At 68.0% G+C, this 57671-nt stretch carries 38 protein-coding genes (2 of these 38 running past the window's edge); 28 read left to right on the forward strand and 10 right to left on the reverse strand.

The features are described from left to right. The 3 genes in view from EV643_RS05515 to EV643_RS05525 are tightly spaced (at most 60 nt apart) and all read left to right on the forward strand, a layout consistent with a single transcriptional unit that may run on beyond the window. Window positions 1-456 carry the final stretch of an FAD-dependent oxidoreductase gene (locus EV643_RS05515; protein WP_133798857.1) on the forward strand. It extends 1128 nt beyond the left edge of the window, so only the last 456 of its 1584 coding nucleotides appear in the window; its start codon lies beyond the left edge, outside the window; it ends in the stop codon at window positions 454-456. Between the two features lie 60 nt (window positions 457-516). Further along, window positions 517-1980, forward strand: coding sequence for a cellulase family glycosylhydrolase (locus tag EV643_RS05520; RefSeq protein ID WP_133798858.1), 1464 nt, complete (start codon window positions 517-519; stop codon window positions 1978-1980). Window positions 1981-1996: 16 nt separating this feature from the next. Further along, the gene (locus EV643_RS05525) at window positions 1997-4150 is read left to right on the forward strand and encodes a DUF6351 family protein (RefSeq protein WP_133798859.1); all 2154 of its coding nucleotides are present in this window, start codon (window positions 1997-1999) and stop codon (window positions 4148-4150) included. On the opposite strand, the gene EV643_RS05530 is transcribed toward EV643_RS05525, so the two are convergent. Further along, window positions 4137-7010, reverse strand: a complete 2874-nt coding sequence (locus EV643_RS05530) for a glycoside hydrolase family 2 TIM barrel-domain containing protein (RefSeq protein ID WP_133798860.1) — start codon at window positions 7008-7010, stop codon at window positions 4137-4139. The genes EV643_RS05525 and EV643_RS05530 overlap by 14 nt on opposite strands. 122 nt (window positions 7011-7132) lie before the next feature. On the opposite strand from EV643_RS05530, the gene EV643_RS05535 reads away from it, so the two are divergent. Next, on the forward strand, window positions 7133-8140 hold the full coding sequence (locus EV643_RS05535; protein WP_133798861.1) for a sugar-binding transcriptional regulator: 1008 nt from the start codon (window positions 7133-7135) through the stop codon (window positions 8138-8140). Window positions 8141-8144: 4 nt separating this feature from the next. Here EV643_RS05535 and EV643_RS05540 read toward each other — a convergent pair whose 3' ends face one another. Beyond that, window positions 8145-9989 carry a glycoside hydrolase family 127 protein gene (locus tag EV643_RS05540; RefSeq protein WP_133798862.1) on the reverse strand — a complete coding sequence of 615 codons (1845 nt, stop codon included), beginning with the start codon at window positions 9987-9989 and terminating at the stop codon, window positions 8145-8147. Between the two features lie 337 nt (window positions 9990-10326). Between EV643_RS05540 and EV643_RS05545 the strand changes: the two genes are divergently transcribed. The 13 genes from EV643_RS05545 (at window position 10327) to EV643_RS05605 (ending at window position 29529) form a co-directional block, all read left to right on the forward strand. Further along, window positions 10327-12660 (forward strand): Ig-like domain-containing protein, encoded by a 2334-nt coding sequence (locus tag EV643_RS05545; RefSeq protein WP_133798863.1) that lies wholly within the window; start codon window positions 10327-10329, stop codon window positions 12658-12660. 11 nt (window positions 12661-12671) lie between these two features. Then, window positions 12672-14657 (forward strand): ABC transporter substrate-binding protein, encoded by a 1986-nt coding sequence (locus EV643_RS05550; protein WP_133798864.1) that lies wholly within the window; start codon window positions 12672-12674, stop codon window positions 14655-14657. Beyond that, window positions 14658-15656 carry an ABC transporter permease gene (locus EV643_RS05555; protein ID WP_133798865.1) on the forward strand — a complete coding sequence of 333 codons (999 nt, stop codon included), beginning with the start codon at window positions 14658-14660 and terminating at the stop codon, window positions 15654-15656. 6 nt (window positions 15657-15662) lie between these two features. Continuing rightward, window positions 15663-16802 carry an ABC transporter permease gene (locus tag EV643_RS05560; protein ID WP_133798866.1) on the forward strand — a complete coding sequence of 380 codons (1140 nt, stop codon included), beginning with the start codon at window positions 15663-15665 and terminating at the stop codon, window positions 16800-16802. Window positions 16803-16812: 10 nt separating this feature from the next. Further along, window positions 16813-17814, forward strand: a complete 1002-nt coding sequence (locus tag EV643_RS05565) for an ABC transporter ATP-binding protein (RefSeq protein WP_133798867.1) — start codon at window positions 16813-16815, stop codon at window positions 17812-17814. Next, entirely contained in the window at window positions 17811-18818 is a 1008-nt protein-coding gene (locus EV643_RS05570) for an ABC transporter ATP-binding protein (RefSeq protein ID WP_133798868.1), read from the forward strand. Before EV643_RS05565 ends, EV643_RS05570 begins: the two co-directional genes overlap by 4 nt. A gap of 28 nt (window positions 18819-18846) precedes the next feature. Continuing rightward, window positions 18847-20358: an ABC transporter substrate-binding protein gene (locus EV643_RS05575; RefSeq protein WP_166665327.1), complete on the forward strand. Its 1512-nt coding sequence runs from the start codon at window positions 18847-18849 to the stop codon at window positions 20356-20358. Further along, the gene (locus EV643_RS05580) at window positions 20355-21461 is read left to right on the forward strand and encodes a sialidase family protein (protein WP_238165380.1); all 1107 of its coding nucleotides are present in this window, start codon (window positions 20355-20357) and stop codon (window positions 21459-21461) included. Before EV643_RS05575 ends, EV643_RS05580 begins: the two co-directional genes overlap by 4 nt. Next, entirely contained in the window at window positions 21458-22891 is a 1434-nt protein-coding gene (locus tag EV643_RS05585) for a DUF5060 domain-containing protein (RefSeq protein ID WP_133798871.1), read from the forward strand. Before EV643_RS05580 ends, EV643_RS05585 begins: the two co-directional genes overlap by 4 nt. Then, window positions 22888-24078, forward strand: a complete 1191-nt coding sequence (locus tag EV643_RS05590; protein WP_133798872.1) for a DUF5605 domain-containing protein — start codon at window positions 22888-22890, stop codon at window positions 24076-24078. Before EV643_RS05585 ends, EV643_RS05590 begins: the two co-directional genes overlap by 4 nt. After that, a complete protein-coding gene (locus EV643_RS05595; RefSeq protein ID WP_133798873.1) occupies window positions 24078-26132 on the forward strand; it encodes a hypothetical protein in 2055 nt (684 codons plus the stop codon). Before EV643_RS05590 ends, EV643_RS05595 begins: the two co-directional genes overlap by 1 nt. After that, the gene (locus EV643_RS05600) at window positions 26129-27316 is read left to right on the forward strand and encodes a glycoside hydrolase family 28 protein (RefSeq protein ID WP_133798874.1); all 1188 of its coding nucleotides are present in this window, start codon (window positions 26129-26131) and stop codon (window positions 27314-27316) included. Before EV643_RS05595 ends, EV643_RS05600 begins: the two co-directional genes overlap by 4 nt. 224 nt (window positions 27317-27540) lie before the next feature. Next, entirely contained in the window at window positions 27541-29529 is a 1989-nt protein-coding gene (locus EV643_RS05605; RefSeq protein WP_133798875.1) for an HNH endonuclease signature motif containing protein, read from the forward strand. 154 nt (window positions 29530-29683) lie between these two features. Here the strand turns inward: EV643_RS05605 and EV643_RS05610 are convergent, their stop codons facing one another. Genes EV643_RS05610 through EV643_RS05620 form a run of 3 tightly spaced genes read right to left on the reverse strand, consistent with a single transcriptional unit; the run spans window position 29684 to window position 33476 of the window. Next, window positions 29684-31150 (reverse strand): four-carbon acid sugar kinase family protein, encoded by a 1467-nt coding sequence (locus EV643_RS05610; protein ID WP_166665328.1) that lies wholly within the window; start codon window positions 31148-31150, stop codon window positions 29684-29686. Window positions 31151-31206: 56 nt separating this feature from the next. Then, window positions 31207-32469 (reverse strand): RuBisCO large subunit C-terminal-like domain-containing protein, encoded by a 1263-nt coding sequence (locus EV643_RS05615; RefSeq protein ID WP_133798877.1) that lies wholly within the window; start codon window positions 32467-32469, stop codon window positions 31207-31209. Next, window positions 32466-33476 (reverse strand): zinc-dependent alcohol dehydrogenase, encoded by a 1011-nt coding sequence (locus EV643_RS05620; protein WP_133798878.1) that lies wholly within the window; start codon window positions 33474-33476, stop codon window positions 32466-32468. The genes EV643_RS05615 and EV643_RS05620 overlap by 4 nt, the downstream gene beginning before the upstream one ends. 122 nt (window positions 33477-33598) lie before the next feature. On the opposite strand from EV643_RS05620, the gene EV643_RS05625 reads away from it, so the two are divergent. Together EV643_RS05625 and EV643_RS05630 are read left to right on the forward strand one after the other, a co-directional pair. Continuing rightward, window positions 33599-35311, forward strand: a complete 1713-nt coding sequence (locus tag EV643_RS05625) for a glycoside hydrolase family 127 protein (protein ID WP_133798879.1) — start codon at window positions 33599-33601, stop codon at window positions 35309-35311. Continuing rightward, complete coding sequence (locus tag EV643_RS05630; protein WP_238165381.1) at window positions 35308-38019, forward strand: glycoside hydrolase family 78 protein; 2712 nt, start codon at window positions 35308-35310, stop codon at window positions 38017-38019. Before EV643_RS05625 ends, EV643_RS05630 begins: the two co-directional genes overlap by 4 nt. Here the strand turns inward: EV643_RS05630 and EV643_RS05635 are convergent. After that, on the reverse strand, window positions 38010-39050 hold the full coding sequence (locus EV643_RS05635) for a LacI family DNA-binding transcriptional regulator (RefSeq protein ID WP_133798881.1): 1041 nt from the start codon (window positions 39048-39050) through the stop codon (window positions 38010-38012). The two genes, EV643_RS05630 and EV643_RS05635, sit on opposite strands and share 10 nt — an antisense overlap. 192 nt (window positions 39051-39242) lie before the next feature. Here EV643_RS05635 and EV643_RS05640 point away from each other — a divergent pair, with 192 nt between their 5' ends. Next, window positions 39243-41711: a pectinesterase family protein gene (locus tag EV643_RS05640; RefSeq protein ID WP_133798882.1), complete on the forward strand. Its 2469-nt coding sequence runs from the start codon at window positions 39243-39245 to the stop codon at window positions 41709-41711. A gap of 7 nt (window positions 41712-41718) precedes the next feature. Then, entirely contained in the window at window positions 41719-42951 is a 1233-nt protein-coding gene (locus EV643_RS05645; RefSeq protein ID WP_133798883.1) for a hypothetical protein, read from the forward strand. A gap of 114 nt (window positions 42952-43065) precedes the next feature. Here EV643_RS05645 and EV643_RS05650 read toward each other — a convergent pair whose 3' ends face one another. After that, complete coding sequence (locus EV643_RS05650) at window positions 43066-44349, reverse strand: glycoside hydrolase family 28 protein (RefSeq protein WP_202869404.1); 1284 nt, start codon at window positions 44347-44349, stop codon at window positions 43066-43068. 14 nt (window positions 44350-44363) lie between these two features. Continuing rightward, the gene (locus EV643_RS05655) at window positions 44364-45788 is read right to left on the reverse strand and encodes a glycoside hydrolase family 28 protein (protein WP_133798885.1); all 1425 of its coding nucleotides are present in this window, start codon (window positions 45786-45788) and stop codon (window positions 44364-44366) included. A gap of 158 nt (window positions 45789-45946) precedes the next feature. Between EV643_RS05655 and EV643_RS05660 the strand changes: the two genes are divergently transcribed. The 6 genes from EV643_RS05660 to EV643_RS05685 all read left to right on the forward strand — a co-directional run bounded on the left by EV643_RS05660 (window position 45947) and on the right by EV643_RS05685 (window position 54392). Then, window positions 45947-47395, forward strand: a complete 1449-nt coding sequence (locus EV643_RS05660) for a glycoside hydrolase family 28 protein (RefSeq protein WP_133798886.1) — start codon at window positions 45947-45949, stop codon at window positions 47393-47395. A gap of 29 nt (window positions 47396-47424) precedes the next feature. Continuing rightward, window positions 47425-48441, forward strand: a complete 1017-nt coding sequence (locus EV643_RS05665; protein WP_166665329.1) for a LacI family DNA-binding transcriptional regulator — start codon at window positions 47425-47427, stop codon at window positions 48439-48441. 85 nt (window positions 48442-48526) lie between these two features. Then, window positions 48527-50560 carry a beta-galactosidase gene (locus EV643_RS05670; RefSeq protein WP_133798888.1) on the forward strand — a complete coding sequence of 678 codons (2034 nt, stop codon included), beginning with the start codon at window positions 48527-48529 and terminating at the stop codon, window positions 50558-50560. After that, a complete protein-coding gene (locus tag EV643_RS05675; RefSeq protein ID WP_133798889.1) occupies window positions 50557-53430 on the forward strand; it encodes a glycoside hydrolase family 2 TIM barrel-domain containing protein in 2874 nt (957 codons plus the stop codon). The genes EV643_RS05670 and EV643_RS05675 overlap by 4 nt, the downstream gene beginning before the upstream one ends. Before the next feature lie 33 nt (window positions 53431-53463). After that, entirely contained in the window at window positions 53464-53802 is a 339-nt protein-coding gene (locus EV643_RS05680) for a hypothetical protein (RefSeq protein ID WP_133798890.1), read from the forward strand. Window positions 53803-53804: 2 nt separating this feature from the next. Continuing rightward, window positions 53805-54392: a carboxymuconolactone decarboxylase family protein gene (locus EV643_RS05685; RefSeq protein ID WP_133798891.1), complete on the forward strand. Its 588-nt coding sequence runs from the start codon at window positions 53805-53807 to the stop codon at window positions 54390-54392. On the opposite strand, the gene EV643_RS05690 is transcribed toward EV643_RS05685, so the two are convergent. Then, the gene (locus EV643_RS05690) at window positions 54362-54850 is read right to left on the reverse strand and encodes an HIT family protein (RefSeq protein ID WP_133798892.1); all 489 of its coding nucleotides are present in this window, start codon (window positions 54848-54850) and stop codon (window positions 54362-54364) included. The two genes, EV643_RS05685 and EV643_RS05690, sit on opposite strands and share 31 nt — an antisense overlap. A gap of 194 nt (window positions 54851-55044) precedes the next feature. Between EV643_RS05690 and EV643_RS05695 the strand changes: the two genes are divergently transcribed. Further along, window positions 55045-56742, forward strand: a complete 1698-nt coding sequence (locus EV643_RS05695; RefSeq protein WP_133798893.1) for a hypothetical protein — start codon at window positions 55045-55047, stop codon at window positions 56740-56742. Window positions 56743-56767: 25 nt separating this feature from the next. On the opposite strand, the gene EV643_RS05700 is transcribed toward EV643_RS05695, so the two are convergent. Beyond that, window positions 56768-57671 carry the final stretch of a glycosyl hydrolase family 95 catalytic domain-containing protein gene (locus tag EV643_RS05700; RefSeq protein ID WP_133798894.1) on the reverse strand. The gene runs 1853 nt beyond the window's last position, so 904 of the gene's 2757 nt are visible here — the last part of the coding sequence; its start codon lies beyond the right edge, outside the window; the stop codon is at window positions 56768-56770.

Genomic DNA, 57671 nt, shown 5'->3' on the forward strand with positions numbered 1-57671 from the left:
ATCGCGGCGGAGTTCACGGTGCTCGAGCAGCACGTCGGGGTCGAGGCGCGGCCGGATGGCGCCGGCAGCGAGGTGTTCGCGGACAGCGTCGGCCTCGGGCGGTACCGGATCGACCTGCATCCGAGCACGGCCGGCCGGACGTATGTCGACATCGAGGCCTATCCATTCCAGATCCCGCTCGGCGCGCTGATCCCGGTGCGGGTGGACAACCTGCTGCCGGCCAACAAGAACATCGGCTCCACGCACATCACCAACGGGTGCTACCGGTTGCACCCGGTCGAGTGGAGCATCGGCGAGGCGGTCGGCGCGCTGGTCAGCTTCTGCCTGGCCAACGGGCTGTCGCCGCGCAAGGTCCGCAACGATCCCGCCCACCTGGCCGACTACCAGCGGTTGCTGGCTGACGGCCTCGGCGTCCGGCTGGCCTGGCCGGACCACATCCGCACGCATCGCGACTGAAGGGAGGCTGTCACCCGGGGCCGGAAACTCCAGGTGGTCAACGCACGAAGGAGAAACCCTGTGTTCAGGAAGTCCTTGCTCGCCCTCACCTCCGCCCTCCTCCTCACCTCGGCGCTCCTGGTGGACGCCTCGGCCGTTGTCCCCGGTCCGGAACCGGCTGCCCCTACCGCTGCCGCTGCCGCGCTGCCGGCCCTCCACACCGAGGGGAACCGGATCAAGAACAGCGCCGGCACGAACATCACGTTGCGCGGCCTGTCCGTGATCGCGCCCGAGCAGAACGACGTCTGCACCGACTGCAACTCCAAACCGATCAACGAGCTGATCGACATGACCGTGTCGAACGGCTGGAACTCGAAGGTCCTGCGGCTGCTGGTCACCGAGGTGCTCGGCAAGGACCTGGCCGCCTACGACGCGCAGTACATCAAGCCCTATGTCGACCACGCGGTCGCGAAGGGGCTGTACGTGATCATCGACCTGCACCTGGTCCGGAACTACGGTGACACCACGGGCGCAGTACCGCAGTCGCAAGTGAAGGCGTTCTGGGACTACATCGCGCCGCGGTACGCGAGCAACCCGAACGTCCTGTTCGAGGTGTTCAACGAGCCGATCAACCCGGACAGCTGGGCCACCTGGAAGGCCTACATCCAGCCGGTCGTGACGTCGATCCGGTCGGTCGCCGACAACGTGATCCTGATGGGCAGCCCGGCCTGGAGCACCCGGCTCAACGGCGCGCTGACGGATCCGATCGCCGGTGGCAACATCGCCTACGTCTACCACCTCTACCCGAACCAGGGGCCGGCCACCGCGGCGAACCTGGATGCGAAGTTCGGCAACGCGTCGGCCTCGATCCCGGTCGTGATGACCGAGTTCGGCTGGGACCCGGCGGCGGCCGCCGGCTCGGTGACGGCCGGTACTACGTCCGGGTGGGGGCTGCCGTTCCGCCAGTACATCGACGCGCGGCCGCAGATCGGCTGGATGGGGTGGATCTTCGACAACTTCTGGGCGCCGGTGATGTTCGACAAGAACTGGAACCTGCTCAGCGGTGAGTATCAGGGCGCCTTCGTTCGCGACTGGCTGGCCGGTGCCGCTGCCACGTCACCATGCTCGAACCACCTGGCTCGGGGTGCGACGGTGACTGCTTCCTCGACGTACGACGCTTCGTCGGGTGCCGCGAAGGCTGTGGACGGGTCGTGTGTCGACAGCGGCCGGTGGATGTCCGCGGTCGGTGACACCGCGCCGACGTTGACGGTGAATCTGGGGACGTACAAGGATGTCAACCAGATCGACGTCTACAGCGGGTTCGGGTTCCCGAACGTTGCCACCGGCACCGTGCTGTCGGACTTCCGCATCGAGGCGCACACCTCGGCCGGATGGGTCCAGGTCGGGAGCTTCGTCAACAACACGAAGTCGCTGGTAACGGCTACCGGTCCGGCCGCCACGGTCGACCAGCTCCGCCTGGTGATCACCGATCCGTCCGATCACGCGACCGACATCGCCCGCGTGTACGAGGTCGCCGCCCACTGATGTTGTAGGAGGAACCATGAACCGCCGCCCCCGGTCGACCGGTCGCCTGCTCCGCGCGATCGCTGGTCTGCTCGTCATCGTCACTCCGTTGTCCTTCGTCACACCTGCTGTTGGTGCGCCGCCCTTGCGGCTGGAGATCCTGTCCGGCCGTCCGGATACGGTGTCCGGCGGTGACGCGCTGGTCCAGGTCGGCGTACCGGCCGGGGTACGGGCGGACGAAGTACGGGTCACGCTGAACGGTACCGACGTCACCTCGGCGTTTGCCCTGGGCAACGACGCGTTGATCGGGTTGGTCGGGGGCATGCGGTCTGGTTCCAACACGCTGCGTGCTGATGCTGTTGGACGGCCGGGGTCGCGGCTCGACGTACGGAATCACCCGCGGCAGGGGCCGGTGTTCTCCGGGCCGCATCAGCAGCCGTTCGTGTGTGAGACGGCGCGCTTCACTGTGCCGGTGATCGGCGGCACGCTGGGTGAGCCGCTGGACGCCGACTGCACGGTCGCGCCCCGGGTGGACTACTTCTACCGGACGACCGCGGATGCCTGGAAGGCATGGCCGGCGGGCGCGACGTCGTACCCGAGTGATCTGGCCCGGACGGCCACGGACGTGCCCTTTGTGGTGCGGATGGAGACCGGCAGCGCGAACCGGGCCGTGGTGCAGACCAGCATGCTGCATGATCCACTCAGTGATGCGCCGCCTTCGCCTGTCACGCGGTCCGCGGGGTGGAACGGGCGCGCGATCTTCACCCTCGGCGGCGGGTGCGCGGGTGGTTGGTACCGGTCGGGAAGCACCACCGGTGGGGTGACCGACCCGGTCCTGCTGGGTCAGGGCTACGCGCTGATGTCGTCGTCGCTGAACGTCTTCGGGCAGAACTGCAACGACCTGACCGCGGCCGAGTCGGCGATGATGACCAAGGAGATGTTCGTCGAGCACTACGGGAAGCCCTTGTACACCGTGGGTTTCGGCTGCTCGGGCGGTTCGTACCAGGCGCACCAGATCACCGACAACTATCCCGGGATCTTCGACGGCATCATCGTCGGCTGCTCGTTCCCGGATGTTGCCTTTGGCACCGTCACGTTCATCAGCGACGCGTGGCTGCTGAACGAGTACTTCTCATCGGACGCCTCTGTCCCGTGGACCCAGGAGCAGAAGCGGTTGGTGTCCGGCTTCGCGACGTACGCGACTCTGCCCAGTATGGCCGTCAGCGCCGGCCGAATTGACCCACGCCGCAACTGCGACATCGTCCCGCTGCCGCAACGCTACGACCCGGTGACGAGCCCTCGCGGCGTGCGGTGCGACGTTTACGACCACGCTCTGAACGTCTACGGCACTGACCCCGCGACCGGCTTCGCCCGCCGTCCCCTCGACAACGTCGGCGTTCAGTACGGCTTGCGGGCTCTGGAGTCCGGCGCCATTGACGTCGACCAGTTCCTCGACCTCAACGAGCGGATCGGTGGCTTCGACCAGGACGCCAACATCGTTGCCCACCGCACCGTTGCCGACCCCGCGGCTGTGAGTACGGCGTACCGGACCGGCCGCCTCACCAACGGCGGCGGAGGCCTCGCGAACGTCCCAATCATCGACTACCGCGCCTACTACGACACCCAATCCTGGGGCGACATCCACGTCCGGTACCACACGTCCTCGATGCGAGCCCGCCTACTGAAGGCCAACGGCACAACCGCCAACCACGTAAGCCTCCTCGAAGACGCCCGCTACGGCCTCTTCAACACCGCCAGCCCGCTCCTGCAACACGCCATCACCTCAATGGACAAGTGGCTGACGGCGCTCACGGCCGACACGTCCTCCCGCCCACCGATCGACAAGATCGCAGCCACCCGCCCGTCGACCCTGCAGGAAGGCTGCCAAACCCCCGACGGCTTCCTCGCCCAACCCCTCGACCGCAACCCCACCTCCCGCTGCGAACAGCTCTACCCCTCCGCATCCTTCCCCCGCGAGGTAGCCGGCGCCGACGTAGCCGCCGACATCATCAAATGCCACCTCCGCACCCCAGCCCGAACCGACTACGCCAACGTCACCTGGACCGATCCCCAATGGACCCGCCTCCGCACCATCTTCCCGGCCGGAGTCTGCGACCACACAAAGCCCGGCATGGCCCAACAACCCCTCGCAGGCACGTGGCTCCGGTTTGGGGCGGTCAGCCCAAAGTGAAGGTGAAGCGGTGGTGGCGGGGCTGGAGGTCGTAGGGTGGGAGGATCGGAGCGCCGCTGGTCGGGCTGCCGAGGCCGTGCTGGGCGGCGTCGAGTGTCAGCCACACGTTCGGCCCGGGTGCCAGGTCGGCCGGGCGGTCCGCGGCGGCCAGGTCGGCCGTGGTCCAGCTGCGGACGGTCAAGGCCAGGACGGGATCGGCCGACAACCTGACCAACCCGGCGGGTCCGGACAGCTTGGCCCAGCGGACGTCCGCGCGAGCGCCGTTCTCCTGCGGATAGAGGTAGGGGACCTGGAGCTCGTCGATCGACCTGGTGAAGCGGCCTACGCGGGCCGCGGCTCGTGCGTCCGGGTACGCCTGGGCCGGGCCGAGGCCGAACCAGGTGAGATCCCGGAAACCTGCCGGCAGGCCGAGCGTCACGCCGATCCTTGCCCACGGCACCGTCCAGTTGCCGACCGGCTCGACTTCGACGTCGGCCGTCAGCCGGTCGCCTTCCGAGGTCCACCGGTATGTCGCGAGCGCCGCCGCGTCGATCGCGGCCGGCCCCACCAAGGTGGCGACGATCAGCCCACCGTCGCCGGTCTCGACGGAGACGGTGCGGTACCGCAGGCGGTGGAGTCCGGCGGCGGCCCAGCGGGTCTTGCGATCCAGCGTGGTGGCGTCCCAGGTCCGCGCATCATGCTGGGTCGGTGCGCGCCACAGTTCCAGTGGCACGTGCTCGATGTCCCACTCCCGAAGCCGCGTGAGCCTCCCTGTGCGCGGATCGAACCGTCCTGGCCCCACGACGAGTGCCCCGGACTCCGTGCGTACCCCGCTGCGGCTCGGCGTGACCTGCGCAGGCAACGCCTGAGCAAACGCCACCTGTGCCTGAGCAAACGCAACTTCGTGACCCGCCGGCGCCCACTGGTGGTCGGCAGTGAGGACGGCGCGAACGGTCAACCACCGCTCACCGAACCGTCCAGGCAGATCGAGCGCCTGCTTCGGCAGTTCGACCGTCGCCTCCGCGCCGGCCGGCAGAACTGGCATAGCCAACCTCCCCCGCGCGACCGCCACACCGTCGTCGCCGAGCGCCCATTGCAAGACAAGGTGCGAGGTGTCGAGGAAGTCGTACCTGTTCATCACCTGGAGCACACCGGCCGCCGGGTCCACCTTCAGGTGCACTGGCTCGAACACCTTGCGGACCTCGGCGAGCACCGGTTGCGGGGTGAGGTCGGGGAAGACCAGTCCGTCCAGCACGTAGGTCCCGTTGTGCAGCTCCTCGCCGAAGTCACCGCCGTACGCGTAACCGCCGTCCGGCCGGCTGATGCCGTGTTCCATCCACTCCCAGACGAACCCGCCCTGGCACCGTGGATAGCGGTGGAAGAGCTCCTCGTACTCCGGCAGCCCGCCCGGACCGTTGCCGCCGGCATGCGAGTATTCGCAGAGTACGAACGGCATCGCCCGGCGGCGCGCGTCCAGTACCGGATCTGGCAGCGGTTCCTCAGCCCGTCGGCCGATCGCGTCCACCTCGGCGTGCGAGGCGTACATCCGGCTGTACACGTCGACGGCTGCGCACGTCGGGTCACCCTCGTAGTGCACCGGCCGGGACGGGTCCCGGTGCCTGGTCCACGCGGCCATCGCGTCCAGGTTCCGGCCGGTGCCGGCCTCGTTGCCTAGTGACCACATCACCACGCACGGATGGTTCTTGTCGCGTTCGACCAGACGCCGCATCCGGTCCAGCGAGGCCTCCTCGAACCGGGGGTCGTCACTGGGGTTGCCGCGCCACCCGAGCGGCTGGAAGCCGTGCGTCTCGTAGTCGCACTCGTCCATCACCCAGAACCCGAGCTCGTCGCACAGCGCCAGCATCCGGGAGTCCGGCGGGTAGTGGCTGGTGCGGATCGCGTTGATGTTGTGCTGCTTCATGATCAACAGCTCCTGCCGCAGCCGGTACTCCGGAACCACTCGGCCGAGCACCGGGTCGTGCTCGTGCCGGTTGACGCCGTGGAAGAGGATGCGCCGCCCGTTGACGGTCAGCACACCGTCCTCGATCGCGACCGTTCGGAACCCGATCCGCAGCTCGACGGTCTCGGCCGCGGTCGCCACCACCGCGTCGTACAGGCGGGGGAGCTCCGCCGACCAAGGTTCCACACCGGGGATCGTCACCGGTTGGCCGGCCTCGGTTTCCACCCCAAGCTCGGGGATCCTCACCCTGGCACCAGGCACGGAGTCCACCAGCAGCGTCCCGGCGCCAGTGTGGTGGTCGTAACCGGCGTGCGCGAACACGTCTTCGACGCCGCCCACCGGCCGCGCGATCAACGTGACATCGCGGAAGATGCCCGGCAGCCACCACATGTCCTGGTCCTCCAGGTAGCTGCCCGACGACCACTGGTGCACCCGTACGGCGAGCAGGTTCCGCCCCGGCCGCAACCACGCACTCACGTCGAACTCACTCGGCAACCGGCTGCCCCGGACGACCCCGAGCTCCGTACCGTTCAGCCACACCCGCGCGCAGGAGTCCACGCCGTCGAACCGCAGTACGGCGGGCAGGTCCCGCCACGCCTCGGGCAGGTCGAACTCGACCCGGTGGTCACCCGTCGGGTTCTCGTCCGGCACGAACGGCGGGTCGACCGGGAACGGGTAGGGGATGTTGGTGTACGCCGGCCGGCCGAACCCGTGCATCGGCCAGCTGGACGGCACCGTGAGCCGGTCCCAGCCCGAGTCGTCGTAGTCCGCCCGCTCGAAGCCGTCCGGAGCCTCGGCCACCGAGTCGGCCAGGTGGAATCGCCAGGTCCCGTTGAGGCTCAACCGGGGTGCGTCGGACCGGACCGCGGCTCGCGGTGGCAGCGCGCCGTAGCCCGGGCCGGGATCCTCGTAGTAGGTCATCTTTCTCCTTCGGGGTGCCGGGTCGTCGGACGCGATCTGGTCCACTGCCCGGTGCCGCTTGACTGCCGGTGGCGCCGGACGTGGCATGCTCTAGCGAGGACTCGAACCGAGGGACGGAGAGCATGACGACGGCGGGTGTGGGGCGGGCTGGTGGGCGCGGAGTGCAGGGTCACCCGTCGGCCGACCATCTGCGGCTGCTCACCAAGGTCGCGAAGCTCTACCACGAGCAGGGCGTCCGGCAACCGCAGATCGCCGCTCAGCTGCACATCTCCCAGCCGCGCGTCTCGCGGCTGCTCAAGCAGGCCGTGGTGGCGGGCATCGTCCGCACGGTGGTGATCCCGCCCAGCGGCGTGCACACCGAGCTCGAGGACGCGATCGAGCAGCGGTACGGGTTGCGCGAGGTGATCGTGGTCGATGCCAGTGGCGAGGACGACGCGCACATCATCCCTGCCCTCGGCGCGGCCGCCGCGGTGTACCTGGAGACCACGCTCACCGGCGGCGACCGGATCGGGATCTCGTCCTGGAGCTCCACGCTGCTGGCGACGGTCGAGTCGATGACGCCGAGGCAGACCCGGGTCGCCGAAGAGGTCGTCCAGATCCTCGGTGGCGTCGGCAACCCCGAGGCCCAGGCCCGTGCCGCCCGGTTGGTCGGCCGGCTGGCGGACCTCACCGGTGCCGCTCCGGTCCAGCTTCCGGTTCCCGGTCTGGTGGGCAGTCCGAGCGCGAAACGGACCCTGATGAAGGACGGCGTGGTCAGCGAGGTGATGGAGGCCTGGTCCCGGCTCACCCTGCTGCTGGTCGGGATCGGCAGCCTCGAGCCGTCCCCGTTGCTGAAGCAGAGCGGCAACGCGATGTCCGCCGAGGATCAGAAGCTGCTGCGCGACCAGGGCGCGGTCGGAGACATCTGCCTGCGGTTCTTCGACGAGAACGGCAAGCCGGTTCGCTCCGAGCTCGACCAGCGGGTGCTGGGCCTGTCCGCGGCCCGGCTGCGCGACGACGACCTGCGCTCCGTGGGGGTAGCGGGCGGCATGCGCAAGTACGCCGCGATCCGGGCCGGTCTGCTCGGCGGTTGGGTGGATGTCCTGATCACCGACCGCACGGTGGCCGAGCGGCTCGCGGCCGACTCCTGAGGCGTTAGCGGGCATCGATCCAAACCGTCATCGGCCCCACTGACCGGTTCGCCCAGGCGTAGTAGGGGATCGCGGTCAATGTCGTCTCCGCACCGTCCCGCAGCCGGGCCGGCACCGAAACAGTCGTCACCCCACCGAGGACGTCGGGCCGGTCGGTCTCGACCAGGTCGCCGGGCACGACGGCCGTCTCGTCCAGGACAACACCGGTGGGTTGGTCAAGCTGCTCGAAGCAGTACACGAGTGGTCCGCGCTCGATCGCCACGCAGCCGCGTACCGAGTCCACGCGGTCGTCCGGCACCGTACGGCGGGCCCGCACCGGCAGGTCGAGGACAACCTGGTCGCCGCGCTGCCAGCTTCTGTGCAGTGGCACGGCACGGCCGACCGGACCCGTTGGCTCGTCGGCGCCGTTGACGGTGATCGAGCAGCCGGCTGCCCAGGCCGGAAGCCGGAGCCGGAGGGTCCACGGTTCCCGCGGCGACTCTGTGATCGTGACCGTCACGTTGCCCTGCCACGGATAGCGGGTCGTCACCTCCAGGCCGACCGGCTCGCCCTGCAGTTCCGCACGGACCGTGGCTGGAGCGTAGAGATGCAGTTGCAGGCCGCTCTCGTCCGAGGTCGCGAGCAGCTGATCGAGCGACGCCAGCGTCCGCATCACGTTGGGCGGGCAGCACGCCGTGCCGTACCAGGGTTGCCGACCGGCGACGGCGGAGCGCTGGTCATCGGCGTACGCGTCGTTGCGCACTCGGAGCGTGTTCACATAGAAGAACTCGCCGCCGGTCAGCGAGACACCGGAGATCACCGCGTTGTAGAGGGTGCGCTCGATTTGGTCGGCGTACTGGCTCTCGCCGGTCGCGAGCAACAGCCGCCAGCTCCACTGCACGCTCGCGATGGCGGCGCAGGTCTCGCAGTACGCCGCATCCGGTGGGAGTTCGAAGGGATCGCCGAACGCCTCGCCGTACCAGCGGGAGCCGACGCCACCGGTCAGGTAGGTCTGGCTCTCGGTCATCGTTCGCCAGGTCGCCCGCAGCGCGTCGAGCAACTCGGTGTCGCCGGTCTCGATCGCGACGTCCGTTGCTCCGGAGGCGAGGTACAGCGCACGCACGGCATGACCGGCGAGGGTACGAACCGCACGTACCGGCAGATGGTCCTGGAAGTAGGCCGGACCGTGGTGACCGGGTGGAACCAGCAGGCCGTACCCCCGGGCCTCGACGAAGTACCGGGCCAGCTCGAGATAAGACCTGGTGCCGGTGACGCGGTACAGCTCGACGAGTGCCATCTCGATGAGTGGATGACCGTCGATACCTTCGGTGCGCCCGGGGCCGAAGTGATCCGTGAGCAGGTCGGCGAACCGGATCGCGACCGTCAGCAGGGTGCGGTCACCGGTCGCTCGGAACTGGGCGACGGCGGCCTGAAGCAGATGCCCGGCACAGTACAGCTCGTGCCCCTTCTCCAGGTCATTGAACCTCCCGCCCGGAACCGCCAGCCGGACGTGGGTGTTGAGGTATCCGTCCGGCTCCTGGGCGGCCGTCACCAGTGAGCTCGTGGTGGCCTGCCAGCAACCGAAGGTCTCGTCGGGTTCGCGGGCCTGTTCCCACGCCACGGCCTCGAGCCACTTGTAGACGTCGGAGTCGGCGAAGGGCCGCCCGGTGAAGCCCTCGGCGACGGGTTCGCGGCCTGCCGCACGACGCAGGTTGCGCAGTGTTCCGGCCGCTTCGAGGCGGTCGCCGGCGGCGGGGATGGTGGCGGTCCGGTTGACCTCCTGACGCTCTCGCCAGAAGCCGCCGGTGATCTTCGCGGCGCCGATGGCGAGCGGCCGCAGCGCGGTGGCGGCGACGGGTGCGACGGGCATGGGGAGGGGCACCTTCCGTTGGCGGGGCGGCTGGCGGGGATCGTAGCCGCCGTTCCGACGCCCCGGCAAGACTTCGGCACGTTGATCGTGCAAACGATTGCGGCCAGCGATCCCGGCGTTCGGGAACGATTGCGAGTCAGCTTGCGACATGCTCTTGACACCCCTTCGTAACCTCCGCAACCATGTGGGCGTCATTCCATTCGGCAATGACTAGATATTCATCTCACCATCCAGGCATTCGTCACTGGCTCGCCCGGCAGGCCCGCACCCGGCAGTTTTCCGCCCCGTCCGTCGCCCGCTGGGTTTCGCCGCCAAGGCGGGAAGTGAGGCGTAGAAGATGACCGAGACTTCACCCGACGCGACCACCGGCTGGACCCGGCGCGGCTTCGTCGGCACCACCGCTGTGGTCGGCACCGCCGCCGCCGTCGGTATCAGCGGGACCCCAGCCGCGCACGCCGTCCCGACAGGCACGCGGGCCAGGCTCCCGGCGTTCCCCGGAGCCGAGGGCGCCGGTAAGTGGGCCAAGGGCGGCCGGGGTGGATCCGTCTACGAGGTGACCAACCTGAACGACTCCGGTCCGGGGTCGTTGCGCGAGGCCGTCTCCGGCTCCGACCGCACTGTGGTCTTCCGGGTGTCCGGCACCATCGAGCTCGAGACGGGCCTGGAGATCGCCGGCAGCAACCTGACCATCGCCGGCCAGACCGCCCCCGGCGGCGGCATCTGCGTCTCCGGCTACGGGACCAACGTCAAGGGCAGCGCCCACGACATCGTGATCCGCTACCTGCGCTTCCGGCTCGGCGACCTCAAGGCGGTCGCCGGCGACGCGTTCGAAACCAACGTGCCCGGCTCGGTCAGCCCGCAGATCCGCAACCTGATCATCGACCACTGCTCGTTCAGCTGGGCGGTGGACGAGTGCCTGTCGCCGTACGGGAACTTCGACGTCACCATCCAGTGGTGCATCATCGCCGAGGGCCTCGCGCTGTCCGCGCACCCGAAGAGCCGGCACGGATACGGCGGGATCTGGGGCGGCGAGCGCAACTCGTACCACCACAATCTGATCGCCCACCAGGGCGGCCGGCAGCCGCGATTCGGGTACACCGAGAACATCAATCTCGAGGTCGACCACCGCAACAACGTCGTCTATGACCACGGCTACACCTCGGTGTACGGCGGTGAGTGGGCCAACGGCATCAACATCGTCGGCAATTACTACAAGCCCGGTCCGACCACGCTGTCCGACGTCGCCCCGGTCATCCTGAGCGCGAACCGCGGCGGCCAGTGGTACGTCGCCGGCAACCAGGTCGAAGGCCATCCGGACGTGACCGCCCACAACCGCCGCGGCATCCGCTACCCGATCGGCGGCATCAACGAGCTGGCCCGGCCGCAGCCGTTCGCGGACGAGATCGACACGCAGTCCGCGGCCAAGGCGTACGACGCCGTCCTCGCGAACGCCGGCGCCACCCTGCCGCGGCGGGACGCGGCCGACGCGCGCATCGTCAACGACGCCCGCAACGGCACCGGCCGGCTGATCAACTCGCAGAAGGAGGTCGGCGGCTTCCCGGTGCTGACCCAGACCGAGGCGGCGCCCGACTCCGACCACGACGGGATCCCGGACTGGTGGGAGAAGGCGAACGGCCTCGATCCGAACGACCCGTCCGACGCCCAGAAGATCGCGCCGAACGGCTACACCTACCTGGACAACTACCTCAACTCGATCGTCCCCGACCCGGTCGGCAACCCCACGGTCCAGATCACCGGCCCGAAGCACAACGAGGTGATCGCCGGCCGGACTGCGCCGACCTTGACGATCGAGGCGTCTGCCGCCGCGGACAAGGGCGGTCAACTGGCCGAGGTCGAGTTCTTCGTCGGCGACCAATCGATCGGCACGGCGACCAAAGCGCCGTACCAAGCACAGTGGAAAGACGTTGCGGACGGCACCTACTACCTGACCGCGCGGGCGACCGACAGCAACGGTACGGCGACGCAGTCGACATCGGTGCCGGTGCATGTCAACGTGCAGGCCGGGACTCCGGGCTGGACCTCGGCGGCCGTGGGCAAGCCTCCGCTCGCCGGATCGGGCAGCATCTCCGACAACGTTCTCACCATCAAGGGATCCGGCCGGATCCGTGACCGGTCCAGCAACTTCCACTACGTCTATCGCAAGCTGCAGGTGGGCGGACAGGGATCGGTTTCGCAGATCACCGCGCGGCTGGACAAGCTGCACAAGGTGGCGAACGGGTTGGTCGCGGGGCTGATGATCCGCGACAGCCTGGACCCGGCCGCGCCCTTCATGTTCGGCGGGATCGGGTACGGCGTGGCCGGCCCGGGGAGTGTGGCCGACGACGGCGGGATGAAGGCACAGGCGATCCGGATCCAGACGCATGGAGCGGAGCCCAGTGTCGGCCCGTGGCCGTGGAGCGACGACTACATGGATCCCACCAAGCAGTACTGGTTGCGGCTGCTCCGGCGTGAGCGTCCGCAGGCGCGGGAGGTCGAGTTCGAGGCCTTCATCTCCACCGACAAGACCAAGTGGGACCGGTTCGGCTACGAGCGGATCGCGATGCCGAGCCCGACCTTCTACATCGGCTTCGCGGTCGACGGGGGCAAGGAGGACAACGGCCTCGTGGACTACGGAACCGCGCAGTTCAGCAACATCACGGTCGAGCAGTGAGGAAAGTGACGATGTCTGGAGACGTACGCAAGGTCGACCGGCGACGGGTGCTGCAAGGCGGTCTGGGGCTGCTGGTGGCAGCCACGGTGCCCGGTTGCAGCTTCTTCGACACCAAGCCCGCGGGCGCCGGTGCTCAGGCGGCCGCGGCCGGTGAGAAGGAGTCGCCGATGCTGAAGGCACTGGTGGACAAGGGCAGCTTGCCCCCGCTGGCCGAGCGCCTGCCCAAGAACCCGCCGGTCATCAAACCGCTGGCCGGCAAGGCGATGTACGGCGGGACGTGGCGCTCGGCGATGCTGACGCAGGAAGACACCCAGTGGCTGTGGAACGCCCTGCACTACGAGCCCTTGGCCCGCTGGAAGCCGGACAAGACCGGTAAGCCCGGGTACGAGGAGATCGAGGCGAACGTCGCCGAGTACACGGTCAATGCCGACAGTACGGAGATCAGCTTCACGCTGCGGGAGGGCTTGAAGTGGTCCGACGGCAAGCCGTGCACCGCGGACGACATGCTGTTCACGCTGCTCGAGGTGCAGTGCGACGCCGGACTACATCCGGACGGGATCTACGACGCGTTCGCCTCGCCGGACACCGGCAAGATCGCGAAGATGGAGAAGGTCGACGAGCGGACCGTCAAGCTCACGTACACCGCGCCGCAGCCGTCGCTGATGAACCAGATCGCCGACGGCATCTTCCTGCGCGAGGGTGCGTACGGAATGCTGCTGCCGAAGCACTACTTCCAGCAGTTCCACCTCAAGTACAACCCGAACGCGAACGCGTTGGCGAAGAAAGCCGGCGTCGGCAGCTGGGTCGACCTGTTCGCGCAGAAGCAGAACCCGTGGACGAACCCGGACCAGCCGACGCTGGCGCCGTGGAAGGTGACGACCCCGCTGGGCAAGGGCTCCGCGGTCACCCTGACCCGGAACCCGTACTACTGGAAGGTCGACGACGCCGGCCGGCAACTGCCGTACATCGACGCCTGCCGGGTCGAAGTCGTGCAGGACGCCGAGGTCGAGCTGCTGAAGGTGATGAACGGCGAGTTCGGCATGCAGTACCGCAACTTCGGGACGCCGCAGAACAAGCCGGTGGTGGCGCAGAACCGGGAGAAGGGCGGCTACCGGATCTTCGAGGTGCCGACCCAGCTGACCAACACGATGATCATCGGCATCAACCAGAACCACAAGAACCCGGTCAAGCGGGCCCTCTTTGCGAACAAGGACTTCCGGATCGGTCTGTCGTATGCGATCAACCGCAAGGAGATCATCGACGCGGTGTACGCCGGTCAGGGTGAGCCGTGGCAATGCGCTCCGCCGAAGGATTCGCCGTACTACAACGAGCAGCTCGCCACGCAGTACCTGGAGTTCGACGTGGCCAAGGCGAACGAGCTCCTGGACAAGGCCGGGCTGAAGAAGGCCGCGGACGGCCGGCGGCTGGGCGCGGACGGCAAGCCGGTCTCCGTGACGGTGCTGGTGAGCGAATCGTTCCCGGACCACGTCGACGCGATCGAGCTGGTGAAGAAGCGCTGGCGTGCGGTCGGCGTCGAGTTGCGGACGCAGGCGATGGGCGAGGACCTCTACAAGGAACGGGTCAAGGCGAACGAGCACGACGCGGGCACGTGGACCGGTGGCACCTTCGTCCTGCCGACCGGTACCGGTGGCGACCACTACTGGGTGCCGACCAACGACGGCAGTGCGCGGTACGGCATCGGCTGGGCGCAGTGGTACCAGTCCGACGGCAAGGAGGGCATCGAGCCGCCGGCGGAGATCAAGAAGCAGCTGGAGCTGTTCACCAAGGGCCGCGAGGAGCCGGACCCCGTGAAGACGCTCGACCTGGGCAAGCAGGTGCTGCAGATCGCTGCCGACCAGTTCTACTACATCGGCACCAGCAGCGTCCCGAACACCTACGGCATCGCGAAGAACGACTTCCACAACGTGCCGGACCAGATGATCGAGGCCGTTGCCCCCGGCATCGTCCACCCCGAGCAGTTCGCGATCGGGCAGTAGATGCTGCGCTACCTCGCCCGGCGGCTGGGATGGATGGTGGTGACGCTGGCGGCGATCTCGTTCGTCACGTTCGTCGTCATCAAGCTGCCGCCGGGCGACTACACCAGCACGGTCATCGCGAACGCCGAGGCCCGCGGCCAGGCCATCCCCGAATCGCAGATCGCCGAGCTCAAGCGCCACTACGGCCTGGACAAGCCGTTCCTGGTGCAGTACTGGACCTGGATCTCCGGCGTCGTCCTGCACGGCGACCTCGGTCAGTCGTTCGCCTGGAACCAGTCGGTGGCCAGCCTGATCGGCAACCGGGTGCTGCTCTCGATCGTGCTGTCGATCGCGAGCCTGCTGTTCGTCTGGTCGATCGCCTTCCCGATCGGCATCTACAGCGCGCTGCGGCAGTACTCGCCCGGTGACTATCTCGCGTCGTTCCTCGGCTTCATCGGGATGGCCGTGCCGGAGTTCATGCTCGCGCTGGTGATGATGTACATCGGCTTCCGGTACTTCGGCCAAAGCGTCGGCGGACTTTTCTCACCCGAGTACGCCGACGCGGCCTGGAACCTGGGCAAGCTGCTCGACCTGATATCGCACCTGTGGGTGCCCATAGTCGTGGTCGGTGTGGCCGGCACCGCCAGCCTGATCCGGATCACCCGGGCCAACCTGCTCGACGAGCTGCACAAGCCGTACGTCGCGACCGCCCGGGCCAAGGGGTTGCCGGAGTGGAAGCTGCTGCTCAAGTACCCGGTCCGGATGTCGCTCAGCCCGTTCTTCAGCACCGTCGGCTGGCTGCTGCCCGGCCTGATCAGCGGCGAGACGATCGTGTCGGTCGTGATGAGCCTGCCGACCAGCGGCCCGCTGCTGCTCAGCGGGGTGAAGAGCCAGGACATGTACCTGGTCGGCAGCTTCGTCCTCATCCTCAGTGCGCTGACAGTGATCGGCACGATGCTCAGCGACCTCGCGCTGGCCTGGTGGGACCCGCGGATCCGCCACCGGCTGTCGAAGGGATAGGCCCCGATGGTTCAGACAATCCAGGCACAGCCTGCGCCGCCGCCCCAAGCCGAGCCCGAGGTGGTGAAGAGCCTGCGGGACCACGGCGCGCTGCCGCAGTGGCGGTTGATGTGGCGCCAGTTCCGTCGGCACAAGCTGGCGTTGATCGGGCTGATCGTGCTGGTCCCGATCTACTTCATCGCGGTCTTCTCGGGGTTCTTCGCGCCGGCCGCCAGCGACTCGGCGCACACCGCCCTGCCGTACGCGCCACCGCAACGGGTGCACTTCTCCTCCGAGCACGGCCTGTTCGTCTACGGGTACTCGTCGACGCGCGACCAGGAAACGTTCGAGCAGACCTTCACGGTCGACAAGAACAAGATCGTCGACGTCGGCCTGTTCGTCCGCGGCGACGAGTACAAGATCCTCGGCCTGATCCCGTCCGACATCCACTTGATCGGGCCGGTCAAGGCGGGTGATCCGTTCTTCCTGCTCGGTGCCGACCAGTCCGGCCGCGACCTGCTGTCCCGGCTCATCCACGGCGCGCGGGTCTCGCTGTCGATCGGCCTGGTCGGCGTGCTCGCCGCCTCCGTGCTGGGCCTGCTCATCGGTGGCATCTCCGGGTACCTCGGCGGTCCGATCGACAACGCGATCCAGCGGGTCATCGAGTTCATCATGTCGATCCCGACCCTGCCGCTGTGGATGGCGTTGTCGGCGTCCTTGCCCGACAGTTGGGGACCACTCACCAGGTACTTCGCGATCACGGTGATCCTCTCGCTGATCGGCTGGACCGGACTGGCCCGCGACGTGCGCGGCCGGTTCCTCAGCCTGCGCGAGGAGGACTTCGTGATGGCAGCGCGGCTGGACGGGGTCAGTCGCGGCGGGATCATCTTCGGCCACATGGTGCCGTCGTTCGCCAGCCACATCATCGCCACGGTGTCGATGGCGGTACCGACGATGATCCTCGGCGAGACCAGCCTGAGCTTCCTCGGTCTCGGACTGCAAGCGCCGGCCGTCAGTTGGGGTGTGCTGCTCGAAGGCGCGCAGAACATCCGTGCGGTCGCCACCGCCCCCTGGCTGCTCGCGCCGGGTCTCGCGGTCGTGGTCGTCGTACTGGCCATGAACTTCGTTGGCGACGGCCTCCGCGATGCCGCGGACCCCTACAAGTAGGAGCACTCAGATGGCTCAGCCTTTGTTGGAAGTCCGCGATCTCCGGACGCATTTCGAGCTCGAGGACGGGGTGGTCAAGGCCGTCGACGGTGTCAGCCTGACCGTACGGCGAGGTCGCACGCTGGCCGTGGTCGGGGAGTCGGGGTGCGGCAAGAGTGTCACCGCACGCTCCATCCTGCGCCTGGTCGAGCACCCGGCCCGGATCGTCGGCGGCCAGATCCTCCTGTACGGCGACCAGCCGTCAGACGACCCGTTGGACCTGCTGGCCGCGAAGGACAAGCGGCTCCGCCAGGTGCGGTGGTCGGAGATCGCGATGGTGTTCCAGGAGCCGATGGCCTCACTCAGCCTGGTCCACACCATCGGCGACCAGATCATCGAGGCGATCCGGCTGCACGGAGGAGTCGGCAAGGTCGAGGCCCGCCACCGCGCGATCGAGTTCCTCGGCCGGGTCGGCATCCCGGACCCGAAGCGCCGGGTGGATTCGTACCCGTTCGAGCTCAGTGGTGGCATGCGGCAACGAGCGATGATCGCGATGGCGCTGTCCTGCCGGCCGCGGTTGCTGATCGCGGACGAGCCGACGACCGCGCTCGACGTCACCACCCAGGCGCAGATCCTCGACCTGTTGCAGGACCTCCAGCAGGAGCTCGGCATGGCGATCATGCTGATCACCCATGACCTCGGTGTGGCCGCGCAGGTCGCCGACGAGGTGGCGGTGATGTACCTCGGCGAGGTGGTCGAACACGGACCGGCCGCGTCCGTGCTGAGCGAGCCCAAACACCCGTACACGCAAGCGTTGGTCCGATCGGTGCCACGGCTCGGGCAACGCGGACAGGGCCGGCTGGCCGCCGTTCGCGGGACGGTGCCACCGCCGTACGAACGACCGTCGGGGTGCCGGTTCCATCCGCGGTGTGACGCGTTCATGGCCGGGAAGTGCGATTCGACCGTGCCGACGCGGGTGCGGTCCGACGACACAGACGTCGCCTGCCTGCTGTACGGCGAGGAGGAACGATGAGCGATCTGCTGACGGCCAAAGGCCTGACCATGCACTTCCCGTTGCACACCGGGTTCTTCGGCCGGAACCGCGGCGTGGTGAAGGCCGTCGACGGTGTCGACCTGTCGATCAAGGCGGGCCGGACACTCGGGCTGGTGGGGGAGTCGGGCTGCGGCAAGACGACGCTCGGCCGCTGCATCGTGAGGGCCTACGAACCGACGTCGGGCAGCATCCTGTACGACGGCGTGGACCTGGCGACGCTGTCCGAGAAGGAGCTGAAGCCTTACCGCGCGCAGGTGCGGCTGATCTTCCAGGACCCGCATTCGTCACTCGATCCGCGCAAGACGCTGCGCGACATCATCGCCAAGCCGTTGCGGGTGCAGGAGCGGGGTTCGCGCGACGAGATCGACGACAAGGTCGCGGCGCTGCTCAAACGCGTCGGACTGCGAGCGGAGTACGCGCATCGCTACCCGCATGCGTTCAGCGGCGGTGAGCGGCAACGCGTGGTGATCGCCCGGGCCCTCGCGACCGATCCGCGGCTGGTGGTCGCGGACGAGGCGGTCAGCGCGCTCGACGTATCGGTCCGCGCCCAGATCCTGAACCTGCTGAAGGACCTGCAGGAGGAGTCCGGTCTCACCTACCTGTTCGTTTCCCACGACCTGGGCATCGTCGAGCACGTCGCCGACGACGTCGCTGTGATGTACGTCGGCAAGCTGGTGGAGAGCGCTTCGACCGAGGAGTTGTACAGCAAGCCGCTCCACCCGTACACCGAGGCGCTGCTCAGCGCCGTACCCGATCCTGATCCGGCGTCGCGCGGCAAGCGGTCGCGGATCATGCTGCGTGGCGAGATCGCGGACCCGTCCAAGGTGCCGCCCGGCTGTCCGTTCAGTCCGCGCTGCGGCTATGCCGAGGAGCGTTGCCGCACCGAAGTACCTGAGCTGCGGGAGGTGGGCGGTCGCCGCGTCGCCTGTCACTTCGCGGAGCAGCTCGACCTGTTGGGTGTCGCTACGGCAGCGACAGCCTGACACCACCGCCCCATACGAAAGGCCCACCATGTCTGACAACCAAGGTATTTCCCGTCGCGGGTTCGTGCGGAACGGCGCCCTGCTCGGCGGTCTCGCCGCCCTCGGCGGCGCGCTGCCCGGTACGGCCGCCGCCGCGACGACCAGCTCGACCTCCGCCGTCCCGCGTGCGGGTGCGCGCTCCGCGGCCGGCATCGTCGACATCCCGAACAAGTACGGCAAGCCGTTCTCGGTGGCCGACGACGAGCTGTTCATCTTCGCCGTGAACTTCAAACCGTTCGAGCTCGGCGGTGACGACGCCGGCCGGGAGGCGTCCCGGTACTTCAACACCGTCTTCGGCGACGCGATCCGGGCCAAGTTCCCCGCTGTGAAGATCAAGTACGCCACCTGGGACTACCCGATCCGGTACGAGGACATCGCCAGGGCAGGCCGGGTGCCGGATCTGATCATCGAGGACCCGCGGACCCGGATCGACCGCGACCTGGAGCCGCTCGGCTGGGTCCAGGACATGACCTCGATGGTCCAGCAGGCCGGTATCGACCTGCCAGCGCTGAACCTGGGCTCGGTCGAGCTCGTCAAGTCACGTTCCGACGGCGGCTTGTACGGCGTACCGGTGTTCATCGACGAGCACGTGCTGCTCTACAACAAGCTGATCTTCGACAAGTTCGGGGTCCGGTACCCGCGGGTCGGGTCGACGTACGACGACATCTACAAGACCGCCAAGACGCTGACCCGGCAGGACGGCATCGACCACTACAAGGGGTTCATGCAGCACCCGGACAACTACCTGGCGCTGAACCAGCTCGGTCTGTACCCGTTCGTGCCCGGCAGCAGCGAGCAGCCGGTGCCCGAGGACATCAAGGTCAACCTGACCACGGCGGACTGGAAGACGGTTGCCCACAACATCAACCGGTTCCTCCAGCTGCCCGGCAACACCTTCACCACGGTGGACGACTTCTTCAAGGGCGACATGAGTTTCCCGGGCCACCTGGCGATGGCGGTGCACACGCTGTCGAAGCTGAACGCGTATGCGCTCAACCCGCTGTACGTCGAGGAGGACGACGCGGAGGACTACGCCGAGTGGGCCAAGAGCGTGAAGATCGGCGTCACCTCGATGCCCGTGCTGTCCCGCGGCTCCACCGCGATCTACCAGCCGAATGCCCGCGCCGCCTTCATCCCGCCGCAGTCGGCGCACAAGGAGGCGTCGCTCGAGATCATCAAGTACCTGGTCTCGGAGGAGATCCAGACCCGGATCTCGTCGTACGGCGTCAAGGCCGTACTGCAGACGGACGCGGTGGTGAACGCGTTCGGTACGGCGATCCCGCAACTGCAGGGCATCGACACATCGGCTGTGTACTGGGGTGACAACGCCGTGGTGAAGAACTACCAGAACACCGAGTACTGGGACATCCCGCTCTACAAGGTGTTCCGCCAGCACGTGCTCAAAGACGGCATGGACGTCGACTCGTCCCTGCAGGTCGCCGAGCAGCTTGACATCCCCAACTACATCAAGGCGCAGGCCGCCGCCGGGCTCACATGGTGACGTCTCCAGACTCCGGCACGGCCGTCGACCCCCGATTCGACGGCCGGCTCCGGCCGGAGGCCGAGCCGGGCGTGCAGACAGCCTTGCTGCCGACCCTGCACCCCGGTGACAGCCACGCCGCCACCCTCGTCGAGACGCCTGCGGGCGACCTGCTCTGTGCTTGGTTCAACGGTCCTGGCGAGGGTGAGCCGGAGACCAGCATCGTCCTGTCCCGGTTCGCCGCCGGCTCTTCCTCGTGGTCCGTCCCCGAGCCCATGTCCGCGGATCCGGAGCGATCGGAGCAGAACCCGCTGCTGTTCGTGCTGCCGTCGGGTGAGGTCTGGCTGCTGCACACCTCCAACGAGCCGCACGACCAGAGCACCTCGCGGGTGCTCCGCCGGGTGTCGCGCGACGGCGGGCTCAGCTGGGGGCCGAGCGACGTACTGTTCGATCGTCCGGGGAGCTTCATCCGGAACCCGCTCGTTGTCCTGAGCAACGGTGACTGGCTGCTGCCGGCGTACGACTGTGACAAGAACGGTGAGACCACGGTCGTCCAGCTGAGCTCGGACAGCGGTCGCACCTGGACGGCGGGTGAGCTGCCCGAGGGAGTCGGACAGGTCCAGTTGACTGCGGTCGAACTCGCGCCGGGTGAGCTGCTCGGGTACTTCCGCAGCCGGGCCGCGGACCGGATCCACCGCTCGGTCTCGAAGGACAGCGGCCGGACCTGGTCGGCGCCTGAGCGGACAGCGCTGCCGAACAACAACTCCGCCGTCCAACTGCTCCGGCTGGCCGACGGACGGCTCGTCCTCGTCTTCAACGACTCGTCGGCAGAGCGGGACCAGTTCCGGTGGGTTCCGGACGGCAAGGGCGGCATACGGCGGAAGACGCTGCGGACCCCGCTCACGCTGGCTCTGTCAGAGGACGACGGTGCGACCTGGCCGTACTGGCGGAACCTGCAGGTGCAGGACGAGGAGTATCGCGACAACGAGTTCGGCTACTCGTACCCGACGCTGCTGCAGACGCGCGACGGCCGGCTGCACGTCGCGTACTCGTACCTGCGCAAGACGATCAAGCACGTGATCCTCTCGCCGGAGTGGATCGAGGCGGGAGACCGACTGCCATGAGCAGTGTTGAATTGCTTCCCCTCCCCACCGCCCCGGTCGAGCGGTGGGGAGTGCATGAAGTCACCTGGACCGGACCATCGGACGGCAATCCGTTCGCCGACGTCGCGCTGCGGGTCGCCTACCGGTACCGGAACCGGGTGGTCACGGTAGACGGCTTCTACGACGGCGATGGCGTCTACCGGGCCCGGTTCATGCCGGATCGGGTCGGCCGGTGGGAGTACGTCACGAGCAGCTCCGCACCAGAACTAGACGGTCATCGCGGCTCGTTCGAGTGTGTCGCGCCCGGCCCGGGGAACCACGGGCCGGTCGGGGTGCACGGCGCTCACCACTTCGCGTACGCCGACGGCACCCGGTACGACTGCATCGGGACGACGTGCTACCACTGGACCTACGAGTCCAAGGAGATCCAGGAACTCACTCTCGCGTCGTTGCGTTCGGCACCTTTCGACAAGATGCGGATGTGCCTGCTGCCGACCGACGGCATGCGGCCGGAGCGGCTGCCGTTCGTGGGGTCGGCGCCCGGCTCGGTTGATGTCGGTCGCTTCGATCCCGCGTTCTTCCAGCACTTCGAGGCGCGGATCGCAGATCTGCTCGAACTGGGGATCCAGGCCGATCTGATCCTCTTCCACCCCTATGACCGGGGGGTGTGGGGGTTCGACCGGATGACGCCGGACGAGGATGCGGCGTACCTGCGTTACGTGGTCGCGCGGCTGGCGGCGTACCGGAATGTCTGGTGGTCGTTGTCGAACGAGTACGACTTCAATCGGGAGAAGACGATCGCGGACTGGGACCGGCTGCTGCAGCTGGTCCAGCGGTTCGACCCGTACCAGCGGCTGCGGTCGATCCACAACGGCACCAAGATGTACGAGGTCTTCACGCCGTACGACTTCAGCAAACCGTGGATCACCCACCAGAGCGTGCAGCACTGGGACGGTGCCGAGGTCGCCGCGTGGCGGGCCTGCCCGAAGCCGGTGGTGATCGACGAGATCGGCTACGAGGGCAATGCCGGCCGCCGCTGGGGCAACCTCACCGCCGACGAACTGGTGCACCGCTTCTGGCAGGGGATGACGCTGGGCGGGTACGTCGGTCATGGCGAGTCCTTCGTCGATCGCGAGACCCGGGCGTGGATCTCGGTCGGCGGACGCTTGTACGGCGAGAGCCCAGCACGTCTCGCCTTCCTGCGCGACGTGATGGCGGGTCTGCCGCGACTCCCTGATGGCGATGTGGACCCTGACCGGTGTGTCGTGCACTACCTGGGCGACCGCCGGCCGTCGGCTGTCGAGCTGGACCTGCCCGTCGGTCCGCCGTACAGCTTCGAGCTGATCGACACGGTCGCGATGACCATCACACCGCTCCCGACCGCCTACTCCGGGCGTTGCCGCATACCCCTCCCTGCGCGTCCGTACCTAGCCCTGCGAGGAACCCGATGACCGAGGTAGAGCGATGGGCTGTCTTCGAACGGGCTGTAGACGGCGGTCCGGCCGTAGTCGAGTTCCGCCATGAGTCGGGCGAGGGGGCGTACGTCGAGTCCTTCACTGACGCCGACCGACAGATGCTGCGCTTCATGCCGGACCTCGAGGGTTCCTGGCACTACACGCTGGCCGGCGAGGCGCACTCGTTCGTGTGTACACCGCCGACGACTCGCGGCCCGGTACGAAGGGTCGGCAGCGGTTTGCGGTGGGCCGACTGTACGCCATACCACCCTCTGACCACCACGTGGTTCGGGTCAGCGGACAACTGGTCCGAAGCATGCCGGGCGCTGGCTGCCTCGCCGTTCAGCCGCGTCCGGCTTCGCGCACTGCCTTCGATGCTGGATCGCTTGGACGCCCAGGTCCAGGACCTGCTCGCGGTCGAAGTAGGCGCTGAGATCCTCATCCCTGCAGGCGATGCAGCTGTCATCCGCGAGCTCGTCAACCGGCTGGCCGCCTACCGCAACGTGACGTGGTGCCTCGATGCTGCCGGCGACGTGCGTGCTCTGGCGGAGCTGATCGCGGAGTGCGACTCCAGTCGGCACCTGATCTCCGTACACGCGGCCGTCGACCCGGGCGTGCCTTGGCTGACCCATCTCAGCGTTCCGCTGGAGAACCTGCGTGGCGTTTCGGCGCTGCGACGCGACTACGGCAAACCAGTGCACGTGGACGCCTGCGGGTATGAGGGCGACGGCTCCACACCAGCGACCAGCCTCACCGGCCAGGAGATGCTCACCCGGATCTGGGAGGGAACGGTCCGCGGCGCACACGTGGCACACGGGGAGTGGTACGTCGACAGAGACGGCGGACCGTGGTCGGGTGGGGGAGCGCGGCCGACCGGTGTGGTCGCGCAGCGGTTGCGGCTACTGCGTGAGGTTTTGGACGAACTGCCTGATGGTGTGGAGCCGATCGACGACTACCGCGACGCTCCGACGCTCGCCGTACCTGGCAGCTACTACCTGCAGTACCTCGGCGAGCACCGATTTCCCGAGCGCACCTTCAGCCTGCCGGCCGGGACCTACCAGGTGGAGGTCCTGGACGTCTGGAACCACAGCGTCCGCCGTACTCACCAGACAGTCGGCGACACCCTCACCGTCCGCCTGCCCGGAACCCAGTACCAGGCCATCCAGATCCGCAGGACCACCTGATGCCCGCCCTCACCTCAGGCCGTCGCACAGCCGAACTCCGCCGAACCCCCAGTGAAGTCGTGCTCCGCCTCGGACTGGATGGCACGACGTACGTCGAGCGGCCAGTAGCTGACCTGTTGACGTGCTCGGCTGGTCGGCCGTGGCAACCGAATGCGATGCAGCCCGACGGTTGGTGGATCTCCCGCCGGCCCGGCGAGCACCGTGCCGGCTGCCGGACCGGACCGGTCGCTGTGGAGATTCGCCTGTCGTTTGACGCGGCGGACCGCTTGAACCTCGAGCTTCGCTGGCGGAACACGGGGCAACGCAGGCTGGGTGACCTTGCTGTGGGTCTGCTGCTCGATATCGGCCGGCTCACCGACTGTCAGATCACCCTGCCCGGCCTGATCTACAACGACAACCCGTCCGCGGACCCGGCCCGCGCCGTACCCCGGATCGGCCCAGCGCCCGGCGGAGGCTTCATCGCCGAGGAGGATCGCCTGCCGATTCCCGGGGTGAACCTGGAATGGCGATCCGGCCGCGAGCGCCGCTGGCTGAGCGTCTTCTCCCGCCCGGCCCAGCGCCGTTCGGCCGACGGACTCGTTCGGTACGGCTCGCTCGGTCTCATCCGTCGCGAAGGACCCGTTGTCGCGGCGCTGAGCGGCGTACTGATGTTCGACGGCAAACAGGACGTGCGCTACGTCAGCAAGGCCGAAACCGAGTCCACGGATGACGGGTATCTGACGCTGTTGCCGGGTGAGGTGTACGCGCAGCAGTTGGTCCTCGACTGGGGGCCGCAGGAGCATCGCGGGCACGCGTTTCGGCACCTCGTCCGCACTGGGCGCTCGCTCTTCATTGATCCCGGTGCACATCCGCTCGAGCTGGACGAGATCATCGCTCGCAAGACCGTTGCGCTGGACAACCGTTGGTACCGCGATGGGACTGTGGCCGGCTACACCAAGTTCAGCGATGTCACCGGCAACGGTCCGGTCAAGGCGCGACACTTCCTCTACGGCTGGACCGGTCAGGCGCTGAAGCTCGCCTGGTGCGACGCGTGGCTCGGCTTCGAGTCAGGCGACCGGGTGCGGATCGACCGGTGCCGCGCAGCCGTCGAGTTCTACCTGGCCGGGAGTTCGACGCGGACGCCCGGTCTGCGGCACAACGCTTACCAGGTCGGCAGCCGGCGCTGGACCAGCTTCCGCTCCGGCGGCCGTGCGATGGTCTCCAGCCGCGCGTACGGCGAGACGGTTGCGGACCTCGCCGACATCATCGCGTTGTTCCACTCGAACGGTGAACCGGTGCCGCCGTCCTGGCCGGACGCGCTGGTCGCTTCGTTGAAGTTCCTCCGTACGGCGTTGCTTCCGGACGGCACGTTCCCGATCGGCTGGCGACTGGACGGCACGCCTGTGTCCACCGCGCTCTCGGCGGCCGGCATCCCGTGCGTACTCGCCGCCCTGAAGGCGTCCGCCGTACTGGACGACTCCTGGCTGTTGTCCGAGGCAACAACGTGGCTGACGCGGTATCACGGCCAGCACGCGCGGACCTTCGACCGTCCGTTCGCACGGGGGACACTGGACGCGGCCTGCGAGGACAAAGAAGCCGGGCTGTACTACTTCCTCGCGGCGTACGAACTCTTCCGGCTCACCGGCGACGACCTGTACGCCTCGTGGGCCGAGGTCGCCGCGGACTGGCTGCTCACCTGGGTCTACGTCTGGTCCCCCGAACAGGACCTCGACGCACCCCTGAGCGCCGTCGGGTTCAACGCGATCGGCTGGCCGATGGTGAGTGTACAGAACCACCATCTGGACGTGTCCTTCCCGACCTACGAACTACTGGAGTTCGGCACCGTGACCAGCCGGCCCGCGTACGTCGCCGCCGCCGAGACAGCCGTGAACGCCATGGGCCAAGGCATCTGCGGCGCGCCGGGCGACTGGGACTTCCAGATCGTCGGCGAACAGGGCGAGGCCGTCTTCCAGACCCACTGGCAACGCCGGGGCCACGCCAACACCTGGAACCCCTCCTGGGTCATCGCCGTCCCCCTCGCCAACGCCCTCCGCCTCCGCAAGGCCCCCGGATGACCTACCACCTCATCACGAAGTACGGCGCTCGGCCGGGCTCTGACTGCACGGCGGCAATCGATCGAGCCGTGCGGGCCTGTGAGCTGACCGGTGGGCGGGTGGTGGTGCCCTCCGGGGTGTTCCTGTCCGGTCCTACCAGGCTCCGGAGCAATGTCGAGTTGCACCTCGCGGCCGGGGCGACGCTGCGATTCGTCACCAACCCGGCGTCGTACCCGATCGTCCGGACCCGCTGGCAGGGCATCGAGTGCTTCTCTCACTCACCTCTGATCTACGCGTACGACGCGGTGAACGTCGCCGTCACCGGGACCGGGACACTGGATGGCGGCGCATCACCGGACACCTGGTGGCGGGACACGACGCCGGTCGGCGACTGGAACCGGCTGCTGCGGATGGTTCGCGACGATGTCCCGGTGGAGGAACGGATCTTCGAACCGGGGCACGGGTTCCGGCCCAGCTTCATCCAGCCGTACCAGTGCCGCCGGGTCCGGATCGAGGACGTCCGCATCATCAATGCCCCGATGTGGGTGGTCCACCCCGTGCTCAGCTCCGATGTCGTCGTCCGCGGCATCACAGTCGACAGCCGTGGCCCGAACAACGACGGCTGCAACCCCGACTCCTGCCGCGACGTCGTCATCAGCGGCTGTTCGTTCGACACCGGCGACGACTGCATCGCGATCAAGTCCGGCCGCGACGCCGACGGCCGCCGCGTCGGCCGGGCGTCCGAGAACATCGTGATCGAGAACTGCCGCTTCGGTACGGGCCATGGCGCCGTCACCATCGGCAGCGAAACCAGCGGCGGTATCCGCAACGTCATCGCCCGCGACCTCCACATCACCGGCCCCGCCGTCGACCACGCCCTCCGCCTCAAGACCAACTCCCACCGCGGCGGTCTGATCGAACACATCGAACTCCGCGACACGCAGGTCGACTCCGTCACCGGCACCGCCATCCTCGTGGACACCTGCCACGCCGACCCCGACACCACCGGCTCCCACCACCCCACCGTCCGCAACCTCACGATCACCGGCCTGCACGTCCACAAAGCCACCGCAACCCTAGAACTCCGCGACACCCCCCACGCCTCCATCCAAAACCTAACCCTCACCACCACAACCAACACACTCCGTACTCCTACGCACCACCTCCAAACCCCCGCAAAACAAGCCACCCAACCCCAAGCCTGAGACCTAGACCCCGTGCCCGCACGTTCCGCGCTGCCCAATGCACTCCGTTGCCACTGCGCCGTGCCCTCGCGGGTCCGAGCCTGTCGCCAAGCGCAATTACTTCCGGATTGCCGCCCTTGTCCACAACCTTGCTGGGTTGTGGACAACTCGAGATTCCAGATCCCTTTGAAAATAAGGGGTTCTGGGTTTGAGAACTGTCGGTTGGTGTGTCTAGAGTTGTCGTCATGAGAGTCCTGGGTGAGCGGCCGGTGTGGTCGATGAGTGGCGGCGAGATGCTGTCGACTCTCGACGCGGTGAACGCTGAGATCGCCCGCCTGAAGACCTACGGTCTGCATCTCGTCGGCGGTCTCGAGGACACCGGTTACGCCAAGGAGATCGGCGCCCACGACACCGTTCGCCTGTTGACCTTCCGGTACCGCGTCGACAGCATCGAAGCACACCGCGACGTCCGCCTGGCCCGCGCCCTGCCCAAGTACCCGGCCGTCGCCGCGGCCCTGCCTGACACCACTTCGGCAACGTCGGCCGCCGACTTCGACACCACTGCCCATCCCGACGACACCGACCACACCAACGACACCGACGTCGATGGTGCTGCCGCGACTGATGGTGCTGCCGCCGATGGTGTCGCGGAGGAGGCGGCGGCCGGTGGCGCGGGTGGGCGGCCTCTGCACCCGGCCCAGGCGCAGGCGATCGTGTGGGCCCTGGAGCGTGTCGCGGCCAGGGTCCCGGTGGAACATCTCGCGGTGGCCGAGGAACAGTTGGTCGGCCTCGCCGCGCGCCTGTCGCCAGGACAGTTGCGCAAGGCAGGCAAGGAGATCGGCGACCTGTTGGACAGCGACGGTCCCGGACCCGACGAGGACAGGGCCTACAGCCGGGAGTCCCTGACCCTGTCCAACGCCGAGAACGGTGTGAAGTTCCGCGGGTTCCTGGCCAACGACAACGCCGAGCTCTTCCGCGCCCTGATCCACGCCGGGGCTCGGCCCCGCAAGACCGTCGACGGCGAACTCGACCCCCGCCCCCGCGAGAAGCGCCAGGCCGATGCCCTCACCAGCGCCCTGACCATCGCCGCCGCAGCCACCGACACCGGATACACCCCACCCACCAACACCGGCCGCGCCGCAGCCACCGCCCAGGCCGCGCCCACCGAGACCGGTGACGCCACCCCCACCGCCGACTCTGCTAGAGCGGCGACCGACACTGACTCCGCGGGCGCCACGCGCGACGCCGCCACGACCACCATTGACGGTCCCACCGCCGAGACCGGCGGACCTGCGGAGACCGGGGGAAGATCTGGTGGGCGGGTGCCGGGGTTTGGGGCGAAGGCGAACATCACCGTCACCATCGACTTCAACGACCTCAAGGCTGCCACCGCCGACGCCACCGGCCAACTCGTGTACGGCGACGCCCTGTCCGCGGCCGCGATCCGCCGGCTGGCCTGCGACGCCGCGATCCTCCCGCTCGTCCTCGGCTCGAACTCCGAACCACTCGACGTCGGCCGCTCCGAACGCCTGGTCAACCGCGCCATGCGTCGCGCCCTGAACGCCCGGGACAAAGGCTGCGTCGTTTGCGGCGCACCACCCATCCAGTGCGACGCCCACCACCTCCGCTCGTGGATCGACGGCGGCCTCACCGCCATCTCCAACCTCGTGCTGCTGTGCAAACGGCATCACATCGACCTGCACGCCGGCCACTGGACCATCACCATCACCAACGGCACGGTCCACGTCTCGCGGCCCACCTGGGCCGACCCACCACCCGTAACCCGCCGCGCCGCTCAAGGGCACCCGCCTGCCCACGCCCGAGCCGACGCGTCATCACCGAACGGCGACGCAACCAGGCCGGATGCGAACGGTGCCGCACCATGTCCCACGCCGAATCAGTGGGCCAACGAGCCCGCCGCCTCAGAACAGTCCCTCAACAAGGCCGACGAAACCAGCGGGAGTGAATCCATTCGCCCCGACCCGTGGCATGAGCCCGCGGCCTCAGGCGAAGGTCCCCGCTCGTGGTGGCAGGACGACGAGGCCGCTCGCCAGGAAGCAGTTCGCTTCGCCGTCTGGGGTGACGAATCGACGCCTGCTGCGCCCGAGAAGTCCGGCCGCCGTGGCAGACCTGTTGATCCCGCTGAAGCGGCTGGCTTCAATCCCGTCGATCCGTGGGGCGATGCCAGCGTCCCAAGCGACACCGCAGATCTCGCCTCACGTGCCGCGCCGTAGACGAGGGCACCACACCAACCTACCTGTCGGTCCCAGCCTCGCTGCACACAGCTGTGTCCGTCTGGGCTAGGTGCGTGGGCTCGCTCGTTGTGGTGGTGATGCGAGGGGCGCTATGGCGCCGACCGGATCTGAACCGAGTGCGATCGTTGGCGGTTCAGGTCGTGCGGAAGGTTTCGAAGAGGGTTGGGAGGCCGATCTGGCCGCCTTTGAGTAGGACGTGGAGGCCGTTGACGGTGGAGTCCGGGCTGCTGGCTTGGCAGAGGGCGGTGCCTGGGCCAAGGTGATCGGGCGTTGGGAGTAGTTCGAGGGTGGTGGCTCCGAGGTTGCGGACTATGCGTCCGGATGTGTCCCCACCGGCGACGATCAGCCGGCGGACGCCGGTGTCCCGGACGACCTCACGCACTACGACGGCCAGGGCATCACCGAGGGAACCGACCAGGTCGTGAGCTGGACTGTGGAGCTGGTCCGGCTCGTAGGCCGGGTGGTCGCTGTGTCCGCCCGGGTGTAGTGCGGGCTCTGTCTGTTCGGCGGGCTCGGTGGATTTGCCTGTGCGTACGACGACGCCGGTGTGTATGACGACGCCGGTGTGTATGACGACGCCGGGGGCGCCGTCGCGAAGGGCGGCCACAGCGGCGCGGTGCGCGGTGGTGGGGTCGCGCAGTTCCACGGCCAACCAGCCTGCGCTCACGGCGTACGCGATCTGCTCCCTCGTGCGACTCGACTGGCTGCCTGACACAACCAGGACCTGCGGGCTGTCTGGAGCATGTTCCGACGACCGGTGCGCCGAGGCTGGCCAGTGCCGCACCGTCGGCGTGCTGCCCGCGTCGCTGGGCGGGTAAGGCCTGGTAGACGGGGCTGCTGGCGTGAGATTCATCGCCAGGGCGCGGGACAGTCCGCCGGAGCCGACGGCGAAGAACGGGCGGCCGTTGCTGGATGCAACGAGCGTTCGGCCCAGCAGCCGGAGGTCGGCGTCGGTCAGCGTATCAAGGACCACCACGTCGTCGGACGACCGAGCACGGCCGTCGGGGAGGTCGGTGTACGACTGGGCATAGTGGTCGGGGAGCTCGGCGTACGACGTGAGGTGCAGCGCGCCGATCCGGAGGTCGGTCTGGGCGGCGAGGTGGACGCGGAGATCGGCTTCGGTCATGGGGGTGGCGGGGTGATTCGCCATGGTGGGTTGGCGGTCCAGGCGGTGGATCGCGTCGGCTTCGGCGGCGAAGTGGTGACTGAACACGGTGTAGCGACCGAGCTCCGGTTGGGCGGCGAGTACTGGCACGACGGCGGGGCCGAAGACGGATCGGCCGACCTCGAGAGCGCGGCCGATGCTGCCGAGCTGGGGTGACGAGTCGGCTGTCGAGCAGATCTTGTACTGGACGACGCGGGGTTTCAGGTCACGCAGGGCGGTAAGAATCGGCCGGATCTCCGCCTCTTGCTCGTCGGGAGCCAGCGACCGTGCGATACCTGCTACTCCGATGACGTCGTACTGGGTTGCCAGGTCGCGTAGTTCGCCTGTCGGTGGGAGGTCGACCAGTAGGACCGCCCGCAACCCGCACCGCTCGAACTGCAGCAGCGCATCGGTCGACCCGGTGAAGTCGTCCCCGTAGAACGCAGCTTCAAGCACGGTCCGCTCCCGCCACCCGCGCCACGACTGCGCGGCGGACGTCCGCGTGCGCGCGCTCAGCCATGACCTCCTCCGAAGGTCTCGATCGCGCGCCTCAGTGTGGGTTCCTTTTGCGCAGCCGCGTCCAGATCTCCGCCCTCGACGGCGCATTGCCAGGCGGTCCGCATCGCGGTGACGCCAGCACCCGGCCCGTCGGGATGTCCGTGTATACCACCGCCCGCGAGCACCAGCAGGTCCGTCGTACCTGTCTGCCGGTACGTGTCCGGCGCCAATCCGGCCCATTGGCCCGACGACAGCACCGGCAACGTCTCGTACCCGCCCAGCAGCGGCCGGCGTACCGCCGTGATCGAGCGCAGGACCTCCTCGTCGGTCTCGTAGAACTTGTTGGACAAGCCGTTCGTGTGCAGGTGATCGGCGCCTGCGAGCCGCGCCAGTTTCGACCAGGCGACGAAGTCGATCCCCAACCCTGGCGCTCTGGTGAACACCCCGGTCATCGCGCGATGTCCATGGATCGGCAGCTCACATCGCTCACGCAACCACGCGAGGCCCGCGAGGCCGACCAGGTTCACGCACACCATCACGCAGGTACCGCCGGCTGCGCGGACCAGGTCATGGTTGGCCGCCATGCGGTCCAGGTCGTCGGTGATGTTGAACGCGTACATCGGCCGTCGCCCGGTCCGTGCGGCGGTTTGGTCGAGTTCCTCGGTGACGACTGCGACCCGGTCGGCGAGCGGTGAGTGGGGTGGATCGCCCATCAGTTCGTCGTCCTTGATGAAGTCGATCCCCGCCTCGGCGAGCTCGCGGACGACGATCCGCAGTTCGTCGACCGGCAACCCGATGCTGGGTTTCACGATCGTCCCCAGCAACACACCGTCCGGTCGGCTCAACAGTTCGCGCGTACCGGTCACGCCGTACCGCGGGCCTGGATAGCGGTCGGCGAAGGCGGACGGTAGGTCGAGATCCAGCAGTCGGATGCCGGCCAGTTGCCTCAATTCGAAGAGGTTCCCCGCGACGGCTGCCAGTAGGTTCGGCAGGGACGGTCCGAAGTTGTCCAACCCGAACGCGATCCGCACCCGACCGCTCCGGCGCCTCGCACCTGACGGCCGGATCACCCCCGGGAGATCGCCATGATCAGGCGACGGCAGTTCCTCGACCATGAGCACCCGGGCAGCGAATCGTTCCCGTAGCTCGGCGGTCTCCCGCGCCACCGCGACGAACGTCCCCGTCGACTGTTCACCCGCGATGACCTCGGCCGCGTCTTCCAGTGGCAGGTAACTCTCGACCAGGTAGGTTGCCACGACCTCGGGGCGGGCGGTCATCGGGTCGGATCTATCTGGATCTTGAGATGGTCCGCGCCGGCGTCGATCGCGTTCAGCACCTCGGGCGTCCGGTCCAGCGCGACCACGTCGGTGATGTACGGCCGGACGTCCAGCACCCGATCGTTGACCAATCGAGCCGCAGCCCGGAAGTCCGCCGGTGTGTAGATCGTCGACCCCTGGATCCTGATCTCCTTCAGCACCACCGGATTCAGGTCGACAGTCAGCCGGCCGGCGAACATCGGAAGCAGCACCACGGTCCCGCGCGGCCGGCACAGTGCGAACGCCTCCGCCAGGCAACCCGGATGACCGGATGCCACCACGACGACATCGAACCCATCGCCGCAGATCGAGGCACCGACCGCCGGCAGATCATCGGACAACGGATCCACCACCTGGGAGACGCCCTGTTGCGCAAGGAAGGATCGGTTGTACGCCTTCACGTCGCTCACCAGCACGGTCGAGGCCCCGCGGATCTGGCTCACTGCGGCGACCAGGCTCCCGATCGGACCCCCGCCAAGCACCGCCACCGAGTCGCCGGCCGTCACCGCACCACCACTGGTGCAGTGCCACGCCACGGCCAACGGCTCGATCAGGGCGCCCTCGTCGTACCCGATCCCGTCGGCCAGCGGGACCAACACCCGCGCAGGTGCGGCGAAGTACTCGCTGAGCATCCCCGGCCATCCGCCACCCGGCACCCGCTTCGCAGCGCAGAGATGTGGATGCCCGGCCTCGCAGCGGGTGCACTCCCAGCACGACAGCGCAGGCAGTACGGCGACGCGATCGCCCACGCTGCAGGCCGGATCGGCCGATGAGACCACCTCGCCCGCACCCTCGTGACCCAGCACGACCGGTGGTTTTCGGAACGGATGATGCCCACGCCACGTGTGCAGATCCGAACCGCACAACCCGACCGCGCGCATCCTGAGCAGCACGCCGTCCTCCGGGGCAGGGTCCGGTACGTCGACGACCGAAACCTGCCGCGGCTCCTGAAGCACAGCTGCCCTCATATCGACCTCCTTCGATCGGCTCCCGCCAGTCTCCGCCTGCAAACGTCAAGAAAACAAGGCCGATCGGCCAACCTGTGGATGGAGCGTTGACATCGCCCGCTCCAAGGGTAAAGGTTTTCCTCATGGCGACGATTCCGGCGACCCTGCTGCTCGAGGAGCGGGCCGCGCTGGCGATGAACGCGGTGACCGGCCTGGCCGACGAGCACCTGGACGGCATCCCGTTCTTCAGCGCGAACCTGCTGGCCCGCCCTGCCCGGCTCGACCACGGCGACTGGGACTACGGCTCCAGCCATGGCCGGCTGACCGACGCGTTCCTGCTCGCGCAACAGATGACGGGCGGGAAGAACTGGGAGCCACACTGGGAGAAGGTCGCCGACCGCTACCGGCAGACCCTGTTCGACCTGCTGCACGAAGACGGCCTCACCTACCGCCGCGAGCACCCACGTGGTCACTGGAAGGCGAACGCCAACCTGATCGACCAGCGCGCGACCCTGCTCGCCCTGACCACGACAGTCGTTGCGACCGGCGATGCCAAAGCCCAAGCAGCCGCAGACAAGCAGGTCGAGGCGCTGAAGCGGATCGCCATCAAGGAACGCGACGTCTGGTTCTACCCCGCCTCGGAGTACACGACCGACGGCTGGCCATCCGCCAACGCGATCGACCTCCACCTCGCGCCCGACCCGGCGTCGTTCTCCGGTCGCCTGATCATGCCGCTTCTGCGCTACCACCAGGCGACCGGCAACTCCGACGCCCTGGAGCTCTGCGAGTGGTTCGCCCGGCTCATCGTCGACAAGAGCGGTGTCTACCTCCCGGACGGCAGCTTCAACCCTGCCCGCGCCTACCGCAGCGGTCACTTCCACACGCGCGTCGGCACGCTGGAAGGCCTTGCGCGACTGGCCAGGCATACCGGTGACCACGGCCTGACCGAGTTCACCCGACGTAGCTACGACTGGGTGCTCACACAGGCCACCAGGTTCGGTTGGACCCCAGGTGATCTGGCCGACCAGCGCTACGAGCACGAGACCTGCTCACTGGTCGACCTCATCGGCCTCGGTACGACGCTCGCCGGCAGTGGACTCACGTCGTACTGGGCGGTGGTAGAGAGGTTCGTCCGCAACCACCTGGCCGCGTCGCAGTTGCGGGACCTGAGCTGGGTGGAGTCCGCCCCGGACCGGTCGGGGGACGAGGTGGGCTGGCGGACGTACGTTGATGTGGGAGAGCGCGTGCTCGGTGCCTTCTGCGGGTACGGCGCTCCGAACGACTACGTCTCCGACGTACCACTGGGTCGCGGGCACACCAATGACGTCCAGGCGTGCTGTGTCGGCTCCGGCGTACGTGGACTGTTCTGGGCGTGGAACAGCATCGTCACCGGCGACAGCGCGCTGACCCGCGTCAACCTGCTGCTCACTCGCGCACACCGCACAGTCGACGTGCTGAGCCACTTACCGGTCGAAGGCAAGGTGGAGCTGCTCATCAACGAGCCGGTCGACGAGTTGCGCGTCCGAGTGCCGGAGTGGGCCGGGTATGCACGACTGACGCTGCGCCGGGGCGATGAGGAGCGCACCGGTGCGGAGCGGATCTGGGCGCCCGACGGCTACCTGTCCATCCCGAAGCCGCAGCCGGGAGAGCGGATCGTGGTGACCTTCCCGATGGTCGGGCAGACCACCACCGAACTCGCTGCCGGCCACGAGTTCCGGACTACCTGGCGTGGCGATGACGTGATCGCGATCGACCCACCCGGCAAGTCCCGGCCCATGTACGGCGGCCGCCCGGAACACGCCGGTGGTCTGCGTGACTACGAGCTCCACCGACCCGAGACGGAGTGGTCCTGGTGACAACCTGGGTGCTGACAGATCAACCGAGTGCTCCGGCGCTGACGCCGTACGACTTGCGCTGTGAGCACCTGGTCGCGCCGCTCGGTATCGGGACCGACCGGCCGCGGTTGAGCTGGCGGCTGGCGTCTCCGGTGCGTGGTGACCGGCAGGACGCGTTCCGGGTCCGGCTCCAGCGTGACGACGTACAGGTGTGGGACAGCGGGTGGCGGACCGAGGAGCAGACGTACGTCGACCACGGCGGTGCACCGCTGACGTCGCTCACCGACTACGTGTGGCGATTGGAGGTTCGTGACGCGGCCGGGAAGGTGTGTGAGGCGTCGACGACGTTTGCCACCGGCATCTTCCACCCGGAGGAGTGGCAGGCGCGCTGGATCGAGCACGACTACGACACCGATCCGTACTTCGAACCACCGGTCGACCGCAAAGAGCCACGCTCGGAGCGCTCAGCCACGCTGGCCGCACCGCGCTACTACCGCCGGTCCTTCGAGCTCGCCAAGCCAGTCGCCAGAGCACGCGTCTATGCGACCGCCCACGGGCTCTACCAGCTGAATGCCAACGGTCAGAGAGTCGGAATGGACGAGCTGACTCCCGGCTGGACCGACTACCGCTACCGGCTGGCCTACCAGACGTACGACGTCGGTGACCTGCTCCGCGAGGGTGAGAACGTGCTGGGCGCTGTGCTCGGTGAGGGCTGGTGGTCCGGGTACGTCGGCTGGGACACGCGTAGCCAGGCACACCACTACGGCAAGAAGCCCCAACTGCTCGCACAACTCGTCGTCGACCACGCAGACGGCTCGCGAACAGTGATCGCGACTGACAGCCGGTGGGTCGAGCGCACTGGTCCACTGCGGTTCGCGGACCTGTTGATGGGGGAGTCGTACGACGCCCGCCTCGAGCTGGGGGACTGGTCGAGTCCCGGGTACGACGCCACCGACTGGGCGCCGGCGGGTGACGTCGGAGCGGACCTGTCGACATTAGTTGCCGCCAGCGCCGAACCGGTCCGGGTGACGGAGGACCTCCCGGCGGTGAAGGTCGAGCCGCGAGACCCTGGTCGCTACATCGTCGACCTCGGCCAGAACATCGCCGGCCGGGTCCGGCTGCGCGTCCGCGGGGCGCAGAACGGTGACCGGATCAGGCTGCGGCACGGCGAGATGCTCGAGTCCGACGGCGAGCTGTACACCGCCAACCTCCGGACCGCCGACGCGACGGACTACTTCGTCAGCGCGGGTGGCGCGGAGGAGTACTTCGAGCCGATGTTCACCGTCCACGGGTTCAGGTACGTCGAGATCGACGGCTACCCGGGCGAGCTGACCACGGCTGACGTCACCGGCCGGGCGCTGCACTCGAACACTCCGGTCGCCGGCCGGTTCGAATGCTCCGATGCCGGCGTCAATCAGCTGCTGAGCAACATCCGCTGGGGGCAGCGCGGCAACTTCGTCAGCGTGCCGACCGATTGCCCGCAGCGCGACGAACGCCTCGGCTGGACCGCGGACGCACAGATCTTCCTGCCGACCGCGGCGTACCAGGCAGATGTCTTGACGTTCTTCGGCAACTGGCTCGGTGACCTCGCCGTCGCGCAGACGGACGAGGGCGCGATCCCCGACGTGATCCCGCACCTGATCACCGGGCGGCACGGCACGCCCGCCTGGGCCGATGCCGCGACCATCGTCCCGTGGACGCTGTACCGGACGTACGGCGACGAACGCGTACTGCGGCAGGCTTGGCCAACGATGCGACGGTGGGTGGATTACGTCCACCAGGCCAACCCGGACCTGATCTGGCGCAACCGGACCAGCGGCCATTACGGCGACTGGCTGCAGGTCGGCGTACGGACGGATCGCGATGTGCTGGCGACGGCGTACTTCGCTCGTAGTGCCGAGCTCACAGCCGCGGCGGCGCGGGTGATCGGGCTGGACGACGAAGCGACGGCGTACGGCGAACTCCGAGAGCGGATCGGGGCCGCGTTCGTGCGGGAGTTCGTGGATGCCGAGGGCAAGGTTCGCGGGGACACACAGACGGGGTACCTGTTGGCGTTGGCGTTCGGGCTGCTGCCGGACGAGTTCGAGCAGGCGGCGGTGAAGCACCTGGTCGCCGATCTCGAGCGGCGCGGCCGGTCGTTGACGACGGGGTTCGCCGGGGTGGCGCTGCTGTGTCCGATCCTGGCGAAGTACGGGCATGTCGAGTTGGCGTACGACCTGTTGCACGATGACCGGTATCCGTCCTGGGGCTACTCGATCCGGCACGGTGCGACCACGATCTGGGAGCGCTGGGACGGCTGGACGGAGGAGAACGGGTTCGGGCCGGTCGCGATGAACTCGTTCAACCACTACTCGCTCGGATCCGTCGGAGCCTGGCTGTACGGCGACGTCGCCGGCATCGATCAGGCTGAAGACTCGGTGGCGTTCCGGGAGTTGGTCATCAGGCCTCGCCCGGGTGGTCGGCTGACCTGGGCCGAGGGTGCTTACGACACACCGACCGGCAGAGTCTCCACCCGCTGGGAGATCGCCGACGGCACCTTCACCCTGGATGTGGTGATTCCGCCCGGCGCTACCGCAACCGTCCACGTGCCGACGAGTGATGCGGAGTCGGTTCGTGAGTCACGACAGTCGGTCGCCGAGCAGGATGGGGTCGAGCAACTGGAGTCGGCCGACCGCGCGTTGGTGTGCCGAGTGAGCTCGGGCCGCTACAGCTTCACAGCTCAGGCTTGAGAGGTACGGCGGCGGCGCGCAGCGCGGGCTGTGGAGGCTCGAACCACTAGTTCGCCGGTGAGGTGGATGGTGTTGGTGGGCGCCGTTGGGTTGAAGTGTTGCCAGGCCCGACGGCCCAGCTCGACGGTGGAGACGGCGTACGTGGTGAGGCCGGGGTCGATGTGAGCGCTCATCGGGGCGTCGTCGACACCGGCCACCGAGATGTCGTCGGGGACGGTGATGCCCAGCTCGCGGAGGCGGCTCAGAACGCCGACGGCCACGTGGTCGTTGAAGGCGATCAACGCGGTCGGGCGGTGCGTGAGCGCCTCATCGACCGCGCCGTACCCGTCGCGGAGGGATGAGCCACAGGGGACGCGGATGATGGTCTGGCCGGCAGCTTCGGCGGTCCGGAAGCCGCGCTGGCGTTGTTGGTCGGACCAGGCGTTGGGCGGACCCTCCAGGTAGACGATCCGCTTGTGGCCGAGCGACCCGAGGTGCTCACACAGCAGCCGTACGCCGTGGTGGTAGTCGACGACCACGGCTCCCACCGACGGATGCCGTAGTACCCGGTTGATCAGCACCAGCTTGCGGCCGGCCGCGGCGACCTCCTTCAGCCGCGGCGCGCTCATTCGTGGCGCGCACAGCAGCAGACCGTCGACCCAGCGGGCCAGCTCGATCGCCGAGCGGTACTCGCGCTCCGGGTCCTCGTCGGTCCCCGCGACCAGCGTGTGGTACCCGTCGGCAGCGGCCTCGGCCGAGATGCCCTTGAGGATCTCGGCGAAGTACGGGTTGCCGAGATCGGGTGCGACCACTCCGATCGTCCGGCTGCTGCCGCGCAACAACGTCTGGGCGGCCGGGTTCGGCCGGTAGCCGACCTCCTGGGCCGCGGCCCGGACCCGGTCGGCGACCTGGGCTGTGACCGGCTTGCCGCCGCTGAGTACCCGCGACACGGTCGCGGTCGAGACCTCGGCGAGCCGGGCCACGTCGTGGATCGTGGCCCGGCCGGCGCGATCGCTGGTCGCCGCGTGTCTATCGGATCGGTGCTGCCTCACCGGCTCATTGGATCACGCCCGCGGCCGATTCGCTGCCAGCACAGGCGTGTAAACCTTTTCCCGTTCTGCGGCAAGTTCTCCTCGGTGAGCTCTTGACGCGGGCCGATCGCGCTGCGACGGTAGCCGAGGAAAAGGATTACCCGCCCACCGCCCCGGGCTTCTCGGTACGGCGGTCCGCGCGAGGAGACCACCGTGAGAATCACCGCCCACAAGCGTCCGGTCCGTCTGCACGCCGTCAGCCTCTGCCTGACCCTGATCCTCGGACTGGCGGCGTTCGTCGCACCATCAGGTACCGCGGCGACCGCAGCCAACCCAGCCACGTTCGGCCCGTTCGACCCGCGGATCGAGCTGGACGGCCACTGGGGTCGCGACGACGACGTGGCGATCACGGTGAACTCCGGCTCGTCGCTGCGCTTCCGGTTCACCGGCGACCGCCTCGGCGCCTGGTTCGACACCGAGTCGATCACCGTCCCCGCGCAGCTCTACGTCTCGGTCGATCGCGCCGACCCGGTTCTGAGCAAGGTCGACGAGGACCACAAGATCTTCGTCGAGGGCCTCGATCCCACCGTCGCGCACACCGCCGAGATCATGGTCAAGGACGTCGACGAGTACGCGAACCGCTGGATCATGCCGCTGCAGTCCGGCGTCGTCCTCGAGAAGATCGAACTCGCTCCGGCCGCCACGCTGATCCCGCTGCCGACCACGGCCGAGCATCGGATCGAGTTCTACGGCGACTCCATCACCCAAGGCGTGATGGCGCTCTGCCCGCAACTCGGTACCGATTGCGCCGACGGCACCAAGAGCTACCCGCACCTTGTCGGCAACGCGTTCGGCGCCGACACGAACCAGGTCGGCTTCGGCAAACAAGGCATCGTCCAGCCGGGCCACGGCAACGTCGGCACTGCCGCTGAGTCGTTCGGCTGGAACCTGGCCGGCTTCCCAGCCGCCTCGTTCGACCCCGGCGCCGTCGTCGTCAACTTCGGCACGAACGACGCGCCGTACCCGAGCAGCGAGTTCACGCCGAAATACCTCGCGTACCTTCGCCAGATCCGCGCTGCGAGTCCACCCGCGCTCATCTTCGCGCTGCGTCCCTTCAACGGTACGCACGCCGCCGACATCGCCGCCGCGGTCGCGGCGACGAAGGACCGCAGGATCGTGTACGTCGACACGACCGGCTGGCTCGGCCCGGACGACTACAACGGCACCACCCACCCCAACGTCAAGGGGCACCAGGTCGCCGCCGCCAAGCTGACGAAGGTGCTCGAACGCCTGACCGGCTGGACAACCACGCGACCGAGCACCCCTGTTCTCTCCCCGCGAGGTACGGCGGACCCGACCTGCTCGGACACGACCCTCAAGCTGACCTTCCAGGGACCGGTGCAACTCGGTGTCAAGGGCAAGCTCCGGATTCACCGGGCCGGCGGGGAGGTCGTCGACACGATCGATCTTGCCGACCTCACGTCGTACCAGCGCTTCATCGGTGACGCCCGGTCGGACTTCGGTCAGCTGCACACGTGGACGTATCAGGCGGTCACGGTCGACGGCCGCACGGTCTCGATCCATCAGCATCAGCGGCTGGCGCCCGGTCAGGTGTACTACGTCACCGTCGATCCCGGGTTCGTCGCCGGGCATCCGGGGATCGCCGAACCGTCGCGGTGGATGTTCCGGACCCGGCACGACCCGGCGACGGACAGTCGGGTCACGGTCGGCGGACGTGGGGACTTCTGCACGGTCCAGGGAGCGATCGACTTCGTGGCCGAGGGCAATAAGTCTCGGATCGATGTCGCCCCGGGTCTCTATCGCGAGCTCGTCTACGTGCCGCAGACCAAGCCGGGGATCACGATTGTCGGGGCCGGTGCGGGCCGGACGATCATCGGGTACCCGAACAACAACCTGCTGAACGGCGACTACGCGATGGGAGGAGTGCCGATCGAGCAGGCGTACTGCCCGCGCCGCGTGCTCGCCCAGCCGGACCGCTTCAACTGCTGGCGGGCCGCGATGGGCGTCGACGCCGACGACTTCACCTTGACCGACGCGACCGTGCAGAACCTGACGCCGTACCGCGGCTCGCAGGCCGAGGCGTTCCGTGGCAACGGCGAGCGGATCGTGCTCGCGCGAGTCCGGATCCTCGGGTACCAGGACAGCCTGCGGCTGCAGGGCAAGGGGTTCGTGACCGACAGCTACATCGAGGGTGATGTCGACTTCGTCTGGGGAACCGGCGGGGTCTTCCTCCAGGACTCGGAGCTGAAAGCGCTGCACGCCGGCTACGTCAACCAGGTCCGCAACAGCGACAACGGGCCGGGCAACATCTTCGTGAACGTGCGGCTGACCCGCGGTCCGGACGCGCCCGACGACAGCGTGTTCCTCGGGCGGGTGGAACTGAACAGGTTCCCGACCAGCCAGGTCGTGTTCATCGACTCCGCGATGGACGCCCATGTGAAGAAGGCGGGCTTCCAGATCACCAACCCCAACGACTGCGCGGCCGCCGGCCAGGTCCGGTTCTGGGAGTACCGCAGTACCGACCTGTCCGGCCGGCCCCTCGACACCAGTGCGCGACTCGCGTGCTCCCGGCAACTCAGTGACGACGAGGCGGCCTGGCTGCGCGACCCGTCGAACGTCTTCGGCGGCTGGCAGCCGGTCGTCCCTCGTCCCGAAAGGTGAACCGTTCATGAACCCTGTCAACCGTAGGACGGTCCTCGGCGCACTGGCCGCCGGTTTGCCCACGGCGGCCGCGACCGGCTGGCCGACAGCTGCCACGGCCGCTGAGAGTCCCACCGCCGTACAGCCGCATCCGGCGCCTCGGCCGGTCGCTCCGGTGAATGCTGAGGTCGCTGCAGCGCACACTGCGGCCTACAAGACGCTGCCCCAGGTGGTCGTCGGTGTCGATGTCGAGGATCTGATGAAGATCCAGACGGCCGCCGACGCGGATGCCTTGCGCCCGCAACTGGTTGCGCAGGTGTGGAAGGACACCGGGATGTTGCCGAAGGGCCTTCCGACAGTACGACGTGATGTCGGCGTACCGGCCGAGTTGCCTGCGTTGACCGGCGTACGGCGGTATGACCGGCTCGAGGTGGCGATGCCGTTCGGGTATGTCGCCAGCGTGTTCGTGGTGGAGCCTGTGCGGAGTACGCATCGCCGGGTTGCGTTCTACCACAACGGGCATGGTGAAGCGCTGGACACGTTGCAGCGGGTGACGCAAGGGTTGGTGGACCACGGGTACACGGTGCTCCTGTTCGCGATGCCGTTCTACCACTGGAACCCGAAGACTCTGCAGGATCCGGTCGATCCGACGGTGCAGCAGCAGCCGTCGCACAACGATCTCAATCTGTGGGAGTCGGCGTCGTACTCACCGTTGGCGCTGTTCCTGGAGCCGCTCGCGGTGGCGATGAACCACGTCCAGGAGACGTACCGGCCGTCGTCGGTGCAGATGATCGGGCTGTCGGGTGGGGGGTGGGCGACGACGATCTATCCGGCGCTGGATCCGCGGATCACTCGGTCGTATCCGACAGCCGGCTCGCTGCCGTTCTTCGTGCGGCCGGGGTCGCCCAAGCCGAGTCCGACGCGGGGTGACTGGGAACAGCGGGCCGACAAGCAGCCGGGGTTCTATGGGCTGGCGGACTTTCCGGACATCTATGCGCTCGGATCGGTGGGACGTCACCGGCGGCAGCTGCAGATCCTCAACCGGTTCGACGACTGCTGCTTCAACGGAGTGGGGCATCGGGCGTACGAGGCCGCCGTGCGCCACCGTATTACTCTGATCGGCACCGATGCTGTGAGCAACGAATCCAACGGCCATTGGGAGATCCTGGAAGACGCCACCCACGGCGACCACACGATTTCTCCGTATGCGCTGTCAGTCATTCTGTGGGATCTGGATGTGCACTGCGCTCACTTGCCCTGAGGTGCGCGGCGGTTTGGCGTACGTCGGCTTGCCGGGCGAGATGTGGTTGGGGCCGGGGTGCCGCTGGCGCTGAAGGTGCGGGTTGCGGCCCGCCGGCCGCCATCCACGAACAGGTCAGCGGAGTTGGTGGACGTCGGTTATGGGGTGGGTGTTGACGGTGACGTTGTCGAACGTGAGGGTGGCGTGCTGGATGGTGCTGGGGGCGTCCACGGTGAAGGTGCAGTTGATCAGGCGGAAGTCCTGGATGGGGGAGCGACGGTAGCCGCGGAGCATCAGGGCGTTGCGGGCGTGGTGGACGGTGATGTCGCGGAGTTCGACATTGCGGACGGTCGGCGTGAGCGGGCCGGCGTCGCCTTCACCGCGGTGGAAGTTGCATTGGACAACCTCTTTGGTGAGGTTGGAGATCTCGATGTCGCGGAGGTAGATGTTCTCGGCGAACCCGCCGCGGATCGAGTTGGTCTTGATGTAGAGGCCGAAGTACAGCGACGGTCCGCCGATGGTGCAGTTCCGGGCGAAGACGTTGCGTACGCCGCCGGTCATGTCCGAGCCGAGGGTGATCGCGCCGTACTTGACCCGCATCACGCAGTTCTCGATCAGGATGTCCTCCGAGGGTACGTTCACCAGCAGCCCGTCCGCCTCCCGGCCGGACTTGATCGCGATGCAGTCGTCGCCGGCGTCGAACGTGCACCCGCGGATGACCACCGAGTGGCACGACTCCACGTCGACGCCGTCGTTGTTCGGTCCCTGGCTGTCGATGACGACGTCCTGGATCGTCACGTTCCGGCACAGCACCGGGTGGACCTCCCAGAACGGCGACCGGATGATCCGCACGCCCTCGATCAGCACGTTCGCGCACTCGTACGGCTGGATGAAGCTCGAGCGCAGGTGATACCCCGGCCCGTAGACCCTTTCCGAAAGGGGTACGCCGAACGCACTCTGATCACGGAGATTCGTGAAGTCCTCGTCGCATCGGTGGAACCAGCCCCACCAGCTGTCCCAGTCCGCCTGGCCGTCGAGCGTGCCCGGGCCGGTGATCGCGATGTCGGTGCAGCCGTACGCGTAGATGAACGGCGAGTAGTTCAGCACCTCCAGGCCCTCGTAGCGCGTTTTGACGATCGGCAGGTAGTCGGCGGGGTCGGTGCTGAAGAGCAGCGTCCCGATCACGTGCAGATTGACGTACGACTTCAAGTGGATCGCTCCCGTGTGCCAAACACCTGGAGGTACGACGACCCGCCCGCCTCCGGCCGAGTGACAGGCCTCGATCGCTTCGCGGATCGCTTTCGTCGCATCGGTTCGTCCATCACCGACGGCGCCGTACGACGTGATCGGGAAGTCGACGTCCGGGAAGGTCGGCGGTTGGACCTCGGCGAGGATGCGGTGGGCCCGTTCCCAACCCATCGAGTCCCATCCCATCAGTTGTCGACCCGGACGCCGTTGATCCATACCTGGTCGAGGCGGAGGTCCTCGACGTACTGGATCGAGTTCTCCTCCTGCATCCCGTCGAACCGGCAGGCGTGCAGCCGGATGTCGCGGAGCGGGTCGTCGACCAGGCCAAGCAGGTTCAGCGCGCGCGGTGCCGCGGCCGCGGTCAGCCGGGTGATGGTGATGCCGTGGACGTCGGGCGGGTAGGCGCCGGTGATCACGTTCGCATAGTTGAGGACGATCTCGATCACCGCATCAGCGGCCTGGCCGACAGTCACCCGCCGTACGTCGATGTTCGCGATGGTGCCGCCGCGTTGCGGGTTGCTCTTGATCCGGATCGCGCGTTCCAGCCGTGGGCTGCTCATCCGGCAGTCCCGGACGAAGATGTCCATCACGCCGCCGGTCGTCTCGCTGCCCGCCGTCACGCCGCCGTTCCCGTCGGCCATCTCGCAGTCGCGGACGACGGCGTACCGGGCCGGCACGTTCACCCGCCGGCCGTCCGCGTCCTTGCCGGCCTTGAACGCGATGCAGTCGTCACCGGTGGAGATCGTGCAGCGCTCGATCAGTACGTCGGTACACGACTCCGGGTCGATGCCGTCGTTGTTCGGGCCGTGCGGGCTGTCGACGGTCACGCCGCGGATGGTGACGTTGCGGCACAGCACCGGGTGGATGTTCCACATCGGCGAGTCCTTGACCGTGATGCCGTCGAGCAGGATGTTCTCGCAGCGGTGGAACTGCAGCAGGTTCGGCCGGAGGTAGTGACCCTCGCCGAACACGCGCTGCTCAACCGGTACGCCGTCCGCGGCCATCGACAGCAACAGGGTCTTGTCCGGGCCCTCGTTCGGTGGCGGGCCGCCGGTCCAGTCCCACCAGTGCGTGGCATCCGCACGGCCATCGAGGACGCCGGACCCGGTGACGGCGATGTCGCGCTGCCCATAGGCGTAGACGAAGGGGGAGTAGTTGTAGCACTCCGTGCCTTCGTAGCGAGTCTGCACCACCGGCAGATAGGCGGCCGGGTCCTGGCTGAACGCCAGCCTCGATCCGGCCTTCAGATGCAGGTCGACACCAGTGAGCAGGTGTACGGCGCCCGTCCGGAAGTCACCCGTGGGCACGAGGACATGGCCGCCGCCGGCCCGGTGACACGCCTTGATCGCCGCCCGGATCGCGGCCGTGCTGTCCGTCGCATCGTCGCCGACCGCACCGAAGTCGGTCACGTCGAACCAGCGGTCGGGGAAACGCGGCGGCCTGATCCGGCGCAGGATCTCGGCGATCTGTGCATCCGCGGCGGCCTCGTCTGCGGCGGCGGCCGGTCCGGTCAAGGCGGCGGCCGGGGCGGTGCCGCCGCCTAGGACAGCACCGGCTGCGAACGCTCCACCGGTCAGGAGCAGTGTGCGGCGACGGAGCTGTTCGGACATGGGTTTCCTCCCGCGGATGCAAACGATTGCAACCGATCGTGCCCGGGGAGTGGTCGAGGTGTCAACGGCTGGGTGCGATGAAGTCTTGATCGGTTCGGAATCTCTTGGATACTTGCGTGCAAAGGTTTACCCGATCAGCCGAACGGAAGGTGCCGCCCATGCATCCCACCCGTCGTCGCATCCTCGGACTCAGCCTCGGCGGAGTGGTTGCCGCAGGCATTGGTTCACACCTCCCAGCGGCCGCGAGCGTCGCCGGGGAGGAAACGAGTGGTCGAGAGTGGGCGGCGGCGACCAGTGACCGCGAGTGGTCGGTGCGGTCCAGGATCCGGCCGCCGCGATTCCGGGACGCGTGGTTCCCGATCACCGCGTACGGCGCCACGCCCGAGAACGCAACCGCTGGCATCGCGCGCGCCATCCGCACCTGTCACGAGTCCGGCGGCGGCCATGTCGTCGTACCTCCAGGCGTCTGGAACACCGGAGCGATCAACCTGCTCAGCAAGGTCGACCTGCACCTGCGGAAGGGTGCGACGCTCCGCTTCAGCACGGACCCGGCCGACTACCTGCCGGTCGTCCGGACCAGGTGGCAGGCCGTCGAGGTCTACAACTACTCGTCGCTGATCCGCGCCGAGGGCCAGACCGACATCGCGATCACCGGCGCGGGGACGCTCGACGGCGCCGGCGACAACGAGCACTGGTGGTACTGGATCGGCAGTGGTCAGTACGGCTGGCGTCCCGGCCTGCCGAACCAGCGCGCCGACTGGGGCGAGCTCGAGCGGATGAACAACGAGCAGGTTCCGGTCGACCGGCGGGTCTTCGGCGCCGGCCACTACCTCCGGCCGAGCTTCATCCAGCCGTTCCGCTGTACGAACGTGCTGATCGAGGGCGTCACCTTGCTCAACTCGCCGATGTGGACGATCCATCCGCTGGAGTGCCGCAATGTGACCGTCCAGGGTGTCACCGTCGACAACCTCGGCCCGAACGGCGACGGCTGCAACCCGGAGTCCTGCACCGACGTGCTGATCCGCGACTGCACGTTCAGGACGCACGACGACTGCATCGCGATCAAGTCCGGCCGGGACGCCGACGGACGCCGGCTCGGCCTGCCGTCGCGCGGCATCATCGTCGAGGACTGCACCTTCGTGAGCGGTGGTGCCGCGGTCGCGGTGGGCAGCGAGATGAGCGGCGGAGTGGAGGACGTCTGGGTACGACGCCTGCACATGCCGGCCGACCCGGCCGCGGACGAGGCCTACATGCAGTGGGTGCTCTGCGTGAAGTCGACGTCGACGCGCGGCGGTTACGTCCGGAACGTCAACATGCACGACGTCGACTCCCGGGCCTGGATGTATCGTCCCCTCGAGATCACCTTCAGCTACCAGGGCGGTGGCAACCAGTCGCTGTTCCCCGACGTCAGCGACATCCGGTTCGATCGGGTCCGGGTGGCGCGGGCCGAGCGGGCATATCGCATGGTAGGAGCGGAGAGTATGCGGATTCGTTCCGTCGCCGTCACGAACAGCCGGTTCGACGTGGTCGCGGCGGAAGCTGTCGTACAGTACGCCGACGACGTGACGATCCGGAACGTGTGGATCGGAGGCGCCCAAGTGGGGTGACGGCACCCCGCCTGAGCAGAAGGCGAGAGGTGAGCGTGGCGGAGCGGGTTCGGCTGATCGACGTGGCGCGCGAGGCGGGCACGTCGGTGTCGACGGTGTCCCGGGCGCTGAACGGCTCCGACCTGATCTCACCCGAGGTGGTCGCGCATGTGCGGACGGTCGCCGGTGAGCTGGGATACCGCGCGGACAAGCGGGCGCAGGAGTTCAAGCTGGGCCGGCCGCTGACCGTCGGGGTGACCGTGCCGGACCTGACGAACCCGTTCTTCTCCGAGGTGCTGAAAGGACTCGCGGCGGCCGCCCGGGCCGGTGGCTACCGGCTGCTGATCGGTGAGAGCGGCGAGGACCCTGCGGAGGAACTGCGGCTCGTCGAGGAGCTCGTGGACCACGCTGGTGCGCTGGTGCTCTGCAGTTCGAGGCTCAACCGGGCCGGCCTGGAGAAGGCGCTCGCGCTCCCAGTGCCGGTCGTGTGCATCAACCGGACGGTGAAGAACGCCGGCGTGGTCGCGATCGACTACCGCGCCGCTAGCCGGATCCTGCTCGAACACCTCACCGGTCTAGGCCATCGGCGGGTCCTGTACGTCGGCGGTCCGGCGACGTCGTGGTCGGACGGCGAGCGCCGGCGGACGTTGCGTCGTACGGCGCGCGCCCTCGACGTGACGCTGGACGAGATCGAGGGTGGCTGGGCCGGTCATCACGGGTACGACGCCGGGCCGACCGTACTGCGGAGTCGCGCGACCGCCGTCATCACCTTCAACGACCTGGTCGGCGTCGGGCTCCTCAGCTGGCTGCACGACAACGACGTCGAGGTGCCGGCCGAGCTGTCGGTCGCCTCCTACGACGACATCCCCATCGCCGCCTACGCCCGCCCCCCACTCACCTCCCTCCGCAACGAACGCGCGAGGTTGGGCGAGCTCGCCTGGAGCCAACTCTCCGCACGCCTGTCCGGCGAGGACTGGCCCCGCCCGGACCTGCTGACTCCCGAGCTGGTAGTCCGCGCCAGCACCGGCCCAGCCCGCCGCCGAGCCCGCATCCGCGCCACCACCTGACCTCGTCCCGAATCGACATCGCGCGGCCCCTCCTGTTGTGTGCAAACGATTGCATTCGAGAGTGTGTGTGGGTTAACTTCTACGCATGTTGCCGCCGTGGGTTGTGTTGGGGACGGCCTATTACCCGGAGTATCTGCCGCGGGAACTCGGCGATCGGGTGGAGACGGATCTCGACCTGATGGTGGCGGCGGGGATCGGCGCGATCCGGGTGGGGGAGTCGGTCTGGTCGACGTGGGAGCCGCAGGACGGGGTGTTCGAGCTCGACTGGATCCGTCCCGTGCTCGACGGTGCGGCGGATCGCGGGATCGGCGTCGTACTGGGGACCCCGACGTACGCGGTGCCCCCGTGGCTGCAGCTCAAGCATCCAGAGATCGCGGCCGAGCGTCGTACCGGGGAGCGGGTGCCGTGGGGTGTGCGGCAAGAGGTGGACTATCACCAGCCGGCGTTCCTGTTCCACGCCGAGCGGGTGATCCGGCGGATCGTCGAGCACCATCGCGACCACCCGGCCGTGATCGGATATCAAGTCGACAATGAACCCGGTTTGCTACTGCCGCACAACGAGAGCGCGTTCGAGGCGTTCGTTGCGCGGTTACGGGAGACGTACGGCGACGTCGACACCCTCAACGAGGCGTGGGGGCTCACGTACTGGTCGCACCGGCTGAGCGACTGGTCGGAGCTGTGGCGACCGGACGGCAACAGCACCCCGTCGTACGACCTGGCCTGGCGCCGGTTCCAAGCTGAACGGACGACCGAGTTCATCGGCTGGCAGGCTGACCTCGTCGGCGAACTGCGGCGACCTGAGCAGTTTGTGACGACGTGCCTTGCCTACGACCGGGCCGCAGTGGCCGACGTACCGCTGTCGTCGCGGCTGGATGTTGCTGCGGGCAACCTCTATGTCCACGTCCAGGACGGGCTGGAGCGCCCGGCGCGACCACCGCGGTTCGAGCCCGGCTGGATCGGGCGCAGCGTCGCCGACCTGTACCTCGCTGCGGACCGGGTCTACGGCTCGCGCGGTGAACCCTTTCTGATCACCGAGACGAACGCGACCTCGATCGGCGGCTCACACCTGAACCATCCGCCGTACGACGGTCAGCTCCGGCAACTCGCGTGGGCGATGGTGTCGCGCGGCGCGCGGATGGTGCAGCACTGGCATTGGCACTCGATCCACCACGGCGCGGAGACATTCTGGGGCGGGATCCTCGGCCACGGTCTGGAGGCGGGACGTGTGTACGACGAGATCGCAGCGATCGGAGGCGAGTTCGCGGCGGCCGGGGCGTCGGTGGCTGAGCTGCGGCCGGATGTCGATGTGGCGATCGTGTGGTCGACGGAGAGCGATTGGGCGTTGCACTTCCAGCCGCCGCTGGCGCATCCGGGTGGTGCGCCGGACAAGTCGTCGTACCGGACGATCGTCACTGCCTTCTACGCCGGCGTGATCGACGCGGGGCTCCGGCCGGGAGTGGTACCGGTCGAGCGTCTTGGAGTCGATCCGGTTGCGTTGGTGTCGCGGTATCCGGTGCTGGTTGTGCCCGCGCTCTACATCGCATCCGACGCCGTGCTGGATTTGTTGGTGGCTTATGCGCAGGCTGGAGGTCATTTGGTGATCGGACCGCGGACCGGGTACGCGGATCCGGAGGCGCGGGCGCGGGCGGAGGTTGCGCCTGGGCGACTGCGTGAGGCGGCGGGCGTTCACTACTTGGAGTACGAGAACCTGCTGGACCCGCAGCCCGTAGTTGGCCTGGACGGACACGCCACGCGGTGGGCTGAGCGGTTGATCCTGGACGACGCCGACGTGCTCGCGTCGTTCGAGCATCCCGGTGGTGGGCGACGCCCGGTGGTCACCAGCAAGTCGTTCGGGGCGGGCCGGATGACGGTGGTCGGGACTGTTCCGGACGGTGCGCTGGCCCGCTCGGTGTTCAGCCGTGCGCTGGACAGCGTGTGGTCTCAGCTTCCCGCCTCGGTGACGGCTCTGTCGGCGGTGAACCCTGCGGGCGAGCGGCTGTGGTTCGTCCACAACTGGTCTGGCTCGCCGGTATCGGTCGAACCGCCTGCGGGCGTAACTGGCGGCCGGCTCGAGCTTGGGCCGCGTGATGTGCGCGTGTTGGGGGAGGAACGGGCATGACGGCGTACTACGAGGATCTGTCGCCGGGCACCGGGATGCGCGCACCTCGGGCGTGGCTCAGGTCTTCGCAGCCGAAGCTGAGTCTCAACGGGCGTTGGCAGTTCAAGTTCTCGACCAATCCCGCCGAGGCTCCTGCGGACGACGACTGGGACGAGTTGGAGGTGCCGGGGCACTGGGTGCTGCAGGGGTACGACCGGCCGAGGTACACGAACACCGCGTTCCCGTTTCCGATCGACCCGCCGCGTACACCGGAGGCCAACCCGACCGGGGATCACCGGCGGTGGTTCGACCTGCCGGAGGACTGGCCGCGGGATGGCGCCGTACTGCGGTTCGAGGGGGTCGACTCGTGTTTCAAGGTGTGGGTGAACGATGCCGAGATCGGTACGGCGAAGGGGAGCCGGCTGCCGAGTGAGTTCGACGTCGGTGCGCACCTCTGGCCGGGGCGGAACTCACTCGCAGTAAGAGTGCACCAGTGGTCGTCGGGGAGTTACCTCGAGGACCAGGACATGTGGTGGTTGCCGGGCATCTTCCGGGACGTGACGCTGCTGGCCCGGCCGGTGGTCGAGGACGTGTTCGTGCACGCGGACTACGAGCATCTCACCGGTGCCGGGATCTTGCGGGTGGACGTCGATCCGTCGTACGCCCGGATCCTCGTTCCCGAGCTCGGGCTGGAGTTGGCGCCGGAGGAGACCGTGACCATCCCGAGCGTGGAGCCGTGGTCGGCCGAGGTGCCGCGGTTGTACGACGCTCAGGTCGTGGCCGGCGGGGAGACGGTCGAGGTGCGGATCGGGTTCCGTACGGTCGCGATGGTCGACGGGCTGCTGACGGTGAACGGGCGGCCGCTGTTCTTCCGCGGGGTGAACCGGCACGAACATGATCCTCGCCGCGGGCGGGCTATCAGTGTCGAGACCATGCGGCAGGACCTGGAGTTGATGAAGCAGCACAACATCAACGCGGTCCGTACGGCGCACTATCCGCCGCATCCCGCGTTCCTCGACCTGTGCGACGAGCTCGGGTTGTGGGTGATCGACGAGTGCGACATCGAGACGCACGGGTTCATCTACACCGACTGGCGCGGGAACCCGGCCGACGATCCGGACTGGGCGCCGATGATGCTCGACCGGATGCGCCGGATGGTCGAACGCGACAAGAACCATCCGAGCGTGGTCATCTGGTCGCTGGCGAACGAGAGCCACCGCGGCCGCAACTTCGGCACCCTGGCGGAGTGGACGCGGGAACGCGATCCCAGCCGGGCGCTGTTCTACGAGCGGGACCGGAGCTATGAGTTCTCCGATTTCTACAGCCTGATGTACACCCCGCTCGACGAGCTGGAGCGCATCGGGACCCGCACCGAGGATGTGACCATCGACGAGCCTGACCTGGAGGCGCGTCGTCGGGCGTTGCCGTTCATTCTGGCCGAGTACGCGCATGCCATGGGCAACGGTCCTGGTGGACTGGCGGAGTACCAGCACGTGCTGGAACGGTATCCGCGGTTGCAGGGTGGGTTCGTCTGGGAGTGGATCGATCACGGGCTGCTGTTGCCAGGCGCAACGGACTATGTGTACGGCGGCCACTTCGGCGAACGCGTCCACGGCGCGAACTTCTGCATCGACGGTCTGCTGTTCCCGGACCGTACGCCGTCGCCGGGGTTGCTCGAATACAAGAAGGTGATCGAGCCGGTCCGCATCACCGGTCCCAACCCCCTCACCATCCACAACCTGCAGACCTTCGGCCCGCTGGACCACCTGGAGTTCCTGTGGGTGGAGGAGGTGGACGGGGTGGAGGTGGCGGCTGGGAGGTTGGAAGTGCCTGGGGTTGAGGCGGGCGCGCCGGTTGAGGTGGACCTACCCGATCTCACCTCGGATGTTGCTGGGGAGCGGTGGCTTACGGTTCGAGCAGTGTTGGCGAAGGACCAGTCGTGGGCCGCTGCAGGGCATGAGGTTGCATGGGCGCAGTTCGAACTGCCGAGCAGAGTCGTCGAGCAGCCCGATGCATCGACGGAGGCCGTAGAGCCCAAGGTGGAGTGGGGGGACGACAGGGTCTTGCTCGGGGAGGGCGAGTTCGACTTGCGGTCGGGACGGCTGGTTCGGCTGTTCGGGGTTCCGGTGGAGGGGCCGCGGCTGGACCTGTGGCGGGCGCCTACTGACAACGACAACGGGCAGGGTGGGAACAACTCGGTCGCCGTCGAGTGGCGGGCTGCAGGGCTTGATCGGCTCGAGCACCGCGTGGACGAGGTCGTGGTCGAGGAGCAGCAGTTGGTTGTTCGCGAGCGGGTTGCTCCTGACGGGCTCGGCCTGGGCGTGCGGGTGTCCTATCGGTGGCGAGCTGTGGGCGACGGACTGCAGTTGACGGTAGACGTGGTGCCCGAGGGGGAGTGGGAGGGGACTGCGATCACACCGCGATGCAGTAGCTGGCCGCGGATCGGGGTGCGGATGGCCTTGCCGGGCAGCTTCGGGAACGTGCGGTGGTTCGGTGGTGGTCCAGGAGAGGCGTACGCCGACAGTCGTGAGGCTGCACGCATCGGGCAGTACGAGTGCACGGTAGACGACTTCCAGACGCCGTACGTCGTACCGCAGGAGAACGGCTCGCGGATCGACGTCCGCTGGGCCGAGCTGACAGATGCCGACGGCAACGGTCTACGAGTGGAAGGGGCGCCGCACTTCCAACTGACCGCCCGCCGCTGGACCACCGAGGACCTGGAACGCGCCCGCCACCGCTCCGACCCGACTCCAGCCGAACACATCTACGTCAACCTTGACCTGGCCCAACACGGCCTGGGCAGCGCGTCCTGCGGCCCACCCGCCACCCCCCAACACACCCTGGAAGTCGCCGAGCGCACCTTCGCCCTGACCTTCCGGCGAACGCCCTGATCGGTAGATACTGAGGCTCGAGGACGGGGAACGATGGGCCTTGGACGGCGATCGGTCGTGGAAGGGGCCGCGGAGCGGAGGGCCGCGCTGCTGGCTGAGCTTCGCCGCGTCGTCTTCGAGGCGCCGGCTCGATCCAATCTCGCCGTCCGCACCGCCGCTGCGCGTGGTAGCGGCCTGTTGGCCGAACCGATTGGGTCGTACGCCGCCAAGGTCCGTGACGAGTCCTATCGCGTGACGGATGCGGACGTCGCGGAGCTCCGAGCGGCCGGCGTCAGCGAGGACGAGATCTTCGAGGTCACCGTCGCGGCCGCACTCGGCGCTGCCTGTCACCGCCTGGACGCCGGCCTGCGTGCGCTGCGGGAGGAGGCCTGACGATGCGGCTGGCGATCCTGGAGAACGGGCACCGACTCCGCGCCCGCTTGTTCATCCGCTCCGTCCGGCGATTGAGTGGCCAGCGGCTGGATCCGGTCGCGCAGTTGGCGCTCTACCGTCCCCGGTTCTTCGGAGCGCCGATGTTTGCCTTCGGCAGCGACGTACTGCGGGGTCCGTCGTACTGGACTGCCGCCGAGCGCGAGTTCATGGCGGTGTTCACGTCTCGCCTCAACCAATGCCCTTTCTGCGTGCGGATCCACACCGAGACGACCCGGGTCGAGTCGGCCGGGCAGTTGGACGTCGACGACGTCGGCTCCGTTCGTCCGCAGCTGGCGGCGGTCCTGCCACTGCTTGAGAAGACGACCCACCAGCCCGAGAGCATCACCCGATCCGATGTAGATGCCGTCCGTGCGGCAGGTGTGCCCGACGAAGCCATCGCCGACGCCCTGTACGTGAACCTGATCTTCAACGTCATGAACCGGCTGGCCAACGCCTTCGACTTCGAGTGGGACTCCAATGAGCACGTACGGCTCGGCGCACAGGTCATCCACCGGATCGACTACAAGCTGCCACGCCTGCTCATGAGGTGATCCTGGAAGTACTCGTGCAGGCGACGTGCATAAGGCTCCCGCTCCTCGGCGGTAGCGGGCTCCGCGAGGTGCCGCGTGTTGTAGAGCTCATCACCGTCGTACCGAGGAAACACATGCACATGGTAGTGCCACGCATGCTGATACCCAGCCGGCTCGTTGTGCTGCCGAGTCGACACGCCGGCGCAGTCATAGGTGTGCCGGATCGCGACAGCTACCTCTCGTACGACGTCGTGCACCGCGTGACCGTAGACGGCCGGCAGGTCGTACAGGTTCTCGTGGTGCGCGGTCGGCACGACCAGTACGTGCCCACGGTTGTTCGGCCACCAGCGCGCGGAGACGAACGCCATCGCGCGCTCGGTCCGCAGCACGACGTCCTGCTGCCCGGTGTAGCCGTTCTCACCGCCGGCGGCGACCAGGCAGAACGGGCAGTCGTAGTCGTCGGGTTCGTGGTTGAACATCGATGGCCTCCATCGGTGTGTCATCCGGCTCGCTCATCGTCCCATTGGCGGACTGATCACGTCTGCCAACGGCAGGGCCGCCCGTATACCTGCTTTGGGTGCGGTTGGGTGTGTGAGGTTTCCCCTTGTGGATAAGGGAATTCGGGGATCCTGCCGGCTTGGAGTGGGCGGCCATGTGGCGTAGAGTAGAACACATGTTCGAGGGTGACCTGGATGAGCTCGACACCGCGGCACTGCTCGCCGCGGCGTCGGAGTTCGGCGGCGTCCAGGAACGCGCGGCGGTACGGATGCTGGAGGCCGCGCTCGCGTTCGCCGACCGCAACGCAGTCGTCGACACCGGCACCGGTGCCGGTGAGGTGCTGCCCGGGACCGAGCAGATCCGGGTGTACGGCGGTGCCGGGTGTCCCGGGGTGGCCGAGTTCGCTCCGATTGAGTTCGGTGCTGTGATGAGGATGTCGTCGAAGGCCGCGGCGGCGTTCATCGGCGAGGCGTTGGGGCTTCGGCACCGGCTGCCGCGGATCTGGGCGGCGGTGCTGGCCGGGAACGCGGTGGCCTGGCGGGCCCGCAAGGTCGCGCACGCGTGCCTGTCGCTGTCGATGGACGCCGCCGCGATCGTCGACCGCCGCGTCGTCGGCATCGTGAACACCGTGACACCGGGCAAGTTGGGGACCATTGTCAAGGCCGCCGTCTGGGAAGCCGACCCCGAACTGGCCAAGGCCGCGGCCGAGCTCGCGGCAAAGGAACGCGGTGTGTTCGTGGGCCCGTCCGACCACCACGGCACCAAGAGGTTCTGGGTCCGCGCCGCCGCCGGAGACGTGATCCGCTTCGACGCCACGATCGACGACCTGGCCAGGGCACTCAAGACACTCGGCGATACCGACTCGCTGGATGTGCGGCGTGCGAAGGCGATCGGCTGGATCGCCGACCCCGCCGCGGCCCACCAACTCCTCGAGGTCGCCCGCCACCTTGCCCGCACGGTCCCCCACATCAGCACGCTCGATGACCCGACCCACGACAGCCCCGCCCCGGACGCCAATGCCGCAGCGGACGACCGCGAGCCTGCGGGTGACCGGTCTGTTGCGGATGACACCCACGGCCCAGACGACCGGCCCGCTCCGGACGACTGGCCTATGCCCGATCACGAGCCTGACCCCGACGACTGGGACGGCCCGGACGAGCACGGCACGCCGATCGGCGCCGGTGACCCAGGCGAGGCCGACCGCGTGTCCGCGCGCGGGCCTGACCGCGAGACCGACTGCCAGACCGACGACGGGGACGGCGCAGATGCGTTCACGCGATGGATGCTGGCCGGGTCACTCCCGGCACGGCTCGCGGCGATCAAGCAGCACGCCTACAGCCGTGGCCTCGCCGCCGGCAGCGGCCGCCGGTCGAACCGGCACACCCTGTACGTGCACCTCACCGACCAGACGCTTGCCAGCGGCAACGGTGTGCTACGGGTCGAGGAGCTCGGACCGCTCCTGATGAGCCAATTGACCGAGCTCCTCGGCCACGACCAGATCGTCGTCAAGCCGGTCATCGACCTGCACGACCAAGTCAGTGTCCACAGTTACGAGATCCCCGACCGGATCCGCGAACGCGTCCGCCTGCGGCACCCTGTCGATATGTTCCCCTACAGCGCAGCGGAAGCCACCACTCGCATGGACCAAGACCACATCATCCCCTACGACCGAGCCGGGCCACCGGGGCAAACCGGCACCGACAACCTCATACCGCAAGGCCGACTCCACCACCGCGCCAAGACCTTCGGCGGCTGGAAGTGCCGACGCCTGCCCACCGGTGCCATCGAATGGACCAGCCCCCACGGCTTCCAATTCCACGTCGATCACACCGGCACCCACCCGATGCCACCCATCGGCCCGGGAGCTTGCTAGGGGTTTGCTTCCGGGCCCCGGAGGGTCAGGGTTTGGTGACGAAGGTCAGGTAGCTGGAGTTCCCCTTGCCCGCTATGCCTGAGTTGGGACCCAGGGCTAGCTGGCCGACGGGGACTTCACGCTTGAAGAGGATCAGCCGCTGGTCGGTGGTGCCGACGGTTTCGCCTGTTCTGGTGAAGGTGCTGAGCCAGGCGGGCCACCAGTCGTTTTCGCCTCGGGGGTCGTAGGCGACGTAGACGGTGGCTGGGGCGGTGAGGTCCATGGTGATGTAGTCCGCCGGGGCCGTGAGCTTCGAATCTTCGTTGGAGCCGGGGATCATCGCCTGGCCGGTCAACGCAGTTGGTAGGTCGGTGATCTTGTAGCTGCGGTCGACGTAGATCTCGGCGCCGGGCTGTGCTTTCACGAGGTTGGACAGCTTGTCCGGGGTGCGTACGGTGACCAGATCGCTCAGCATCGGCGGCTCACTAGCCGGTACGCCGAGCATGCGAGTGCCGACCGTCTTGACCGCCGACGCGGGCTGTCCGGTCAGTCGGACGTGCGTGAACGACGACAACGGCACAGCCACCCGCTCGACAACGTAAGACTCGTTGGGCAGCACAGGCACCGTCAGGACGTCATCCGCAACTGGTCCGACGACAGTCCGGCCGCGCGAGTCGATCACACGCACCTGCTGACCCGACCACGGGTTGCGGACGCGCAGGGACTCGCGGCTGCCCGCCTGGATGCCCACCAGGCTCGGTACGCCGTCGCGGACCTCAGTGCTGATCCGGTGACCACCTTCGATCTCCACTGACCCAGCAACGTCCCACTCGCTCGGCCAGGCCGGTGCGACCTGCACGACCCCGTCGTACGACTGAACGAGTGCCTCCTGCAGACCGGTCGTCAGAACGCCGCCCCACTCGTTGTAGAAGCTCTGCTGCCGGACAGGC

Origin of the sequence: Kribbella caucasensis, assembly GCF_004361855.1 — a bacterium.
Taxonomy (GTDB): domain Bacteria; phylum Actinomycetota; class Actinomycetes; order Propionibacteriales; family Kribbellaceae; genus Kribbella; species Kribbella caucasensis.

Excerpts from the sequence above, each read along its gene's own strand:
- EV643_RS05615 (WP_133798877.1), bottom strand. The coding sequence starts at position 32,469 with ATGACCGCCCGCCCCGAGGTCGTGGCAACCTACCTGGTCGAGAGTTAC.
- EV643_RS05595 (WP_133798873.1), top strand. The coding sequence starts at position 24,078 with ATGCCCGCCCTCACCTCAGGCCGTCGCACAGCCGAACTCCGCCGAACC.
- EV643_RS05660 (WP_133798886.1), top strand. The coding sequence starts at position 45,947 with ATGCATCCCACCCGTCGTCGCATCCTCGGACTCAGCCTCGGCGGAGTG.
- EV643_RS05550 (WP_133798864.1), top strand. The coding sequence starts at position 12,672 with ATGTCTGGAGACGTACGCAAGGTCGACCGGCGACGGGTGCTGCAAGGC.
- EV643_RS05605 (WP_133798875.1), top strand. The coding sequence starts at position 27,541 with ATGAGAGTCCTGGGTGAGCGGCCGGTGTGGTCGATGAGTGGCGGCGAG.
- EV643_RS05600 (WP_133798874.1), top strand. The coding sequence starts at position 26,129 with ATGACCTACCACCTCATCACGAAGTACGGCGCTCGGCCGGGCTCTGAC.
- EV643_RS05695 (WP_133798893.1), top strand. The coding sequence starts at position 55,045 with ATGTTCGAGGGTGACCTGGATGAGCTCGACACCGCGGCACTGCTCGCC.
- EV643_RS05690 (WP_133798892.1), bottom strand. The coding sequence starts at position 54,850 with ATGTTCAACCACGAACCCGACGACTACGACTGCCCGTTCTGCCTGGTC.
- EV643_RS05620 (WP_133798878.1), bottom strand. The coding sequence starts at position 33,476 with ATGAGGGCAGCTGTGCTTCAGGAGCCGCGGCAGGTTTCGGTCGTCGAC.
- EV643_RS05590 (WP_133798872.1), top strand. The coding sequence starts at position 22,888 with ATGACCGAGGTAGAGCGATGGGCTGTCTTCGAACGGGCTGTAGACGGC.
- EV643_RS05570 (WP_133798868.1), top strand. The coding sequence starts at position 17,811 with ATGAGCGATCTGCTGACGGCCAAAGGCCTGACCATGCACTTCCCGTTG.
- EV643_RS05545 (WP_133798863.1), top strand. The coding sequence starts at position 10,327 with ATGACCGAGACTTCACCCGACGCGACCACCGGCTGGACCCGGCGCGGC.
- EV643_RS05680 (WP_133798890.1), top strand. The coding sequence starts at position 53,464 with ATGGGCCTTGGACGGCGATCGGTCGTGGAAGGGGCCGCGGAGCGGAGG.
- EV643_RS05565 (WP_133798867.1), top strand. The coding sequence starts at position 16,813 with ATGGCTCAGCCTTTGTTGGAAGTCCGCGATCTCCGGACGCATTTCGAG.
- EV643_RS05530 (WP_133798860.1), bottom strand. The coding sequence starts at position 7,010 with ATGACCTACTACGAGGATCCCGGCCCGGGCTACGGCGCGCTGCCACCG.
- EV643_RS05560 (WP_133798866.1), top strand. The coding sequence starts at position 15,663 with ATGGTTCAGACAATCCAGGCACAGCCTGCGCCGCCGCCCCAAGCCGAG.
- EV643_RS05655 (WP_133798885.1), bottom strand. The coding sequence starts at position 45,788 with ATGTCCGAACAGCTCCGTCGCCGCACACTGCTCCTGACCGGTGGAGCG.
- EV643_RS05535 (WP_133798861.1), top strand. The coding sequence starts at position 7,133 with ATGACGACGGCGGGTGTGGGGCGGGCTGGTGGGCGCGGAGTGCAGGGT.
- EV643_RS05650 (WP_202869404.1), bottom strand. The coding sequence starts at position 44,349 with ATGGGTTGGGAACGGGCCCACCGCATCCTCGCCGAGGTCCAACCGCCG.
- EV643_RS05675 (WP_133798889.1), top strand. The coding sequence starts at position 50,557 with ATGACGGCGTACTACGAGGATCTGTCGCCGGGCACCGGGATGCGCGCA.
- EV643_RS05540 (WP_133798862.1), bottom strand. The coding sequence starts at position 9,989 with ATGCCCGTCGCACCCGTCGCCGCCACCGCGCTGCGGCCGCTCGCCATC.
- EV643_RS05575 (WP_166665327.1), top strand. The coding sequence starts at position 18,847 with ATGTCTGACAACCAAGGTATTTCCCGTCGCGGGTTCGTGCGGAACGGC.
- EV643_RS05525 (WP_133798859.1), top strand. The coding sequence starts at position 1,997 with ATGAACCGCCGCCCCCGGTCGACCGGTCGCCTGCTCCGCGCGATCGCT.
- EV643_RS05670 (WP_133798888.1), top strand. The coding sequence starts at position 48,527 with ATGTTGCCGCCGTGGGTTGTGTTGGGGACGGCCTATTACCCGGAGTAT.
- EV643_RS05585 (WP_133798871.1), top strand. The coding sequence starts at position 21,458 with ATGAGCAGTGTTGAATTGCTTCCCCTCCCCACCGCCCCGGTCGAGCGG.
- EV643_RS05685 (WP_133798891.1), top strand. The coding sequence starts at position 53,805 with ATGCGGCTGGCGATCCTGGAGAACGGGCACCGACTCCGCGCCCGCTTG.
- EV643_RS05645 (WP_133798883.1), top strand. The coding sequence starts at position 41,719 with ATGAACCCTGTCAACCGTAGGACGGTCCTCGGCGCACTGGCCGCCGGT.
- EV643_RS05555 (WP_133798865.1), top strand. The coding sequence starts at position 14,658 with ATGCTGCGCTACCTCGCCCGGCGGCTGGGATGGATGGTGGTGACGCTG.
- EV643_RS05625 (WP_133798879.1), top strand. The coding sequence starts at position 33,599 with ATGGCGACGATTCCGGCGACCCTGCTGCTCGAGGAGCGGGCCGCGCTG.